We start from the raw sequence: 40,876 nt of genomic DNA on the forward strand, positions 1-40,876 counted from the left end.
GGGCGGCGTCTTGCGCGCTGAGCAGGTCGTACTGGCCAAGGAAGTGGAACAGGTCTTCCAGCGCGTCGGCGTCCAGCGGCACGCCTGGCTCGGCATTGGCGGCGGCCAGCACGCGCTGTGGCTCGCCCAGGGCCCAGTGGCGCAGCAGGCGCACGGCACTGGCGCCGAGCTTGAAATAGCGCCCGCGCAACGGGTCGGCCAACGTCCACTGCGGGGCGCCGTCCAGGCCCGGCGCGGCTGGCGACAGCTGCAAGTCGGCGCGCAGGGCGGGCAGCATCAGAAGCCCAACCCTTGGCGTAGCGCAGCCAGCGGTCGGCGCAGCAGGTAATAGGCCAGCGGCGCACGCTCGCCATACAGCTTGGCAGTGCCGCGCAGGCCGATACGCGGCGGCGCCTCGTCGAAGCGTGCATCGAGGCGGTAGGCCAGTTGCCCGGAGGCGGTGGCCTGGGCTTCGTAGGCGGCGCGCTCGAGGGCGGCGCTGTGGCGGTGCAGGGGGTCGCTGTCGAGGAACAGCGCCACTTCGGCACCGTGTTGCAGGCCAATGGCATCGCCGATCGGCAGCTCGATACGCAGCTCGGCCTGGGCCGGGTCGGCCAGTTGCATCAGGCGCTCGCCGGTTTGCACCGGCTTGCCGGTCCAGCGCTCGGCGTCGGCGAACACCGCAATGCCGGCGCGCTCGGCGCGAATTTCGCTGCGCGCCAGCAACTGGCGGGCGTAGTCGAGTTCGGCACGTTTCTGCTCCACCCGCGCGGCCAGCAGGTCCAGGCGCGCGCCCGACTCGGCATCGCTGAACGCCCGCTGGGTATTGGCCTTGAGCTCAGCCTCGGCCACCCCCAGCGAGCGCTCGGCGACATCGGCCTGGGCCTTGAGGGTGGTGGCGTCGAAGCGCACCAGCAATTCACCGGCAGCGACCTCCTGGTTGGGCTTGACCAGGAATTCGGCGACCACCCCCTCCAGGGGCGCGGTGACCACCCGGCCGCCCAGCGGCACCACTTCGGCCGGCGCCAGTACCGACTGGCGCACAGGTACCAGCAGTACCAGCAAGGCGGCGCCCAGCAGCATCAGCAAGCGGCGCTTGGGCCAGCGCAGGCGCCAGGGCTTGCCGGGGCGCAGGGCCTGCCAGGCGTGGGCATAGGTTTGTGCAAGCTGGGCCAGCAGGGTTTGCTCAGCCGGGCTGAAGGGTTGGTCGCGGGCCAGCCACAGGCCACCGAACGGCTGGCCCTGGCGGTCGAGCAAGGGCAGCCAGTAGGCGTGAGCGGCGGATAGTGACTGCCAGTCGAGCAGGGTCTGTTCGTCCTGCCCGGCCGGGTCCACGGCCTGGGCCTGGGCGGGCAAGGCGGCTGCGGCGCGCTCGACGAAGGCGACGAACGGCGCGTTGGCCTCCACCACGCTGATGCCGGTGAGTGCCTGTACCTTGCCCGCGATCAGCAAGGCGGCATGGCGAAAACCGAACAGCGCCTGGCCGTCGTTGACCATGGAAAACGCCAGCTGCTCGCTGCTGCTGGCCTGGCGCGCCTGTTGCTGAAGGCCGAGGAACAGCGCGAACACGCGCTCGGCCGTCACCTGGGCGGCGGCGGTCATTGCAGCTCCGCGAAGCGTGCCGTGCCGCTCATGCCGGCCAGCAGGCCCTTGGCGTCGCCGGGCAGCTCGCCGATCAGCAGCAGGGTCTGGCTGCCTTCATCGATACGCGCACCTACGCGCTTGACCTGAGCCCGCAGCGGCGTGCCGGTTTCGTCGGGAATGAAGTCGAAGGCCTGCCCCGGCTTGAGCCGCGCCAGCCAGCGCGACGGCACCAGCAGCTGGATCTCCAGCGAGCGGTTGTCCACCACCTCCAGCAACGCCGCACCGCTGGACACACTTTCATGGGGCTGGGCGCGACGCTGTACCACGCGGCCGTCGAACGGCGCGTTGACCACGCAGCGCTTGACCTGCACCTGGTACACCTGGGCTTCGGCCTGGGCCTGGGCCTGCTTGGCTTCGGCCAGGGACACGGCGAACTGCCCCACGGACTTGAGCGCAGCCAGTTGCCGGTTGTGGTTGAGTTCTTCGCGCGCCGCCCGCACCGAGGCCTGGGCGGCATTGAGCTGGGCCTGGTAGGCGCTGCAATCGAAGCGCGCCAGCACGGCGCCTTTCTTGAAGTCCTCGCCATCGGCGTAGGGCATCTCGACGATGCGCCCGGCCAGTTCGCTGGCCAGCACCGCCTGGTCGCGGGCGCGCAGTACGCCGCGGGCGTTCTGACCCGTGGCCTGGGCGGCGGCGGGCGGGTCGAGCAAGGGGTCGGCGGGCGGCTCGCTGGCCTGGGTCGGCTGCAGGTACAACACACTCAAGGCCAGGATCAGGCCGATACCACGATGCATGTTGCGCACTCCATTGCCAGCTGTAGTGGCCGGAGTGTACGAAAAAACTGATGGCACGAATACATCACCTCGGCGGATTCCGAGGTGGCGATTACAAGAAGCCTGTAGGAGCGGCCTTGTGTCGCGAAAGGGGCGCGAAGCGGCCCCAGATATCAGCTGCCATACGGTCACCTGGGGGCGCTCTGCGCCCCTTTCGCGACACAAGACCGCTCCCACAGAACTGCGCTATTGCCCCTTGTGGTCCCAATAGAAACTCACCGCCGCGAAAATCAGAATCATCGACACGATCATCAGGCCGATCTGCACATTGCTCATGGCGTCCTCCAATTGGCAATACCGGGAAACGAAGGGGCGGGGCGTTGCAACGGTCGCTCGGTGCGCGCCCTGCCCCGCGCCACGCGCTTGAGCACCAGCACCATCAGCACCCCCACGCTCATCATCGCCAGCACCAGCAGCGCATAGGCCAGCCACCACGGCAGCGCGGCGGTCATCATGCTGAACTCCGACATGCCGCCGATGCTGGCGATCAGGTTCAGCGGCAGGAACACCACGTTGATCAGCGTCAGCTTGCGCAGGGTCTCGTTCATCGCGTTGTTGGCCAGGTTGCCGCGTGCATCCATGAGCCCGGCGAACACCGTGGAGTAGATCTCGGCCTGCTTGTGGCACTGGGTGTTCTCCACGATCAGGTCGTCGATCAGGGCCAGCGCCTGGTCGCCGAAGTGGCGCTTCTCGCCATGCAGGCGCAGCCTGGCAAGCACCGCGCCGTTGCTGTGGATGGCATTGATGTAGTGGATCAGGCTCTCGCTGAGGTTGAACATCTGCATCAGGTGATGGTTTTCCAGCGACTGCTCGAAACGCTGCTGCAACTCGCGGGCAACCAGCTTGATGACCTTCAGGTGGCCCAGGTAGTGGTGCAGGTTGTCCAGCAAAATGGCCAGCAGCACATCCAGCGGCTGCTCCAGCGCATGGCGGCTGCCGAGACTATCCAGCAACGAGGCGTCCGGGGCGATCAGCACCAGGCGCTGCTCGCCCAGCAGCATGCCGAACGACGACACCTGGAAGGCGAAGCTGTCGCCGCCGGTGTAGCTTTCCGGGCGCTTCCAGATCAGGTACAGGCCATCGCGGTGCGACTCCAGGCGCGAGACTTCGTCCGGGTCCAGCGCCGACGCCAGGGCATGGGCGTCGAGGTGGAACCAGGCGTGCAGCATTTCCCGTTCGGCGCTGTCGGGGTTGACGAACAGCAGCACCTCGGCGTCCAGCCCGGTGCATTCATGCAACTGGCCGTGAGCCAGGCCGTAGCGCTTGATCATGGGGTGTCCTCGTTACCAGGCATGGCCGCGGCGCTTCTGCTCCAGGCGGCGGATGAATTCTTCGAGCACCAGGGTGTAGAGGTCGTCCTGTAGGTAGGCATCCTCGATACCGGCATCGAGGTTGGGGTTGTCGTTGACCTCGATCACCACCACGCGCTCGCCCACCTGCTTGAGATCGACGCCGTAAAGCCCGTCGCCGATCAAATTGGCGGCCTGCACGGCCAGTTCCACCACTGCCCGCGGCGCCTCGTGCACGGCCAGGGTGCGGCACTCGCCATTGACCTCGCCGCGCTGGGCCTGGTGGTTGAAGATCTGCCAGTGGCCCTTGGACATGAAGTACTGGCAGGCGAAGATCGGCTTGCGGTTGAGCACGCCAATGCGCCAGTCGTATTCGGTGTAGAGGTATTCCTGGGCCAGCAGCAGTACCGAGTGCTCGAACAGTTCTGCGGTGGCGACCAGCAGTTGCGCCTGGTCCTGCACCTTGATGACCCCGCGCGAGAAACAACCATCGGGAATCTTCAGCACCAAGGGAAAGCCCAGGCGCTCCCCTACCCGCTCCAACTCCTGCGGGTTATCGCGGTAGAGGATTTCGCTGGCCGGCATGGCCAGGCGGTTGCTGCGCAGCAGGTCGGTCAGGTAGACCTTGTTGGTGCACCGCAGGATCGAGGCCGGGTCGTCCATCACCACCAGCCCCTCGCTTTCGGCCTTCTTGGCGAAGCGGTAGGTGTGGTTGTCGACGCTGGTGGTCTCGCGGATCAACAGCGCGTCGTACTCGGCCAGGCGGGCGTAGTCCTTCTTGCCGATCAGTTCCACGTCGATACCCAGTTTGTGCCCGACCTGCACGAAGCGCTCCAGCGCCTGGGCATTGGACGGCGGCAAAGCCTCGTCGGGGTCGTGCAAAATCGCCAGGTCGTAGCGCGCCACCCGGCGTGAGCGGGGTTGGCGCCAGAGCCTTCGGCTGAAGCCGTCGAGGGCGTTGGCGAACTGGTCCTGCTGGCTTTCGCGCAGCTTGTGCAGGGCGCCGGCCTTGACCCCGGCGATATGCCAGGTGCTGGTCTTGCGAAACTCCACCAGCAGGATCGGGCAGGGAAACGCTTCGAACAGCTGGCGGGCGATATCCTGCAAGGGTTCCAGGTCGGTGCGGCCGAAATACAAGGTCAAGGTGAAGCCCTCGGTTTCCCCGTACGGGTGGTTGGCCAAGGCACTTTCCAAGCTGCCCGCCATGTCATCCAAGGCCAACCCATACAAAGATTTGCGCGTCAGTTCACTGATACTTTTTACCGACGGAATTACATGATGCCCGCGCGCTTCCGCCAACAACGAACAATAATAACCGTGGCCCAGGTATCGATAATTACGGCAGAGGTTTATTACCTGGACGCGCTGCCCGGACACACACTCCCGAGGCTGTTCCAAATACTCCTGCGCGGTGACTACATCCTCGCTGGGCAGGTAGGATGCCCAGTCTTCACGCCGCTCGACGATTATCATCAATTGGCTTGACTTGGTATCGCTGGCCAGTGGATATATATAACCACTGTTTGCAGAAGACGAACTTTCCTCGGTAAAGCCTGATAACGGTTCTTGAAACGAAGACATCGCTGAAGCCCTGTGTTGGAGACACACCCTTCTATTAAGCACGATGTTTTTCGAATGTCCCGTTTCATTACGCAACTTTTACGGCGGCCCTATGGAAATCGAATTTCGCCTCGCAAACATCGACGACTTGCCTGCCTTGCTGGCACTCGAGAACCAATGCTTCGCCTCGGACCGGCTCACCCCGCGCAGCTTTCGCTGGATGCTCGCCCACGCTCACGCCAGCTTGCTGGTGGCGCAGCGTGATGAGCAGGTGATGGGCTACGCACTGCTGCTGTTCCACCGCGGCACTTCGCTGGCGCGCCTGTACTCCATCGCCATCGCGCCCCAGGCCCGTGGCGAAGGGCTGGGCGCGCGCCTGCTCGAACGGGCCGAGCAGTGCGCCCTGGAGCATGAGCGCGCCTACCTGCGACTTGAAGTGCGGGCGGACAACCCGAAGGCCATCGCCCTGTATGAACGTCACGGCTACCGGCGCTTCGCCCAGGTCGAGGACTACTACGAAGACCACGCCAGTGCCCTGCGCTACGAGAAACGCATCGTCCAGCGCCCGGCCGGCAAGGCGCGCAGCGTGCCCTACTACGCCCAGACCACCGACTTCACCTGCGGCCCGGCCTGCCTGTTGATGGCCATGGCTGCGCTACGCCCTGGGTGCGAGCCTAGCCGACGGGAAGAAGTGCGGATCTGGCGCGAGGCGACAACCGTGTTCATGACTTCCGGCCACGGTGGTTGCAGCCCGCAGGGGCTGGCCCTGGCAGCCTGGCGCCGAGGCTTTGGTGTACGTCTGCACCTGAGCACCGACGGGCCGTTGTTCCTCGACGGCGTGCGCCAGGCCAACAAGAAGGAGGTGATGCAACTGGTGCACGAGGACTTCTGTGCCGAGTTGCAGGAAACCGACGTGCAGCGGGCACGTGGGCCTCTCGACCTGCCCAGCGTGCTGGGTGAAGGTGGTTTGGTGCTGGTGCTGATCAGCAATTACCAACTGACCCGCACCAAGGCCCCGCACTGGGTGCTGGTGACCGGGTGCGATGATGATTTCGTGTATTTGCATGACCCGGATACCGACCATGCCCGGCATCGCCAGGCGCTGGACTGCCAGCACCTGCCGGTCAGCCATGGGCAGTTCCAGCGCATGAGTTTGTTCGGCGGGAAGAAGGTGCGGGCGGCGGCGGTGGTGTTTGCGAACAGGTAATGCGGGCGTAAAGAGATTTGTCGCCTGCACGGGCCTATTCGCGGGCAAGCCCGCTCCTACAGGGTTTGCGCTGTACCTGTAGGAGCGGGCTCGCCCGCGAACATCGGCGAAGCCGGTGCCATTCACCCGACCTCAACGCACCAGGCAAGGCCGCTTGTTATCGAAGCTCCACCCCGGCACCAGGTACTGCATCGCCACGCTGTCATCGCGCGCACCCAGCCCCATGTTGCGGTAGCACTCATGGGCCTTCATCAGCTGGTCTTCATCCAGCTCTACGCCCAAGCCTGGTCGCGCCGGCACGCGCACATGGCCATCGACGATGCGCAGTGGCTCGCGGGTCAGGCGCTGGCCATCCTGCCAGATCCAGTGGGTGTCCAGCGCGGTGATGTCGCCCGGCGCCGCCGCACCGACCTGGGTGAACATGGCCAGGGAAATGTCGAAGTGGTTGTTCGAGTGCGAACCCCAGGTCAGGCCCCAGTCGTGGCACATCTGCGCCACCCGCACCGAACCTTGCAGGGTCCAGAAATGCGGGTCGGCCAGGGGGATGTCCACGGCCTGGGACTGGATCGCGTGGCCCATCTGCCGCCAGTCGGTGGCGATCATGTTGGTGGCGGTGCGCAGCCCGGTGGCGCGGCGGAACTCGGCCATCACTTCGCGGCCGGAATAGCCGTTCTCGGCGCCGCACGGGTCTTCGGCGTAGGCCAGCACCTGGTGCTGGTCGCGGCACAGGGCGATGGCCTCTTTGAGCGACCAGGCGCCGTTGGGGTCGAGGGTGATGCGCGCTTCGGGGAAGCGCTCGGCCAGCGCGGTGACCGCTTCGATCTCCTCCTCGCCGCGCAGCACGCCGCCCTTGAGCTTGAAGTCGTTGAAGCCATAGCGGGCCTTGGCTGCCCCGGCCAGGCGCACCACTGCCTCGGGGGTCAGGGCCTGTTCGTGGCGCAGGCGCAGCCAGGCGTCGTCGGCCTCGGCTTCGTTGCGGTAGGCCAGGTCGGTCTTGTGGCGATCGCCGATGTAGAACAGGTAGCCAAGCATCTTCACCGCCTCGCGCTGCTGGCCCTCGCCCAGCAGCGCGGCCATGGGCACGCCCAAGTGTTGGCCGAGCAGGTCGAGCAATGCCGACTCCATGGCGGTGACCGCATGCACGGTGATGCGCAAATCGAAGGTCTGCAAACCGCGGCCACCGGCATCACGGTTGGCGAAGGCCTGGCGCATGCCGTTGAGCACGCGCTGGTAGTGGCCGATGGGCTGGCCGACCACCAGGTCGCGGGCGTCTTCCAGGGTCTGGCGGATCTTCTCGCCGCCAGGCACTTCGCCCAGGCCGGTGTTGCCGGCGCTGTCACGCAGAATGACGATGTTGCGGGTGAAGAACGGGCCATGGGCGCCGCTGAGGTTGAGCAGCATGCTGTCGTGGCCGGCCACCGGGACCACGCGCAGGTCGGTGACCACCGGGGTGCCGGTGTGAATCTGGGTGTGCTGGTTCATGGTCGGGTGTTCCTTCATTCAATGGGACTGGCTCAAGGTCGAAGGCGCCTTGAGGTCATGGCTGTTGGCGCCCTTTGGGCGGGTGCGCACGAAGAAGATGGCGATGGCGGCAAGCACCGAAGTCACCGCCAGGCCGTACAGGCCGCCCTGGATGGAACCTGTGTGCTGCTCGAGTAGGCCGAAGGTGGTGGGCGCGACGAAGCCGCCCAGGTTGCCTACCGAGTTGATCAGCGCGATCACCGCCGCAGCGATGCGTGCATCCAGGTAGCCCTGGGGAATCGGCCAGAACAGCGAAGACGCCGACTTGAAGCCGATGGCCGCGAAACACACCGCGATGAAGGCGAACACCGGCCCACCGGTGGTGGACATGAACATCCCGGTGGCGGCCACCAGCAGCGCAGCGGCGACCCAAGCCTGCTGGAACTTCCAGCGCGTGGCGCCCGCAGCGAAGGCGTACATGGCCAGGATCGAGATCAGCCAGGGGATGGAGTTGAAGAAGCCCACCTGGATGTCGCTCAGGTCGCCCATGCGCTTGATGATGCTCGGCAGCCAGAAGGTGGCGGCGTAGATGGTCAGCTGGATGCAGAAGTAGATCAGGCAGAACAGCAGGATCTGCCGATCCTTGAGCAGGCTCCAGGACGAGGTTTTCACAGGACCCGCAGCTTCACGCTCGCGCTGTTCGCGGTCGATGGTGTCAACCAGCGCATCCTGCTCGGCACGGCTGAGCCACTTGGCGTCGTGGGGCTTGGAGTCGAGCCAGAAGAACACGAAGAAGCACAGCACCACCGAGGCCATGCCTTCGATGAACAGCATCCACTGCCAGCCGTGCATGCCCAGGCCCTGGATCTGCATCAACGCACCGGCCAAGGGCCCGGAGATCAGCGAGGCGATGGCTGAGCCGCTGAGGAAGATGGCGATCGCCTTGCCGCGTTCGGCAGCTGGCAACCAGCGGGTGAAGTAGTAGATCACGCCGGGGAAGAAGCCGGCTTCGGCGACCCCTAGCAAGAAGCGCAGTACGTAGAACTGGGTTTCGTTCTGCACGAAGGCCATGGCGGTGGCCACCAGGCCCCAGGTGAACATGATGCGGGTCAGCCAGAGCTTGGCACCCACCCGTTGCAGCAGCATGTTCGAGGGTACTTCGAAGAGGGCGTAGCCGATGAAGAACAACCCGGCACCGAAGCCGTAGGCGGCGGCGCTGATGCCCAGGTCGCTCTCCAGGTGTGGGCGGACGAAGCCGATGTTGACGCGGTCCAGGTAGTTGACGATGAACATGATGACGAACAGCGGCAGAACGTGGCGCTTGACCTTGGCCACGGCACTGGCGAGCGCGTCGCTATGCCCTACGGACGGAGCGAGGGTGTTGCTCATGGGGGAATCTCCCACTCATTGTTTTTATTGAGGGTGCTGGTGGCGGACGGGCAGTTGTCTGACATCCAGGTGAGAGGGAGCATATTCCGCGATGAGTTGTACGACAAGATGCCATTGAGCGGCTAAAAGCCAAAATACAAGCGGTTATCTAGGTAAAAATCATCGAAAACGTCATTAACGTTAAAACTATAAAGGCTATCTTGAGGGCAATTTCGAAGTAAAAATATTCTTTCACGCCAACTTGTCATACAAGTATATTGACCTCAGGGGCCCGATCTCGGGGCCAGAAAAACGCCACAACCCTCAGGGCCAAACCATGAGCACCAGCCACACCCGCGCCCACGATCTGGTTTCACGCCTGACCCAGCAGATTCTGCTGGGCACCTTCGCCCCCGGTGACAAGCTCCCGTCCGAGAACACCCTCGTGCGCGAACACAGCGTCAGCCGTACCGTGGTCCGCGAAGCGCTCTCCAAGCTTCAGGCCGCGGGCCTGGTGGAAACCCGCCACGGCATCGGCACCTTCGTCATCGAACGCCAGGCCCGCTCTGGCCTGCGCGTGGGCGCCGAGAACGCCGCCAGCGTGCGCGACATGCTGGAGCTGCGTATCGGCCTGGAAGGCCAGGCCGCCGCCCTCGCCGCCTTGCGCCGCGAGGAACGCCACCTGGTGCAGATGCGCCAGGCGCTGGACGACTACCAGGACCAGGCTGGCGCAGGCGACAGCTGCATCGAGGCCGACCGGCGCTTCCACCTGCTGATCGCCGAGGCCACCGGCAACCTGTATTTCAGCGAAATGATGGTGCAGCTCGGCACAGCATTGATCCCGCGCAACCGCATGGCCCTGGCGCAAAGGGCCGGGGCCAACCTGGCCGGGCATGCGTACCTGGCGAACCTGGAGCACGAGGCGATCCTCAACGCCATTCGCCGGCAAGACCCGGACGCGGCGCGGGCGGCGATCTGCCTGCACCTGTCCAATAGCCGGGATCGATTGTTGCCGGAGTGAGTGGGTGGGTGCTCAGCCGAGCATTCGCTGCAAGGTCCGGCAATCCGCCGCATGCCAATCCACCAACTCCGGCCAAGGGTTGTCCGGCAGGTTCACCAGCACCGTGCGCGCCCCCGCCGCACGGCCACAGTCCAGGTCGAAACGGTAATCCCCCACCATCACCATCTCACCAGGCGGCACGCCCCAAGCCTGGGCGATTTGCAGCAGGCCATCGGGGTTGGGCTTGGGTGCGGCTTCGTCGCGCCCAAGAATGTGTTCGACCGGGAAGCACTCGGCCAGGCCGATCGCCTCCAGCGTCACATGGGCCAGCTCTCGCGCATTGCGGGTGAGGATCGCCAGGCGGCAACCCCGCGCCGCCAGCTCTCGCACCAGCGCCACCGCGCCGGGCGCTGCGGTGGAGGCAATGGCCAGGTCGCGTTCGTGCTCGAGCAGCCAGGCGTGCTTGGCTTCAGCTTCTTGCCTGGGCAGCGCGGCCAGGTGGGTGAGGATGTCATCTGCAGCGGGAATGCCCAGTGCCTGGCGGATGGCGGCGAAGTCGTGCACCGCCACGGTGAGGGTGCCGTCCATGTCGAACACCCAATGGCGGATATCGCCCAGGCTCATGCCCAGTCCTTGCGGTGGCGAATCAGGCCTTCCTGGGTGGACGAGGCCACCAGCTGCCCGGCGCGGTTGAAGATGCTGCCACGGTTGAAACCTCGGGCATTGCCAGCCCATGGGCTATCGGTGGCGTATAGCAGCCAGTCGTCGGCACGCAGGTCGCGGTGGAACCACAGCGCGTGATCAAGGCTGGCGATCTGCATGTCACGCTGCCACACCGACTTGCCATGGGGCAGCAGCGAGGTGGTCAGCAGGCCGAAGTCCGAGGCGTAGGCCAGCAGGTACTTGTGCAGCGCGGGGATGTCCGGCAGGGTGCCGTCGGCGCGGAACCAGGCGTACTTCACCGGGTCGCCGGGCTTGGGGTCGAACGGGTCGCGTTCGGAAACCGGGCGGATCTCGATAGGCTTGGCGCACAGCACCTTGTCGCGGATGCGCTCGGGCAGCTTGTCGGCCATGGCGCGAGCCAGTTCGACTTCACTGGGCAGGTTCTCGGGGCCAACCACATCGGGCATCGGCACCTGGTGCTCGAAACCTTCTTCGTCGAACTGGAACGAAGCGCTACAGGTGAAGATTGGCTGGCCCTTCTGGATCGCCGTCACCCGCCGGGTGCTGAAGCTACCGCCATCACGCACGCGGTCGACCGAATAGACCACCGGCATGCTGGCATCCCCCGGGCGCAGGAAATAGCCGTGCAGCGAGTGCACGTGGCGGGCGTCCTCGACCGTCTGGCTGGCGGCCGACAGCGACTGGCCGAGCACCTGGCCGCCATACAGCTGGCGAAAGCCAAGGTCCTGGCTGCGGCCACGGAACAAGTTTTCCTCGATCGATTCGAGGCTCAACAGGTCGACCAGGTCGTCCAACACATGGCTCATCGGGGTTCTCCTAGGGCATCAGGGCCAGATGATACAGAATTTGTCGGCACTGCCGCGCATGGCGAGGTGGTCAACCCCGCAGGTTGTTCTGCCAGCGCGCGCGGTCGATGCGGTACAGCACATGGGGGCGCAGCGGGTGACCAGGCGCAACACGCGGGTGCTCGAAGGCGCCTTGTGGGTCGTGGGTCATGCCAATGGCCTGCATGACTTTCTGCGACGGCAGGTTCTGTGCACTGGTGAACGACACCACTTCACTCAGGTGCAGCTGAGCGAAGGCGCAGCGCAGGCAGGTCCAGGCCGCCTCGCTGGCAAAGCCCAGCCCCCAGTGGCGCCGCGCCAGGCGCCAGCCGATTTCCACCGCTGGGGCGAAGGGCGCGTCGAAATTGACGTTGAGCAGGCCGGTCATGCCGATGAAGGCACCGCTGTCCTTGCGCTCCAAGGCCCACAAGCCATAGCCGTACTCGTTGAAGTGGCCACGCACGCGGCCAATCAACGCCGCCGCCTCCACACGCGTCAATGGCGCAGGGAAATAGCGCATCACCTGGGGGTCGGCGCACAGGCTGGCGAACTCTCGCAGGTCATCGTCATGCCATTGGCGCAGCACCAGCCGGGCGCTTTCCAGTTCAAGGATCGGGGTCATCAAGGGCTCCGCAATCAAGCTGTCGCATGCCTACAGGTTAGCTGCTGCATGGCTTGCCCTGCGAGCGCGATGGCGGCCATCATCAGCCCTGGCCCGCCACGCGACTCGACCATGCACCTGCCACTGATCTACCACGAAGACTACAGCCCTGAGTTCCCGGCGGACCACCGCTTCCCCATGGACAAGTTCCGCCTGCTGCACGACCACCTGGTCGACAGCGGGCTGACTACCGACCAAGCCCTGCTGCGCCCGGAAATCTGCCCCAATGACATCCTCGCCCTGGCCCATGACCGCGCCTACATCGAGCGCTACATGAATGGCGAGCTGTCGCGCGAAGACCAGCGTCGCCTGGGCCTTCCGTGGAGCGAGGCGCTGGCGCGGCGTACCGTGCGCGCTGTCGGCGGCTCGCTGCTGAGCGCCGAGATGGCCTTGCAGCATGGCATCGCCTGCCACTTGGCCGGCGGCACCCACCACGCCCACTACGACCACCCGGCGGGCTTCTGCATCTTCAACGACCTGGCAGTGATCAGCCACTACCTGCTCGAAGCCGGGCGCGTGCAGCGGGTGCTGATCTTCGACTGCGACGTGCACCAGGGCGACGGCACCGCGCGCATTCTCCACGACACCCCGGAGGCGATCACCGTGTCGCTGCATTGCGAGCAGAACTTCCCGGCACGCAAGGCCCAGAGCGACTGGGACATCCCCCTGCCGCGCGGCATGGGCGACGAGGATTACCTGAAGGTGGTACACGACGCGCTCAACTACCTGTTGCCGCTGTACCAGCCGGACCTGGTGCTGTACGACGCCGGGGTCGACGTGCACAAGGACGACGCCCTGGGCTACCTGCAACTGACCGACCAGGGCCTGGCCGCACGCGATGAGGCTGTTTTGCGCCACTGCCTGGGCCGCGATATTCCTGTGGTAGGCGTGATCGGCGGTGGCTACAGCAAGGACCGCGAAGCCCTGGCGCGCCGCCACGGCATCCTGCACCACAGCGCGGCGCGGGTGCTGGGTTGTGCACAATGACTGTGGAACCGCCTGTGGATAACCTGCGGGAAAGCGGCTACAGCCCTTTAACTGCCTGATCTGCAAAGACCTGGTTATTTTTTGTGCAGTGCCCGTGTGGGTGCCGCTAGGGTAGAATGCCGGGTCTTTTCCACAGCCTGCCGCCGCCATGACCGATCTGCACTCCCCTACCCGCCCCCTGGTTGCCGTGATCGGCGGTGGCCCCGCCGGCCTGATGGCCGCCGAGACCCTGGCCCAGGCCGGGGTGGCGGTCGAAGTGTTCGACGCCATGCCCTCGGTGGGGCGCAAGTTCCTGCTGGCGGGCGTCGGTGGCATGAACATCACCCACTCCGAGCCCTACCCCGCGTTCGTGGCGCGCTACGCCGAGCGCAGCACCGAGGTGGATGCCCTGCTGCAAGGCTTCGACGCCGATGCCTTGCGCCGGTGGATTCACGGCCTGGGCATCGAGACCTTCGTCGGCACCTCTGGCCGGGTGTTCCCCCGCGACATGAAAGCCGCGCCGCTGCTGCGCGCCTGGCTCAAGCGTCTGCGCGATGCCGGGGTAGTTATCCACACCCGCCACCGCTGGCTGGGCTGGAACGTCGACGGGTCGCTGCGGGTGGCTTATCCACAGGGCGAATTGCAGGTACGCGCCGATGCCGTTGTGCTGGCCCTGGGCGGCGCCAGCTGGGCGCGCCTGGGCTCGGACGGCGCCTGGCCGGCGCTGCTGGCCGAACGGGGTGTGGATATCTCGCCGCTGCAGCCGAGCAACTGCGGCTTTGAGGTGGCGGGCTGGAGCGAGGTGCTGACCAGTAAGTTCGCCGGTGCACCGCTGAAGAACATCGCCTTGAGCGTGCCCGGCACCGCGCCGCGCAGGGGCGAGTTCATCCTGACCGCGCAGGGCGTAGAGGGCAGTTTGGTGTACGCCTGGTCGGCGCCGCTGCGCGAAGCGATCAATCGCGATGGGCAGGCGACCCTGCTGCTCGACCTGCTGCCGGACCGGCCTGTGGATAAAATCGCCCAGGCCCTGGCCAAGCCGCGCGGTTCGCGGTCGATGGCCAAGCATCTGCATGGCCAGCTGGGTATCGATGGGGTGAAGGCGGCGTTGCTGCGCGAGCTGACCGGACCAGAGACCTTCACTGATCCGCAGCGCCTGGCCCAGGCGATCAAGGCGCTGCCGATTGAACTGGTGCGCACACGACCAATAGATGAGGCGATCAGCACGGCGGGCGGGGTGCGGTTCGAGGCGATGGACGAGGGGTTGATGCTGCGCCAGTTGCCGGGGGTGTTCTGTGCCGGGGAGATGCTGGATTGGGAGGCGCCGACGGGGGGTTATCTGTTGACGGCGTGCTTTGCCAGTGGCTTGAAGGCCGGGCAGGCGGCAGGGGCTTGGCTTGAACTGCAGCGACCTCTTCGCAGGTAAACCCCACACAAAACCCTGTAGGAGCGGGCTTGCCCGCGAATCAGACGACGCGGTGGATGGCACCGGCGCTGCCGGTGTTCGCGGGCGAGCCCGCTCCTACAGGATTTGCGCCGTACCTGTAGAAGCGGGCAATTCCAGCCTCAAGGCTTACGCTTGTTGAAACTCGGCACCTTGCGCACGGCCTTCACCGGCGCCGCAGGCTCGGCACTGCTGTCCATCCACTTGCCCAGCCCGCGCTTGGCGCTGTTCTCTTTCGGCTTCTTGGGCTTCTTCGGTTTCTTCAGCACTTGGCCATTGGCATCGGTCTGCGGCACCCGGTGATCGGGGATGAAATCCGGCTCTTCATGGCGCGGCAGGGTCTGGCGAGTCAAGGTCTCGATCGCCGCCAGCAATTGCACCTCGTCGGCACACACCAGGGAAATCGCCTCGCCCTTGTTGCCCGCTCGACCCGTGCGGCCGATGCGGTGCACGTAGTCTTCGGCATTGATCGGCAGGTCGAGGTTGACCACCAGCGGCAGGTCGTCGATGTCCAGGCCTCGGGCCGCCACGTCGGTCGCCACCAGCACCTGGATTTCACGGGCCTTGAAGGTATCCAGCGCACGCTGGCGCGTGGCCTGGGGGCGGTCGCCGTGGATGCCATCGGCATTCACGCCCTCGCCCAGCAGGCGCTCGACCAGTTGGTCCACGCCGTTGCGGGTCTTGGCGAACACCAGCACCTGCTTCCAGCGCTGCTTGCGCATCAGGTGCACGAACAGGTCGGCCTTGCGCTTCTTGTCCACCGGTACCAGCCACTGTTTGACAGTGCTGGCGGCGGCGTTGCGCGGGCTTACCTCGATGCTCAGCGGGTCGTTCAGGGCAAGGCCGGCGAGCATACGAATCTGCTCGGAGAAGGTGGCCGAGAACAGCAGGGTCTGGCGTTTGCGCGGCAGCGCGGCGTACACCGCTTGCAGCTCTTCGGCGAAACCCAGGTCAAGCATGCGGTCGGCTTCGTCGAGCACCAGGGTCTGCACCTGGCCGAACTTCAGGGCGTTCTGGCGGAACAGGTCGAGCAGTCGACCCGGGGTGGCCACCAGCAGGTCAACACCGCGGCGCAGGCGCATCATCTGCGGGTTGAGGCTGACACCACCATACACCGCGTAGGTGCTCAGCGGCAGGTTCTCGGCATACTGGCGGATATTGGCGTGCACCTGCTCGGCCAGCTCGCGGGTCGGCACCAGCACCAGCGCGCGGATCGAATTGCTGGCCACCTTCTCGCCTTCCAGCGCCAGGCGTTGCAGCACCGGCAGGGCGAAGCCTGCAGTCTTGCCGGTGCCGGTCTGGGCGGCGGCCATCAGGTCGCGGCCAGCCAGCACGGCGGGGATGGCCTGGGCCTGGACCGGAGTCGGGGTGGTGTAGTCCAGCTGCTGCAAGGTGCGCAGCAGGGGTTCGATCAGGCCGAGCTTGGCGAAATTCATGGCAATACCGTGTAGGGGTTCAGCGACGGCGCGCAGTTTACCTGAGCCCCGCGCTTCGTGCCCCTAGGAGGCACGAACGGCAGGCGCCTTGCGCCACTGCGGCAGGCCGATCAGCACCACGGCGCCGACGATCACCGCCATGGCCATGCACTCCTCGGCGCCGATGTGCTCGCCGGCAAAGGCAATGCCCAGCAGCACCGCCACCACCGGGTTGACGTAGGCATAGCTGGTGGCCGCCGCCGGGCGGACGTTCTTGAGCAGGTACATGTACGAGCTGAACGCGATGATCGAGCCGAACAGCACCAGGTAGGCCAGCGCACCCCAGCCTGCGGCGGTGGGCATCTGGGTCAGGCGTTCGCCGCTCAGTGCACTGCCCAGCAGCAGCGCGGCGCCGCCCACCAGCATTTCTGCAGCGCTGGCCATAGCGCCCTGGGGCAGTGGCAGGCTTTTGCTCCATACCGAACCGAAGGCCCAGGCTGCTGCGGCGAACAGAATCAGCGCCGCCCCCATGGGGCTGGCCTGAAGGTTGGAGCCGAGGTTGAGCAGGCCGATACCCGCCAGCCCCAGGAAGATGCCGGCCCACTCCAGGCGCGAGTTGCGGTGCCCGAACAGCAGGCCGAACAACAAGGTGAACAGCGGCACGGTCGCCACCGCCAGGGCCGCAACGCCCGAAGCCACACCGGCATGCTCGGCCAGGGTCACGCCGCCGTTACCGCAGCTGAGCAGCAAGAAGCCGATCGCCCCTGCCGAGCGCCACTGCGGCCAGGTCGGGGCCGGGACACCGCGCCAGCGCAGGAAGGCGTACATCAGGCTGCCGGCAATGACGAAACGCACCCCGGCCATCAGCAGCGGAGGCCACGACTCGACACCGATGCGAATGGCCAGGTAGGTGGAACCCCAGACCAGGTACAAGGCCAGAAAGGCGCCAATCAGCAATAGCGGGAAACGACGGGGGGCAGTCATGGAGGGTCACTCGAAATCCGTTTACGGGTGACTCAGTTTAAGAAGGGTGTGACGCAAAATTAAGTTACAAAACCGGTTTAAAACACCCACACACTTTGCAATGAAAGTGCGTAGGCGCTCAGTGACGCAGCAGTAGCTTGCCTTCGATTGGCACATAGCGACTGGCGGCACGAACAAGAGAAAGCGCCGTCAGTCCCGGCACGCCGTACACCACGGCTTCAGTGCCATGACGCTGCACCACCCGTTCCATCAACAGGTCGAAATCGCCATCGCCGGAGGCCAGCACCACCTGGTCGACTCGCGCAGCGGCGTCGATCACATCGAGGGTGATACCCACATCCCAGTCGCCCTTGGCCGAGCCATCGCTGCGCTGGATGAAGGGTTTCAGGCGCACGTCGAAACCCAGGTTGCGCAGGATGCGCTGGAATTGCTGCTGCTTGCTGTCGCCGCGGTCGATGGCATAGGCCACTGCTTCGACGATCTCCCCTTCGCGGCTGACCTCGGCCCACAGGGCGGTGTAGTCGAAATGGCAACCGTGGGCCTGGCGCACGGTGTAGTAGAGGTTCTGCACGTCGGCGAACAGCGCGATCTTCTTCAACCCCAGGCACCTCGTTGCATAAAGAAAGGGGCGCAAAGCGCCCCTGGGTGCCAGGCAGTATGTCAGACGAAGCTGTCGTCGTCCGAGAAGAAGTCGCCGCCGCTGTCGTAGTCGGTGTCGGCCAGGCCGTCCTGGCCAGCGTTCCAACCCTGCTGGTCGGCGACGTGCTGCTCACCGCCCTGGTCGTTCCAGCCGCCGCTATCACTGGCGGGTGCAGCTTGCTCGGGAGTTACCTCGGCCACTTCTTCAGGCTGCGAATGCTGGTTGAACAGGCTGCTGATGCCTTGCGCCAGCAGTACACCACCGGCCACACCCGCTGCGGTCTGCATCGCGCCGCCAAGGAAGCTGCTGGCGCCGCCTCGGGCTGGAGCGGCGTTGAACGCCTGCTGCTGGGTCGGTTGCGCTTGCATGGGGCGCTGAGGCGTATCGCGCCAGCCACCCGCGCTGGGCGGCGCCACGGAACGCTGGGGCTCGGGTGCGCGGTTGCTGCTGCCGAAGATGCTCGAAAGGAAACCACCCCCGGAAGGGGCGGCCGGCTGTTGCGCGCGGGCCTGCTGGAGCTCGGCCTGGAGCTGCTTGTTCTGCTCGTCCAGCTGCTTGAGCGCCGCTTCCTGTACCAGGATCGCCTGGGCCATGTAGTACGGCGCCGCAGGCTGCTGGCGCAGATGCTCCTCGATACGTGCCTGGGCCTGCGCATCACGCGGCTGGCTGGGGTCTTCGGCCTGCTTGATGCGGGTGAACAGGCCGTCGATCAGGGTTTGTTCTTCAGTGTTCATGGGCTACCTCTCGTGCCGGGCAAAACAGCGGACAAGGTCAAAGATGGGGGGCGTGCTGCTGGGATTCAATCACGCCCCCGATGAAACTTTCTTCAGCAGGCCGTGCGACCGGGCCTGCTACTGGGCTAAAGTTAGGCCCTGCTTTTTTCCATACGATGTAGACCCATGAACCCGCTGAACATCCTGCGCGACTCCCTGTATTTCTTCCGCCGCCACCTCACCAGCATCGTCCAGCTGTGCCTGCCGCTGGTGGTGCTCGAGGCCCTGAGCACCCAGCTGCTGTACAGCCAGCTGGGCGAACAGGCCTCGCCCGCCTACGGCATGCTGCTGAGCGTGCTGTTCTACCCGCTGTACAGCGCGGCACTGATTCTCTACCTCGATACCCGCAGCAACGGCCAGGACACCCGCAAGCGCGACCTGTTCGCCCGCGCCGTACAGCTGTGGCCGACACTGGCCTTGCTGATTCTCATCAGCTCGCTGCTGATCGTGGCAGGCCTGGCGCTGTTCGTGCTGCCGGGTATCTGGGTGATGATCAACCTGGTGTTCGCCGAGTACCTGCTGGTGCTGCGTGGGTTGCCGGTGATCCAGTCGATGCGTGAAAGCGCGCGTATGACCAAGGGCAACTTCATGCGCATCCTAGTGCTGGTACTGGCCGTGCTGGCGCCGCTGTGGCTGCTCGACGGCCTGCTGCTGGCAGCCTTCAGCGAGCCGCAACCGGCGGTGCAGCTGGCCCTGAGCAGCCTCAGCGGCTTCCTGCAACTGTTCAGCAGCGTGGTGTTGTACCGCCTGTTCATGCTGCTCGAGGGCCAGGCCGGCGCCTGACCCATCCGGGCCTACAGCAGGCCCAGGGTCAACGCCTTGAGGGTTGCGGCGGCGCGCGTGGTGCACTCGAGCTTGCGGAAGGTGCTCTCCACATGGGTACGCACGGTGCTGGGGCTGATGCCCAGCAGGCGCGCGGTTTCCTTGTTGCTGTTGCCCAAGCTGATCAGGCGCAGCACCTCGCTTTCGCGCTCGCTCAACACGCCATTGCCCGCCTTGCCAATCTCCAGTTGACGCTCGCCGCGGGCGGCGGCGATCACTGCTTCGCAGCATTGGGCGTCGAAGCGGCCCTGCCCGGCTTCATCCCTCAACACCTGTGCAGCCTGCTGCTCGTCGAACGCCGGACGCCAGGGCCGCTCGCCGCGCAAGGCCTGCCAGGCCAGGGTCGCCGCCAGCAGGCGGTGCTCCGGTTGCAGGCTCTCGGCGCCCACCCCCCGGAAATAACCACTGCCATCGAGCCGCTCATAGGCATGCGCGGCCAACGGCCCGACATCCGCCAGGGCAGGCACCTGGGCGCAGACGCGTTGGGTCCAGTAGGGCACCAGGTGGGTCTGGTCGCGGTCGCTTTCCATCAGGCTGCCTGGCGTGTTCCACAAACGGTTGGGCACCGCGGCACGGCCCATGCCATGCACCAGCGCCGCCCGGCCCAGGCGCTCGCCACTGGCTTCGGGCAGGTGCAGCAAGCTGGCCGCCTGGCGCGCCAGCTCTGCGGCGGCACGCGAGTAGCCCGCCAGCCACGACAACTTGAGGTCGATAACGTCGCCCAGCAAGGTCAGGCGCACCGGCGCGGGCGTGCTGCTCGCTGCATGGGCCTGGCCAGGCGTCTGCAAGCTGTGCAGCCAGTCCTTGGCATGGCGCGTGAGCTCAGCCACCAGGGTGGCCGGGTAACGGCGGTCGGCCTGCTCGGCGATCCATGCCAGCGCCACTTCCAGGCCATGCACCCGCGAGAGGATTTCCAAGTCCCCCGCCAGCACCACTTGGTAAACCACCTCGGGAATGTGCGGATGGCTCAGCCCGTAGGGCCGACCGCTGCCATCGAAGTGTTCGAACACATTGCGCAGGCCCTGCTCCACCGGCTCGACCAGCGCCAGTGCCACGGCCACCTCGCCGGCCACTTCGCAGTGCACCCGCGCCAGCGGCGCGGTCTTGCGCATCGCCCGCTGCCCGGCAGGGCCGAGGGTCTGGCTGAGCATGGCCTGGCGCCCCAGCACATCGTCGCCGAGCAAGCGAGTGAAGCCTTCGGCATTGGCGGTGCAGCCCGACCAGCGCAGCAAGGCGACGTGGTCGGCCACCTGCAGATGCTCGCCCTCGCCCGCGCAACGCTGCGCCAGCAGGCGGGCCAGGCGGGCGGTGCGGCGCGACTGGTCGATGGGTTGCCCCATGCTCAGGTCGCCAACCATGGCCAGCGCCAGCAGGGCGTCTTCCAGGGGGATGCAGTCGGTGGCAGCAGTATCGAGCATGAGGTTTCCATAAGGTCATGTTCATTCGGTGGCCAGGCTCGGTCGTTCGACCGATACCCAGGCAAGCACGTGCCCCCGACAATTACCACATCAAACAGAGGAGGCACCGCCATGTTCCGATTCAAAACGCTTGTAACTGCAATGGCAATGACTGCGTCGATCTTCACCGTGGCGGCCAGCCACGCCGACACTGCCAAACCTTCGGTAGTGATCGTCCACGGCGCCTTCGCCGATGGCTCTGACTGGGGCAAGGTAGTACCTCTGCTGCAGGCCAAGGGCGTGAAAGTGACTGTCGTACAGAACCCGCTGACCTCGCTGGCCGAGGACGTCGCCGCCACCCAACGCGTGCTGAACAACCAGGACGGCGACGTGGTGCTGGTCGGCCACTCGTGGGGCGGCACCGTCATCAGCCAAGCTGGTACCGACAGCAAGGTTCGCAGCCTGGTGTACATCGCCGCCTTCGCCCCGGACAAGGGCCAAGCCACCGGCGCGCTGGGCAAGGGCTACCCGACTCCGTCCGGTATCGCGCAGATCACCCCTGACCGCAACGGCTACCTGTACCTGACCCCGCAAGGCATGGCGAACGACTTCGCCCAGGACCTGAGCGCCGCCCAGACCGCAGTGATGACCTCGACCCAAGGCCCGATCCGCGCCTCGGCATTCGAAGACAAGACCAGCGCCGCCGCCTGGACCACCAAGCCGTCCTGGTACCTGGTCGCCAGCGAAGACCGCATGATCGACCCAGGCCTGCAGCGCGCCTTCGCCAAGAAGATCAAGGCCACCACCACCGAGCTTGCCGCCAGCCACGTACCGCAGCAGTCCAAGCCAGCGGAAACGGCCCAAGTGATCCTCGATGCGGTGAACAAGGTTGGCCAAGGCAAGTAACACCCTGCCCTGGCGAACCGCTTGACACGCCCCGGGCCTGACCCGCGCGGTGGCCTCGGCTACCGGCGGATCATCCGGGCAGCCGTGTTGCGTATCACCCAGCGTGGTGTTTCAGCGGTACGTGCGAAACACCACGCGGGTACGTCGGCAGTTCGACAGGCTGTAGTCCCCTACTGGCTTGTCGACCGACACGCGCAACACTGACCCTTCCAAACGTATCCCCTCTCACTATATCCCCTGCCAACTTCATCTCCTTGCAGCCATGCCGCCGGTGATTGCCGTCATGGACTGCGCCCCACTTTTTAATAATTTTCGCTGAATAGCCAGGCACTAGCCTTTCGCCACAAATGCCGGAGGCAAGAAGTGCCGCCTGGGCCGCGCCCATTCGATTCGGCACTGCGCTCAAGTAGTAGCCAATGGCCCGATCAGTGCGAGGAATGCAACCTATCAGAACAAAGAATTGGCGCCAGCGAACCGATCGCCGTAAGAATAAAAAAAAAGCGGAAAGAAACTTATGAATTTCCTGATATTGATCGCGCTCAGTCTGTGTGCCGGTTTTGCAGTTCCCTTGCAAGCGGGCACCAATGCCAAACTGGGCAACTTGCTAGGCAACCCCCTGTGGGCGACCGCTGTTTCTTTATTGGTCAGCCTGATGGCGGTTGTTGTCGTCATCTTTTTCGCCAAGGTCCCCCGCCCTGATCTGGTGGCGGTTAAAGACGGCCCTTGGTGGATATGGATGGGGGGTGTGGCCGGTGTGTTCTATATCACCACGGCACTGTCGATGGCGCCGCGATTGGGTGCCGTCAACTTCATCATGGCGGTATTGATCGGCCAACTTATTGCGTCAGCGGTAATTGATTACTTCGGCCTCATGGGTTTCCAGAGGCAACCGCTGAATATCAACAAACTGGTCGGCATCATTGTCGTCACAGGAGGGTTCTTGATCATCATACGCACGTAAGTATCGCCACACGGGTCACCGAAACAGAAGATCTCTTCATGTTCCCAAGTCAGGGATTGACGACAGCAATTATGCTTAAACAGGTGAGGCAATGACCAATCAATATTCAACCGCTACTTATGACGCTATTGGTGAACGCTTCGAGGCCTTTACCGACACGGCCTCGCAACGCGCGGTAGAAACCAAGACATTTTTCCACATGGTGGGTGACGTCAAAGACAAGTCCGTACTGGACCTCGCCTGCGGCTTCGGCTACTTCGGCCGCGAGTTATATCACCAGGGTGCCAGCAAGGTCGTTGGCGTTGATATTTCTGCGTCGATGATCGACCTGGCCCGCCAGGAGTCGTTGCGTAACCAGGAGTCCATCGAATACCACGTCAGCGATATCTGCCACTTGGGCACCCTCGGTAAATTCGACCTGATCACCGCGGCCTGGCTGTTCAACTATGCCGAATCCCCGGCACAACTGGACCAGATGTTCCAGGTCGCGGCCAACAACCTCGCGCCTGGCGGTCGACTCGTCGCTTATACCGTAGAGCCGACGTTCCAGTTGCAGCGCGGCAACTTCACCAAGTACGGCGTGCATGTATTGACCGAAGACGCTCACGAAGGCGGCTTTCGCCACCACGCCGAATTCGTCACCGAGCCGCCCAGTGCCTTCACCTTCCACCGCTGGAGCCGTGAGCGCTATGAACTGGCGATCATGAAAGCCGGGTTTTCGCGCTTGCAATGGCAAAAGCCAATCATCTCGCCGGCTGAGCGGGCCAAACACCCCAATGGCTATTGGGATGATTTCGAGCGCAACTGCCTGCAGACCGGGCTGATCTGCACCCTCTGAAAGCCGGGCAGCGCTCACCCGAGTGCGCTCCCCTTCTCTTTTGCGCAACAGGAAACCAAGCGTTATGACTCCCAAGGGTTTCAACCATTGGCCGGTATTCGACGGCCCTCTGACCGCCGAAATGACCGACCGATTCTTGATGGGCCTGCCCGAGCACTTTCAGAACACGCTCAATTTAAAGCTGCCCTTGGCCGCTTGGCGCCAACTCCTGGAGGAGTCCAGCGAGCAGTTGGCTGAGCGCGTGGAAAACCCGACCTCGCCCCTGCCATGGCGCTACGCCGCCGCCCAACTCCTGGCATTGACGGTGGACCCGAGGCTCGACGTGCTCAACCCCACCATGATCGAGATCGGCGGCGGCCAGGTGGAAATCGGCCTGGCGGAGTCGGCGGTGGAGCACGTCATGGGCGAACTCAAGGGCTTGGGTGTGGAGCGTGCCTGGATCACCAAGGAGGTACCGCGCCATTCGGTGTACCTGCAACCCTACGCAATAGGCAAGTACCCGGTCACCAACCTCGAGTACCGGGCTTTCCTCGAGGCGACGGAGCAGGCGCGAATTCCGCAGGGCTGGGCATTCGGACAGTTCCCCAACGAACGCGCCAACCACCCGGTGTACGGCGTCACCGCCGAGGACGCCGATGCCTACGCCGCGTGGCTCAGTGCAGCCAGTGGCCAGGCCTACCGCCTGCCCAGCGAAGCGGAGTGGGAATACGCGGCAGCCGGCCCGGAAAACCTCGAATACCCCTGGGGCTCGACGTTTCTGCCACTGCACGCCAACACGGCTGAAATGGGGCTGTTCGATACCTCTCCCGTGGGCCTGTTGCCCCAGGGCGCCTCTCCCTTTGGCTGCCTGGATATGGCTGGCAACGTCGAAGAATACGTCGCTGACGACTATGCCCCCTATCCCGGCGGTACCGCCATCGTCGACGACCTGGTGAGCGTGGTCGGGGCCCATCGTGTCGCTCGCGGCGGCAGTTTCTCACGCTTTCGCGACCTGACTCGCAATTGCCGGCGCCACGGAAAATACCCGCGAAAGATTTATGTAATGGGTTTTCGGCTCGCCAAGACCCTGTAGCCCGCTGCGGCCTGGCAGCAAGACATCAAGCAGACAAACGCGTAGATCTCGAGCCTGGAAGGAACCGTCATGAACCGCCTAAGCATACGTAGCCATGTTGATATCCCGCTGGATGACACGACTCACCCCGGGACGTTCTATACCTTCAGTGGGTTGGACACCGAGCACGAACATATCGTCATCAGGCTCGGGCCGGTCAACCCGAGCAGCCCATTGGTGCGCATTCACTCCGAGTGCCTGACCGGTGACGTGTTCAGTTCACAACGCTGCGATTGCGGCCCGCAATTGAACGAGTCGATCCTGCGCATGCAGGAAGTCGGCGGTTACTTGATTTACCTGCGCCAAGAGGGCCGGGGGATCGGTTTGTACGCGAAGCTCGATGCCTACCGCCTGCAAGACGCCGGCATGGATACATTCGAGGCCAATACCCACCTGAACTTCCCCGAGGACGGCCGCGACTTCTCCATGGCCGCCGAGATGTTGAAGGCGCTGAATGTCAACCATTGCCAGCTGATCACCAACAACCCGGAAAAAGTCCAGGCCTTGGTCGATAACGGCATTGTCGTCGACAAGATCATCCCCACCGGCGTGTTCGTCACGCGGCACAACACCCATTACCTCCAAGCCAAAATCGACAAGAAGAACCACGTGATCAAGCTGGTGAAATAACGCCGCTTGCAGGCTTGGCCTTGCGCCGTCGCCGCCCTACGCCAACTTCGACATTAAGGATAATGACGCATGAGACACTTTGGCCCTATCAGCGGTATTGCAACGTTCAACGATACTTATGTCGCCACCGCCGGTTATGACAACCAGGTCATTCTCTGGGATGCCAGCACCAAGACCCCGATCCAGCGCGTACTTCACGATCACCTGGCTAACCAGTGCGCGTTCAACGCCACCGGCACCCTGCTGGTCAGTGCCAGTAGCGACTACTCCGCGCGCGTCTGGGAAGTCCCTTCGCTGCGTCTCAGGAGTGTGCTGGTCGGACACGATGACGACATCGAGATGGCGACTTTCTCGCCCGACGGGCAGACCATCGCCACCTGCTCGCGCGATCACACCATCCGCCTGTTCGACCTCAGCGGCCAAACCCGGAGGGTTCTGACCGGGCATGAAGCAGACGTGATTTCAGTGTGCTGGTCAGCCGACGGCCAAAGCCTGGTGTCGAGCAGCGACGACGGCTCGATCCGTCGCTGGGACGCCGCCACCGGCGAACAGCTGGACCTGATCGACCTCGGCGGAATCGAGACCGATACCGTGGCGCTGTCCCGCGAGGGCATCATTTTTGCCGGTGACGACGCCGGCAAGATCTCGGTGATCAGCAGCGTGGGCACCTACGTGCAACCGGCCCACGCCGCCGGGATCAAGCGCATCGTATGGAACGACGCACAGCGCCTGCTGGTCAGCCTGAGCTACGACCGTTGTGTGATGCTGTGGAAACTGACCGCCGACAACCAGCTTGAAAAAGCCGCCCAAACCTCGTTGCCGAGCATCATCTGGCCGCGCAGTTGCGCGCTGCTCGGTGAACAGCGTATCGCCTTCGTGACCTTCGGCTCCACCTACGCCACCTGGGACTTCACCACCCAACAGTGGGATACCAGCGGCATCGAGCCTGCCATCAGCCTGAACGCCGTGACGGTTGTCGGCGACGACATCTACAGCATTGGCGACGCGGGCATTTTGCAGATCAATGGCCAGCCCAGCACCAAAGCCGGCAGCCTGTGCAACTTCCTGCTGCCGTTCGGCGCCAGCGTGTTGACCGGCGGGCAAATGGGGACGGTGTTCAATGCGCGCACCGGCGAGGTGATCTATCAGCACCGCTCACCGCTCAACTGTGGCACGACGTTCGAAAAGGACGGCGAGCTGCATGCCGCGATTGGTACCTATACCGGCGAAGCCTTGATCTTCAAGCTGGTGGGCCAGCAGCCGGAGTTTCTCTGCGACGTGCGCATGCACGAAAACGCAATCAAAGGCATCGCGGCGGACGAGCAGTACTTGTTCAGTGTCTGTGCCACTGCGGCTGCGGCATTTTTCCGCATCGCCGACTTCGAGCTGCAAACCTACCTGGACAAAGCCCACGACCGTATTTCCAACGGTTGCACGCAGATCCAAGGTGGCTTTGCCAGCGTCGGGCGCGACCTCAAGCTGCGCCTGTGGCGGGCCGACAATAGCGAAGTGTTCGACAGCCCCCATAGCCACTCGATCAAGTGCATCGCCATCTCCAAGGACCGCAACACGATTGCCACCGGCTCCTACGGCGGCACGGTAGCCGTGTTCGACCTGGCCAAGCGCAGTTGGACCAAGGTGGAGAAGGTCACCGCCAGCGGCATCTCCTGCCTGACCCACGATGCCGAAGGCAGCGGCTTCCTGGCCAGCGCCTACGATGGCCGCATCTATTCGATATCCACCCAGGCCTCGGCAGGGCATTCGCGCCCATGACCCACTTCAGCGAAATCGACTTTCAACATATGCAGCATGCATTGTCGTTGGCCGAGCGCGGCAGCCATTCCACCTGGCCCAACCCTCGGGTCGGGTGTGTCATCGCCCACGGTCGGCATATCGTGGGTGAAGGCTGGCATCGTCGCGCGGGGGGCCCGCATGCCGAGGTGTTCGCGTTGCGCCAGGCCGGCGCCCTGGCCAAGGGGGCTACCGCCTACGTGACACTGGAGCCGTGTAGCCATGTGGGCCGCACGGGGGCCTGCCACCAGGCGCTGATCGAAGCCGGCGTGACACACGTGATCGTTGCCCATGAAGACCCGTTCGCGCAGGTCAACGGCCGCGGCATTGCCGAATTGCGCAAGGCCGGGGTCGACGTCAAAGTGGGTTTGCTCAACGTTGCGGCCAGGGAGCTGAACCGAGGGTTTCTTTCCACGGTCAAGCGCCAGCGGCCCTGGGTGCAATTGAAAATGGGCATGAGCCTCGATGGTCGCACCGCGTTGAACAACGGTAGCTCCAAGTGGATCACCGGCGCCCAGGCCCGTGCCGACGTGCAGTACTGGCGCGCGCGCAGCGCTGCGATCCTGACCGGCAGCGGTACCGTGCTGGCGGACAACCCGTCGCTGACCGTGCGTGAGTTGGCCTCTGCCGAGGCCATCGCACCCTTGCGGGTTGTCCTCGACAGCCAGGCGCGGGTGCCGCAGAGCGCACAGGTGTTCGACGAGTTGGCCCCCAGTCTGCAGGTGGTCCACGAACGGCACCTGCCGCCTGGTGCCCCGGGCGAGCGACTGCTGGGGCTGCCGGGCAATCAGCAGGGCCTGGATCTGCACGCCCTGATGACCCACCTGAGCGAACGCGGCTTGCACGAGGTGATGGTCGAAGCCGGCCCAACGCTGGCCGGCAGCCTGTTGCGTGCAGGCCTGGTCGACGAGTTGCTGTTGTACGTGGCCCCCCGTCTGCTCGGTGACCTGGCCCGCCCGCTGGTCAATCTGCCGGAGCTGGAAAACCTCACGCACGCCCTGGACTTCACCCTCTATGACGTTGCCCGGCTGGGGCAGGACCTGCGCTTGCGCCTGCGTCCCGATCAGTCGACCTGTGCGGTATGAGTCATCACCTGCCTGACCTGGTCACGCAGCCACGCATGTGCCGGATCGTCACAGAAGCGCTGGTGCCAGATCTGCACGAAAGGAAAGTGTGGAATACGCAGCGGCGGTGGCAGCTGCACCAGGTCCGGGTTGAGCAAGGTGTCTTCCAGGGTGCGGGTCGCCACCGTGAGGATCAGGTCGGTGTTGTGCACCAGGCTCGGCGCAGTGCGCCAGTGCGGCACGCTCACGGCGATGCGGCGGCGCAGGCCTTCGGCACGCAACAGGCTGTCGACCTCGCCGTTGGCGCCTGCGTCCATGGACACTTGGATATGCGGGCGCTCCAGGTAGTCGGCAAGGTCCAGCACGCCTTCCCTGGGCAACGTCCGCCGGTCGAGCAGGCAGGAAAAACTTTCCTCGAACAAGACTTCCATCGAGACATCGGGCGTCAGGCTGGGAAACACCCCCAAGGCCAGGTCGATCTTGCCCTGCGCCACCTGCTCGAGCATGCCGTGGCGGCTGCCTTGGGTCACCACCACCGTGGTGTTCGGTGCTTCGCGACGCAGCCGCATCAACAGCCTGGGCAAGATGATCGCCGCGCCGTAATCGGACATCGCCAATTGGAAGGAGCGTTGTGAACTGGCTGGATCGAAGTCGATGGACTTGCCAAAGAGGGTTTCGACCTGGCTGAGAATTTCCCGTAGCGGCCCTTGGATACTCTGCGCCAGTGCGCTGAGCGTCACTTCATTGCCCTCGCGGATCAGGATTGGATCGTCGAGCAATACCCGCAACTTGCTCAAGGAGTGGCTGATGGCCGGCTGGCTCAAATGCAAACGCGCGCCAGTGCGCGTGACGTGTTTTTCAGTGAGCAGTGCATCGAGCACCACGAGCAAGTTCAAATCGATGTTGCGCAGTAATACCGTGACCATGCAGTGAATTCCATTTCAAGGAGCAACTTTCAACAGGGAGCAAAAAACATGCCTCATATTAAACGGATTGTTGAAACCGCACTGTATGTGGATGACCTCGAACGCGCCAAAACCTTTTACAGGCAGCACTTGCAGCTCGATGTGCTGGTCGAGAACAGCGTGCTGGTCGCATTGAACGTTGGCCAGCAAAGTGTTCTCTTGCTATTCAAACGAGGGGCTTCGGTACATACCAAGTACTTGAGCGGTGGCGAGATCCCGCCACATGACGCCAGCGGGCGTATTCATATCTGCTTTGCCATCGACGCCGACGAGTTGCCGAGCTGGGAGCAACGTCTCGACTCGGCCGATATCCCCATCGAGGGACGTACACAATGGCCCAAGGGAGGGTCGAGCCTGTACTTCCGCGACCCGGACGCCAACCTTGTCGAACTGCTCACCCCGGGCTGCTGGGCCATCTACTGATCGATCTTCAAGGAATGAAGTCATGCCTCACGTCAACCAGGCGGGACGCGCCGTTTCCCGAACCCCCATGAAGCTGCCGATCATCGTGCTCCTGCTACTGGCCCTGGCCTGGGGCCTGTGGCGCTGGAGCCAGCCAGCCGCTGCGGCCTACAGCCCGGCGCCGATAAAAGTCGCGATCGCGCCGGTCAGCAGTGCGCCCTTCACCCATTTCCTGGAGGCGATTGGCGAGCTGGAGGCGGTGCAACAGGTGAGCGTACCGGCCGAAGTCGGCGGGCGCGTGGTGCAGTTGCCGGTAGAGTCCGGGCAACGCGTCGAGCGTGGCCAGGTGCTGGTCAAGCTCAACGACGCGCCGCAACGCGGCAGCTTGATGCGCCTGCAAGGCACGCTGGAAAACGCCAAGGTCAAGCTGGAGCGCTCGCGCAGCCTGGTCAAGTTCAACGCCATCTCCCGCGAAGCGTTCGACAATGCCCAGACCGAGTACACCACCGCGCAGGGGGCGCTGCAGGAGCTCAAGGCGCAGATCGACCAAATGACCATCCGTGCGCCCTTCGCCGGCACCCTGGGCATACGCAAGGTGCACCTCGGGCAGTACGTCAACCCTGGCGACAGTTTGATCAACCTGGTCGGCGACCAGGGGCTGTACGTCAACTTCAGCGTGCCGGAGCAAGCCTTGGCGCAACTCGAAGTCGGCGGCTCGTTGAATGTGCAGCTAGACGCCTTGCCGGAGCAACGCTACACGGCGCGGGTCAGCAGCATCGATCCGATTCTGGACCGCTCGCGTACCCTCAATGTGCAGGCCCTGCTGCAAGCGCCAACGCCCGGCGCCTTGCCGCGCATGTTCGCCAAGGTCAGCCTGCCGCAGCCGCTGCCTGACGCGACGCTCAGCGTGCCGGAAACCGCCATCACCTATAACGCTTATGGCGAAGATGTGTTCGTGGTGCAGCCTTCCCAGGACGCCAATAGCCCGCCGATCGTCCGCCGGGTGCTGGTCAAGACCGGCGAGCGCCGCGATGGCCGGGTAGTGATCGACTCCGGTTTGAACCCGGGTGAGCACGTGGTGATCTCCGGGCAGATCAAACTCACCGATGGCGCTGCCATCGAGCCCCTCGAACGCACGGTGCTGAACGAAGCCAACCCCGGCTCGCGGCTGAGCATGGCGGGAGAACAGCCGTGAAATTCACCGATACCTTCGTGCGCCGCCCGGTGCTGGCGCTGATGGTCAGCCTGATGATCGTCCTGGCCGGCCTCAAGGCCTACCTTGACCTGCCCGTGCGCCAGTACCCACTGCTGGAAAGCCCGCTGATCAGCGTGACCACCGACTACCCAGGCGCACCAGCCGAGCTGATGCAAGGCTTCGTGACCCAGCCAATCAGCCAGTCCCTGGCATCGGTGGAAGGCGTGGACTATGTCAGCTCGTCCTCCGTGCAGGGCCGCAGCCAGATCAACCTGCGCATGGCGCTCAACCAGGACTCGGCCAAGGCCCTGGGCGATGTCATCGCCAAGGTCAACCAGGTCAAGTACCGTCTGCCCGAGCAGGCCTACGACCCGGTGATCGAGCGCTCTGCCGGCGATGCCACGGCGGTGGCCTATGTGGGGTTTTCCAGTGACGCGATGTCTGCCTCGGCGTTGAGCGACTACCTGAGCCGCGTGGTGCAACCGCTGTTTTCCAGCATCGAGGGCGTGGCCAAGGTCGAGACCTTCGGCGGCCAGCGCCTGGCCATGCGCCTGTGGCTCGACCCACAGCGCATGGCTGGCCACGGTATCAGCGCGGCCGAGGTCGAACGGGCGATCCTGGCCAACAACTTCCAGGCCGCCCCCGGACAGATCAAGGGCCAGTACGTGATCTCGTCGATCCAGGTCAACACCGACCTGGTCAGCCTGGATGAGTTTCGCAACATGGTTGTCAGCAACGACGGTGACCACCTGCTGCGCCTGCGCGACATCGCGACAGTAGAGCTCGGTTCGGCCGCCTATGAAACCAGTGCCCTGATGGACGCCAAACCGGCGGTACACCTGGGCCTGTATGCCACGCCCAAAGGCAACCCGCTACTGATCGTCGCCGCGATCAAGCGCCTGCTGCCGACCATCGAGAAGACCCTGCCACCGGGGGTCAAGGTGGCGCTGGCGTTCGAGACCGCACACTTTATCGAGGCGTCGATCATCGAAGTGATCCAGACCTTGATCGAAGCCATCCTGATCGTGGTCGCGATCATCTACCTGTGCCTGGGCTCGGTGCGCAGCGTGATCATCCCCATCGTCAGCATCCCGTTGTCGATGCTCGGCGCCTTGGGGCTGATGACACTGTTTGGCTTCAGCATCAACCTGCTGACGCTACTGGCCATGGTGCTGGCCATCGGCCTGGTGGTCGATGATGCCATCGTGGTCATGGAGAATATCCACCGCCACCTCAAGGAGGGCCGTACCCCCCTGCAAGCCACGCTGCTTGGCGCCCGGGAAATTGCTTCGCCAGTCATCGCCATGACCATCACCCTGGCGGCGGTATACATGCCGATCGGGCTGATGACCGGCCTGACCGGTGCACTGTTCAAGGAATTCGCCCTGACCCTGGCCGGCGCGGTGCTGGTCTCCGGGGTCATCGCCCTGACCCTGACCCCGGTGATGTGCAGCAAGCTGCTGCCCAGCCAAGAGCACGAAGGCCGCATGAGCCGACTGGCCGAGGGTTTCTTCCGGCGCCTGGCACACCTGTACCAACGTGCGTTGCTCGGTTCGCTGCGCAGACGCGGGTGGGTGTTGCTACTGGGCGCGCTGGCGCTGCTCAGCCTGCCCTGGCTGTATGAGCACGCCAGCAAGGAGCTGGCACCGAACGAAGACCAGGGCAACCTGCTCCTGGCGATCAAGTCGCCGCAGCACGCCAACCTGGACTACGTGGAACGCTACGCCTACCAGTTGAGCGAAATCCTCGCACAACTGCCAGAGACCGTGAGTACCTGGATCATCAATGGCAATGACGGGGTGGCCGCCAGCTTTGCCGGGGTCAACTTCAGCGAATGGTCGCAGCGCCAACGCAGCGCCGCGAGCATCCAGGGCGAACTGCAGCAGCGCGTGGATGCGGTGGAAGGCAACTCGATCTTCGTGTTCCAGTTGCCACCGCTGCCCGCCTCGACCGGCGGCTTGCCGGTGCAATGGGTGTTGCGCAGCACCGAAGGCTATCGCTCGCTGTACGAAACCATGGAAACGCTGAAAACCCAGGCGCGGGCCAGCGGCCTGTTCGCGGTGGTCGACAGCGACCTGGCGTTCAACAACCCGGTGACCCAAGCGCACATCGACCGCAACAAGGCCAACAGCCTGGGTATCCGCATGCAGGACATCGGCAGCACCCTGGCAGTGTTGATCGGCGAGAACTACACCAACCGCTTCGCCCTGCAAGGCCGCTCCTACGACGTGATTCCCCAGAGCCTGGCGTCGCATCGCCTCACGTCCCAAGCCCTGAATACCTTCTACATCGACACCGACGCCGGCCAGCAGGTGCCGCTGTCGACGGTGGTCAGCCTGCACAGCGTGATCGAACCGAACAAGCTCAAACAGTTCAACCAGCAAAACAGCGCGACCTTCCAAGCCATCCCCGCCCCGGGGGTCAGCCTGGGTGAGGCGGTGGGATTCTTGCAGGCGCACAGCCGCCAATTGCCGGCCAGCTTCAGCCATGACTGGGAGGCCGACTCGCGGCAGTTCATCCACGAGGGCAATGCGTTGATGCTGACGTTTTTATTTGCCCTGATCGTGATCTACATGGTGCTGGCTGCGCAGTACGAAAGCCTGACCGACCCGCTGATCATTCTTGTCACCGTACCGTTGTCGATCTGCGGCGCGTTGATTCCGCTGGCCCTGGGCCTGGCGACCGTCAATATCTACACGCAGATCGGCCTGGTGACGCTGATCGGCTTGATCAGCAAGCACGGGATCCTGATGGTCGAGTTCGCCAACGAGCTGCAGGGGCTGCATCGGTGCACACCGGCCCAGGCGATCGTTCGCGCGGCGCGCATTCGTCTGCGGCCGATCCTGATGACCACGGCGGCGATGGTCGTTGGCCTGGTGCCGATGCTGTTCTCGTCTGGCGCGGGGGCGAACAGCCGCTTTGGCCTGGGGCTGGTCATCGTGATCGGGATGCTGGTGGGCACGTTGTTTACGCTGTTCGTGCTGCCCTCGGTCTACACCCTGCTGTCGCGCGCGCACACGCCCGTGCAGAGCGCTGACTACACGCCGTCGCCTAGTACGACGTAAACCACGGCGCGCCCCGCCTCGCCCTGGCCAAGGTGGGCGGGACCAACGGGGCTCGGCGTCAGGGCCGTTGCTTGGCGCTCATTCGCCACGCGGCTTGGCGCGAGCGGTGGCCTGCGCGGTCAGCGGGTCGTCCGGCCAGAAGTGCTTGGGGTAGCGCCACTTCAAATCCTTCTTGACCTCGCTGTAGGTCGACCGCCAGAAGTTCGCCAAGTCCTGTGTCACCTGAACTGGCCGTCGTGCCGGCGACAGAAGGTGCAACTTGAGCACCTGGCGGCCCTTGGCAATGCGTGGTGTATCGGCCTGCCCGAATAGCTCCTGCAGCCTCACGGCCAGTACCGGTGGCCGCTCGCTGTAGTCGACCCGAATATGGGACCCCGAGGGTACCGGCACCGTTTGCGGCGCCTGGGCATCGAGTTGCTGGGGCAATGGCCAAGGCAACAGGTTACGCAGGATGGCGCCAAGGTCGAGCTGTCCGAAGTGGCTGAGCCGCGTCACACGCCCCACGTACGGGGCCAACCAGTGACCGAGGGTGCTCAATAACATCTCATCACGCAGGTCAGGCCACTCGCTCTGGACACCCGCCTCTTCATCAAGCACGCGCATCAACGCCACGCGCGCCTGCCATTGGCGAAGCTCAGGGGTCCAGGGCAGCAGCTCCAGGCCTTTGCGCCGAACGTAGTTGATCAAGGCCTGTACCCGCGCTTGCTCGTCCAGGCTCGCCAACGGCGCACTCGAGAGCACCAGCTCCCCGAGCTTCATCTGCCGTTCTGCGCGCAGCACGCCTTCTCGCTCGTCCCAGTCGAGTTCATCGACCGAGTTGACCTGCTCTTTGAGCACCGTGTCGAACAAGGTCTCGTCGAGGTCGGCAGCCAGGTAGATACGCTCACTTCGCTGTTCCTGCCGGCCGCCAAGGTCCGCGATGACCAACCAGGCGTGCTTCATGAGCGCGTCGGGTTCGCTGAACAGTGCCGCCCGGCCATTGGCCAGGCGATACTCGGCACCGCCCGCACGGCGCTGTTGCGCGACGCGGTCGGGGTAAGCCAATGCCAGCAGGCACCCGACCCACCTTGGATGCTCAGGGTCGGCGACAGCACTGGACACCGGACCGCGCAAGAACGAGCGGTACTGCCTGGCCAGTTGCTTCGCACGCTGCACGCCCCCCTGCTCGCCGCGCTGGGCACGCTGCTCTGCGGACAGGATGGCCAAGCGGCTGTGCAAGTCGGCCCCGCCGCCCCGTTGAATATCCCGCTCGCCCAGCAATGCCGCGATATTGCAGGAGGTCTCGGTCAACCCAAGCTCATGGCCTCGCAACAGCAGGTGGGCGATTCGAGGGTGGCTGGGCAGCTCCGCCATCGCCTGCCCATGCGGGGTCAGTTGCCCATCCTGCCGGAGCGCACCCAGGCGCCGCAGCAGATCGCATGCCTGGGAGTACGCGGCGGGAGGCGGTGCATCCAGCCATGTCAGCTCATTCGGCCGAACGCCCCACCTGGCCAGTTGCAGCGCCAGGCCGGTCAGGTCGGCCTGTTGGATTTCAGGCGCGCTGAAGCCCGCCATCTGCTCATGCTGGGTTTCAGACCACAAGCGATAGCACACACCCGGCTCGAGTCGCCCCGCCCGGCCGGCCCGCTGGGTTGCGCTGGCCTTGGATATGCGCTGGGTATCCAGCCGGGTCATCCCGCTGCGGGGGTCGAAGCGCGGAACACGCTCAAGGCCCGCGTCGATCACGACTCGCACCCCGTCGATGGTGACACTGGTCTCGGCGATGTTGGTGGCCAGCACCACTTTGCGCTTTCCTGGCGGTGCGGGGTCGATCGCTGCCCGCTGCTGGTTCAGGTCCAGCTCACCGTGCAGCGGGCAGAGCAGCGTGTCGCGCTGCAACGATGGGGAGGCAGCGAGGCCCTCTTCAAGCCCTGCCAGGACGCGGCGGATTTCTGCCTGGCCTGGCAGGAAAACCAGCAGGCTGCCGGTCTGCTCGGCAAGTGCCTCGAGGCACGCGCCGATGACACGCGGCTCGATGTAGTCACCTGGCTGATGTGGCTTGCCCCACACGGTCGTGACAGGAAACATCCGCCCTTCGCTGGTGACGATCGGGGCATCGTCCAACAGACGCGATAGCCTTTCGCCTTCCAGCGTCGCGGACATCAGCAACACCTTCAACGGCGCGTCGTCTCGAAACAGCGCCCGGCCATTGAGCGTGAGTGCCAACGCAAGGTCGGCGTCGAGGTTGCGCAAGTGGAACTCGTCGAAGATCACCAGCCCCACCCCTTCGAGCGCGGGGTCGCTCTGCAGGCGGCGCGTGAGGATCCCTTCGGTCACCACCTCGATTCGCGTCTTCGGGCCGACCTTGCTGTCCAGGCGAATACGGTAGCCAACGGTCTCGCCGAGCTTTTCGCCCAGCTCGCTCGCCATGCGCTGCGCGGCAGCCCGGGCAGCCAGGCGACGAGGCTCGAGCATGAGGATGGTCTGGCCCTGGAGCCAGGGCTCATCGAGCAACGCGAGGGGTACCCGGGTGGTCTTGCCGGCGCCCGGTGGCGCCTCGAGCACAGTTTCGTGGCGCTCGCCCAGGGCTTGGCGCAGCGCTGGCAACACGGCATCGATTGGTAATTGAATCATGGTGGTCCTCGAACAATCGACCGAGTATAACGGCGAACCGAGCCTGCCTTATCATGGTCTGAAATTCAGGTGCAGGCGTTTTGCCTTCCCTCTGTCGCAACCTTCCGGAGATTCACATGCGCATCCCTTCCCGCGTCATCGGTGGCGCCCTCGTTGCCACCCTGCTGACCCAACTGACGGCCTGCGGCTCTATCTTCTACCCCGACCGGCGCGGCCAGATCGAAGGCAAGCTGGACCCAGTGATCGTCGCACTCGACGCCGTCGGCCTGCTGTTCTATGTCATCCCCGGCCTGATCGCCTTCGGCGTCGACTTCGCCACGGGCGCCATCTACTACCCTGGCGGCCTCACCTCGCACGTCGACCCGGCGCTGCTCAAGCCCGCCATCAAGGCCGACGGCACGGTCGACAACCTGCGCTTGCAGGCTATTCTCGAAAGCGAACTGGGCCAGCGCCTGCCGCTGAACGACCCTCGACTCATCCAGCACCGCGGCAGCGTCGAGCAACTGGCCGCCTACGGCCTGGTACCGGCTGCCTGATCGCCACAAGGACACTGCCCCGCGCATGACGCCCCCGGCCGAACATCAACGCCTGCTGCGCCTGGCCACCCGCGCCTCGCTGGCGGTCGCCAGCCTGCTGGTGCTGAGCAAGGCACTGGCCTGGTGGCTGAGCGGCTCGGTCAGCCTGCTGGCCGGGCTCACCGACTCGGCACTGGATGCCGTGGCCTCGCTGCTCAACCTGCTCGCCGTGCACTATGCCTTGCGCCCGGCCGATGACGACCACCGTTTCGGCCACGGCAAGGCCGAAGCCCTGGCCGGCATGGCCCAGGCGCTGTTCATCGGGGTGAGCGCGGTGCTGATCGGCGTGCAGGCTTTCGAGCGCCTGCAAAACCCGCAACCCTTGGGCGACACCGCCATCGGTATCGTCGTGATGCTGCTGTCACTGGCGCTGACCCTGGCCTTGCTGGCGTTCCAGCGCAAGGTGATCCGCATCACCGGCTCCACGGCGGTACGCGCCGACTCGCTGCACTACCGCTCCGACCTGCTGCTCAATGGCAGCATCCTGCTGGCCCTGGTGCTGGCGCGCTTCGGCTGGCCGCAACTCGATGCGCTGTTCGGCCTGGGAATTGCCCTGTACATCCTCTGGAGCGCGTTGCAGATCGCCCGGGAGAGTACAGCCATCCTGATGGACCAGGAGCTGCCTGCCGACATCGGCGAGCGCATGCTCGAACTGGTGTTGGCGATTCCTGGGGTGCAGGGCGCCCATGACTTGCGCACGCGGGTGTCGGGCGGCCAGTGGTTCGTCCAGGTGCACCTGGAGCTGCCGGGGGAGTTGCCGCTGCACAAGGCCCATGGGCTGTGCGTGGCGGCGTCGGAGGCGATCCGCGCGCGGTATCCGCGGGCGGATGTGCTGGTGCATGCCGACCCGGTGTAGTCAGTTGACGCTGTAGCCCCGCCCCGTCAGGCAAGCCCCCAGCGCCCTGCGGTAATTGCTGGCCACATTGGCCGGCGGCGCATAGGTCGCCGTGGCCGGGTCGAAGCCCGACTCGCTCACCGCCCAGCGGTGGCACTGGTAGCGGTCCTCGTCCTGCTGGTCCGGGCCTTGCCCGCTTACCGGGTAGGCGATGACGTCATAGCCGTTGCCGGGTGGCTGGGCGATCGGCTCGGGGGCGGCAGTGGGCGGGTTGACCACCACGTAGTCGCCGCTGCCGGCCTGGTACTGGTAGTAGGTATCCGTCACCTGGAAGTACATGGCGTTGTTTATCCAGATTTCCCGCGCATACGGCGGCAGGTAGGTCACGCGCACGCCGTAGGGTGGGCGCACCACCACGTAGCCTGGGCCTTGCGGGCGGTACCAGTAGCCATTGGAGAAGAAGTAGTCGCGCCCACGGTAAGGCACCTTCCAGTAGCGGTCGGGGAAGCGATCGATGGCATGCCCTGGGCGGTATTGCGGGCCCGGCCCCCAACCATTGCCATGCCCATCGGGACGGCCTTGCCAGTCACCGCCGGGCCGCTGGCCGGGGCCACCCGCCTGCCAGTGGCGGTTGTCGCCGTTGCGCCGGGGAATGTCCTGGTAGTAGCCCTGGCGCGGCGGCTCGGTCTGGTATACCTCGGGGCGGCTGTTCAGGGGCGAGTTGCCCGCTGCATTGGCATTGGGGTCTTGCGGGTCGCCATGACCACCGTGCCCATCGCCAGGCCCTTGGGCCAACGCGCCAAGGCTTGCGCCCAGCCCAAACAACCCAACACCTGCCAACTGCCAGATGCGCGCCCTCATGGTGACCCTCTCGATGAAGAAAACAGCGTAGGAATACTGCGCAGTCTAACGTGGCCGACAGGCATCCGTATGAAAAAGCGGACATAAAAAAGGGAGGCCTCTGGCCTCCCTTTGGGAATTGTCGTCCGTGCTCGACGCTTGTGGCATCGGCTCACCTCACAGCGTCTTCTGGTCGCTGTGTCGCCCGGGGGCCAGGCGGATCCGGTAGGATGGCTGGCCGTGAGTGCCCGTCTGGGGCGCCTCAAGGTGGACTGATGTCCGGGCAGTAATTCTGGTGATAACGATACCGCACAGGTCGCGGCAGGCGATTGCGAAGATTGCTCTGATAAATAGCACTTGCGCAATTTTTCACCCAGGATCGATAATTCGCCGCAATCAGAACAGAACAGGCTTTACCGATGAGCAAGCTCGACCGCTACGACCTGAGCATCCTCGCCGAATTGCAGCGCGATGCACGCATTTCCAACCAGGAGCTCGCCGAGCGTATCGGCCTCTCGCCCTCCCCGTGCTCGCGGCGGGTCAAGCAGCTGGAAGACGACGGCTACATTTCACGCCAGGTGGCGCTGCTCGACCGCAAGAAGCTGGGCCTGAGCCTGACCGCCTACGTGCTGATCGGCATGGACCGCCACACCCCGGAGCGCTTCGAAACCTTCGAGGCCGCCATTCGCAACCTGCCACAAGTGCTGGAATGCAGCCTGGTCACCGGCATGGATGCGGACTACCAGTTGAAAGTGGTGGTACCCGACATGGACCACTACCAGAAACTGCTGCTGGGCAGCCTGACCCGCATCGAAGGCGTCACCAGCGTGCGCTCGAGCTTCGTGCTCAACCAGGTGCTGGCCAGCACCGAAATGCCCCTGACCCACCTGCGCTGACCCGCCTGGAGCACACCGATGGATCCTGCAAAGTTCGAAGAATGGATGATGATCATCCTGGTCACGGTGCTGATCGGCTTCATGGGCTTCATCGTCTGGGACCTGGCGAAGAAATCCAAGGCCGGGCGGTTCGGCACGCTGATCCTGTTCTTCGTGCTGGGGCTCGGGGTGCTGGCCTTCATCATCAAGACCATCGTGGTGGGCATGCTGGAAGGGGTCTGAGGCCAAAAACCTAGAGCCTTGCCGGCACCTCGCGCCAACGCCCCTGCTCCAGCCCGTCCAGCGCCCAGTCGCCAATCCTCACCCGCACCAGGCGCAAGGTCGGCAACCCCACCGCCGCCGTCATGCGCCGCACCTGGCGGTTGCGCCCTTCGCGAATCACCAGCTCCAGCCAGGCCGTGGGCACGCTCTTGCGAAAACGCACCGGCGGGTTGCGTGGCCATAGCTGGGGTTCGTCCAGCAAACGCGCTTCGCCAGGCAAGGTCGGCCCGTCGTTGAGCTCGACCCCTTCACGCAGACGCCGCAACTGCTCCTCGCTCGGCTCACCTTCCACCTGCACCCAATAGGTCTTGGGCAACTTGTGCTTGGGGTCGGCGATGCGCGCTTGCAGGCGGCCATCGTTGGTCAGCAACAGCAGGCCCTCGCTGTCACGGTCCAGGCGCCCGGCCGGGTAGATGCCCGGGATGTCGATGAAGTCCTTGAGGGTCGCGCGGCCTTCGCCATCGCTGAACTGGGTCAGTACGTCGAAAGGCTTGTTGAACAGGATCAGGCGCGGCTCGGCCGGCGGCGCCTTGGGCGGGCGACGCGGGCCGGTGGGCCGCGCCGAGGGGCGGCGCGGCTTGGAGCGGGGTGGCAGGGGCATGGATCCTCAGCGGAACGGCGGCTCATCGAAGCTGCGCAGTTTACGCGAGTGCAACGAGTTGAGCTCGGTGCGCAACAGGTCGAGGGCGGCGATGCCGATCTTCAGGTGCTGGCTGACGGCGCGGTTGTAGAAGGCGTTGGCCGAACCCGGCAGCTTGATCTCGCTGTGCAGCGGCTTGTCCGAAACACACAGCAAGGTGCCGTACGGCACCCGCAGCCGATAACCCTGCGCGGCGATGGTGCCGCTTTCCATGTCGACCGCAACCGCGCGCGACAGGTTGATCAGCGGGCGCTCCTGGGCCCAGCGCAGCTCCCAGTTGCGGTCGTCGTAGGTGAGCACGGTGCCGGTGCGAGTGAGCCTTGATCCACTGGATCGGCCTCGACACGATCGCGCGCTACCGCGACGATCTTGGGTTCTACCTGCAAGCGCACCTGGTACT

Annotated in this window: 37 protein-coding genes and 2 pseudogenes; 19 read left to right on the top strand and 20 right to left on the bottom strand. The window is 64.7% G+C overall.

Annotated elements, in window-relative coordinates; genetic code table 11:
* The 5 genes and pseudogenes from ACQKPE_RS14180 to ACQKPE_RS14200 form a co-directional block, all read right to left on the bottom strand.
* Positions 1–277, bottom strand: a pseudogene (locus ACQKPE_RS14180) (peptidase M50); the annotation flags it as partial.
* A complete protein-coding gene (locus tag ACQKPE_RS14185) occupies positions 277–1,581 on the bottom strand; it encodes an efflux RND transporter periplasmic adaptor subunit (protein ID WP_427666757.1) in 1,305 nt (434 codons plus the stop codon). The gene ACQKPE_RS14185 and the pseudogene ACQKPE_RS14180, both read right to left, overlap by 1 nt.
* A complete protein-coding gene (locus tag ACQKPE_RS14190) occupies positions 1,578–2,357 on the bottom strand; it encodes an efflux RND transporter periplasmic adaptor subunit (protein ID WP_427666759.1) in 780 nt (259 codons plus the stop codon). Before ACQKPE_RS14190 ends, ACQKPE_RS14185 begins: the two co-directional genes overlap by 4 nt.
* Positions 2,358–2,668: 311 nt before the next feature.
* Complete coding sequence (locus ACQKPE_RS14195; protein ID WP_427666760.1) at positions 2,669–3,667, bottom strand: magnesium transporter CorA family protein; 999 nt, start codon at positions 3,665–3,667, stop codon at positions 2,669–2,671.
* Between the two features lie 12 nt (positions 3,668–3,679).
* The gene (locus ACQKPE_RS14200; RefSeq protein ID WP_427666762.1) at positions 3,680–5,158 is read right to left on the bottom strand and encodes a RimK family protein; all 1,479 of its coding nucleotides are present in this window, start codon (positions 5,156–5,158) and stop codon (positions 3,680–3,682) included.
* 199 nt (positions 5,159–5,357) lie between these two features.
* Here ACQKPE_RS14200 and rimI point away from each other — a divergent pair, with 199 nt between their 5' ends.
* On the top strand, positions 5,358–6,452 hold the full coding sequence (gene rimI / locus ACQKPE_RS14205; protein WP_427666764.1) for a ribosomal protein S18-alanine N-acetyltransferase: 1,095 nt from the start codon (positions 5,358–5,360) through the stop codon (positions 6,450–6,452).
* Between the two features lie 132 nt (positions 6,453–6,584).
* On the opposite strand, the gene gudD is transcribed toward rimI, so the two are convergent.
* Together gudD and ACQKPE_RS14215 are read right to left on the bottom strand one after the other, a co-directional pair.
* Complete coding sequence (gene gudD / locus ACQKPE_RS14210; RefSeq protein ID WP_427666766.1) at positions 6,585–7,934, bottom strand: glucarate dehydratase; 1,350 nt, start codon at positions 7,932–7,934, stop codon at positions 6,585–6,587.
* 18 nt (positions 7,935–7,952) lie between these two features.
* Positions 7,953–9,302, bottom strand: a complete 1,350-nt coding sequence (locus ACQKPE_RS14215) for an MFS transporter (RefSeq protein WP_427666767.1) — start codon at positions 9,300–9,302, stop codon at positions 7,953–7,955.
* A 316-nt stretch (positions 9,303–9,618) separates the two neighbouring features.
* Between ACQKPE_RS14215 and ACQKPE_RS14220 the strand changes: the two genes are divergently transcribed.
* Positions 9,619–10,302 carry a FadR/GntR family transcriptional regulator gene (locus ACQKPE_RS14220; RefSeq protein WP_427666769.1) on the top strand — a complete coding sequence of 228 codons (684 nt, stop codon included), beginning with the start codon at positions 9,619–9,621 and terminating at the stop codon, positions 10,300–10,302.
* Positions 10,303–10,314: 12 nt separating this feature from the next.
* Here the strand turns inward: ACQKPE_RS14220 and ACQKPE_RS14225 are convergent, their stop codons facing one another.
* From ACQKPE_RS14225 to ACQKPE_RS14235, 3 genes are all read right to left on the bottom strand, one after another.
* Positions 10,315–10,905: an HAD family hydrolase gene (locus ACQKPE_RS14225; RefSeq protein WP_427666771.1), complete on the bottom strand. Its 591-nt coding sequence runs from the start codon at positions 10,903–10,905 to the stop codon at positions 10,315–10,317.
* Complete coding sequence (gene tesB / locus ACQKPE_RS14230; protein ID WP_427666773.1) at positions 10,902–11,771, bottom strand: acyl-CoA thioesterase II; 870 nt, start codon at positions 11,769–11,771, stop codon at positions 10,902–10,904. Before tesB ends, ACQKPE_RS14225 begins: the two co-directional genes overlap by 4 nt.
* 70 nt (positions 11,772–11,841) lie before the next feature.
* Entirely contained in the window at positions 11,842–12,411 is a 570-nt protein-coding gene (locus tag ACQKPE_RS14235) for a GNAT family N-acetyltransferase (RefSeq protein ID WP_427666775.1), read from the bottom strand.
* Positions 12,412–12,522: 111 nt separating this feature from the next.
* Between ACQKPE_RS14235 and ACQKPE_RS14240 the strand changes: the two genes are divergently transcribed.
* Together ACQKPE_RS14240 and ACQKPE_RS14245 are read left to right on the top strand one after the other, a co-directional pair.
* Positions 12,523–13,437, top strand: coding sequence for a histone deacetylase family protein (locus ACQKPE_RS14240; protein WP_427666818.1), 915 nt, complete (start codon positions 12,523–12,525; stop codon positions 13,435–13,437).
* Between the two features lie 148 nt (positions 13,438–13,585).
* On the top strand, positions 13,586–14,839 hold the full coding sequence (locus ACQKPE_RS14245) for a TIGR03862 family flavoprotein (protein ID WP_427666777.1): 1,254 nt from the start codon (positions 13,586–13,588) through the stop codon (positions 14,837–14,839).
* A 140-nt stretch (positions 14,840–14,979) separates the two neighbouring features.
* Here ACQKPE_RS14245 and ACQKPE_RS14250 read toward each other — a convergent pair whose 3' ends face one another.
* The 4 genes from ACQKPE_RS14250 to ACQKPE_RS14265 form a co-directional block, all read right to left on the bottom strand.
* On the bottom strand, positions 14,980–16,293 hold the full coding sequence (locus ACQKPE_RS14250; RefSeq protein WP_427666779.1) for a DEAD/DEAH box helicase: 1,314 nt from the start codon (positions 16,291–16,293) through the stop codon (positions 14,980–14,982).
* 63 nt (positions 16,294–16,356) lie between these two features.
* Entirely contained in the window at positions 16,357–17,256 is a 900-nt protein-coding gene (gene yedA, locus ACQKPE_RS14255; RefSeq protein ID WP_427666781.1) for a drug/metabolite exporter YedA, read from the bottom strand.
* A gap of 118 nt (positions 17,257–17,374) precedes the next feature.
* Positions 17,375–17,854, bottom strand: coding sequence for an NYN domain-containing protein (locus ACQKPE_RS14260; RefSeq protein ID WP_427666783.1), 480 nt, complete (start codon positions 17,852–17,854; stop codon positions 17,375–17,377).
* Between the two features lie 62 nt (positions 17,855–17,916).
* Positions 17,917–18,630 carry a DUF2076 domain-containing protein gene (locus tag ACQKPE_RS14265; protein ID WP_427666785.1) on the bottom strand — a complete coding sequence of 238 codons (714 nt, stop codon included), beginning with the start codon at positions 18,628–18,630 and terminating at the stop codon, positions 17,917–17,919.
* A gap of 165 nt (positions 18,631–18,795) precedes the next feature.
* Between ACQKPE_RS14265 and ACQKPE_RS14270 the strand changes: the two genes are divergently transcribed.
* A complete protein-coding gene (locus ACQKPE_RS14270) occupies positions 18,796–19,452 on the top strand; it encodes a YciC family protein (RefSeq protein ID WP_427666786.1) in 657 nt (218 codons plus the stop codon).
* Between the two features lie 11 nt (positions 19,453–19,463).
* Here the strand turns inward: ACQKPE_RS14270 and ACQKPE_RS14275 are convergent, their stop codons facing one another.
* Complete coding sequence (locus ACQKPE_RS14275; protein WP_427666788.1) at positions 19,464–20,909, bottom strand: HD domain-containing phosphohydrolase; 1,446 nt, start codon at positions 20,907–20,909, stop codon at positions 19,464–19,466.
* A gap of 111 nt (positions 20,910–21,020) precedes the next feature.
* On the opposite strand from ACQKPE_RS14275, the gene ACQKPE_RS14280 reads away from it, so the two are divergent.
* From ACQKPE_RS14280 to ribD, 7 genes are all read left to right on the top strand, one after another.
* Positions 21,021–21,794: an alpha/beta hydrolase gene (locus ACQKPE_RS14280; RefSeq protein WP_427666789.1), complete on the top strand. Its 774-nt coding sequence runs from the start codon at positions 21,021–21,023 to the stop codon at positions 21,792–21,794.
* A 514-nt stretch (positions 21,795–22,308) separates the two neighbouring features.
* A complete protein-coding gene (locus ACQKPE_RS14285; protein ID WP_427666791.1) occupies positions 22,309–22,755 on the top strand; it encodes a DMT family transporter in 447 nt (148 codons plus the stop codon).
* 91 nt (positions 22,756–22,846) lie between these two features.
* The gene (locus ACQKPE_RS14290) at positions 22,847–23,593 is read left to right on the top strand and encodes a class I SAM-dependent methyltransferase (protein ID WP_427666793.1); all 747 of its coding nucleotides are present in this window, start codon (positions 22,847–22,849) and stop codon (positions 23,591–23,593) included.
* 64 nt (positions 23,594–23,657) lie between these two features.
* Entirely contained in the window at positions 23,658–24,665 is a 1,008-nt protein-coding gene (locus ACQKPE_RS14295; RefSeq protein WP_427666794.1) for a formylglycine-generating enzyme family protein, read from the top strand.
* A gap of 69 nt (positions 24,666–24,734) precedes the next feature.
* Positions 24,735–25,334, top strand: coding sequence for a GTP cyclohydrolase II (locus ACQKPE_RS14300; RefSeq protein ID WP_427666795.1), 600 nt, complete (start codon positions 24,735–24,737; stop codon positions 25,332–25,334).
* 69 nt (positions 25,335–25,403) lie between these two features.
* Positions 25,404–27,107 carry a WD40 repeat domain-containing protein gene (locus ACQKPE_RS14305; protein WP_427666797.1) on the top strand — a complete coding sequence of 568 codons (1,704 nt, stop codon included), beginning with the start codon at positions 25,404–25,406 and terminating at the stop codon, positions 27,105–27,107.
* Positions 27,104–28,210, top strand: coding sequence for a bifunctional diaminohydroxyphosphoribosylaminopyrimidine deaminase/5-amino-6-(5-phosphoribosylamino)uracil reductase RibD (gene ribD, locus ACQKPE_RS14310; protein ID WP_427666798.1), 1,107 nt, complete (start codon positions 27,104–27,106; stop codon positions 28,208–28,210). Before ACQKPE_RS14305 ends, ribD begins: the two co-directional genes overlap by 4 nt.
* Here the strand turns inward: ribD and ACQKPE_RS14315 are convergent.
* Positions 28,189–29,115: a LysR family transcriptional regulator gene (locus tag ACQKPE_RS14315; protein ID WP_427666800.1), complete on the bottom strand. Its 927-nt coding sequence runs from the start codon at positions 29,113–29,115 to the stop codon at positions 28,189–28,191. The genes ribD and ACQKPE_RS14315 overlap by 22 nt on opposite strands.
* Before the next feature lie 48 nt (positions 29,116–29,163).
* Here ACQKPE_RS14315 and ACQKPE_RS14320 point away from each other — a divergent pair, with 48 nt between their 5' ends.
* Genes ACQKPE_RS14320 through ACQKPE_RS14330 form a run of 3 tightly spaced genes read left to right on the top strand, consistent with a single transcriptional unit; the run spans position 29,164 to position 33,816 of the window.
* On the top strand, positions 29,164–29,577 hold the full coding sequence (locus ACQKPE_RS14320; RefSeq protein WP_427666802.1) for a VOC family protein: 414 nt from the start codon (positions 29,164–29,166) through the stop codon (positions 29,575–29,577).
* Positions 29,578–29,599: 22 nt separating this feature from the next.
* Positions 29,600–30,751: an efflux RND transporter periplasmic adaptor subunit gene (locus ACQKPE_RS14325; RefSeq protein WP_427666804.1), complete on the top strand. Its 1,152-nt coding sequence runs from the start codon at positions 29,600–29,602 to the stop codon at positions 30,749–30,751.
* Positions 30,748–33,816 carry a MexW/MexI family multidrug efflux RND transporter permease subunit gene (locus tag ACQKPE_RS14330; protein ID WP_427666806.1) on the top strand — a complete coding sequence of 1,023 codons (3,069 nt, stop codon included), beginning with the start codon at positions 30,748–30,750 and terminating at the stop codon, positions 33,814–33,816. The genes ACQKPE_RS14325 and ACQKPE_RS14330 overlap by 4 nt, the downstream gene beginning before the upstream one ends.
* A 78-nt stretch (positions 33,817–33,894) precedes the next feature.
* Here the strand turns inward: ACQKPE_RS14330 and hrpB are convergent, their stop codons facing one another.
* The gene (gene hrpB / locus ACQKPE_RS14335) at positions 33,895–36,429 is read right to left on the bottom strand and encodes an ATP-dependent helicase HrpB (RefSeq protein ID WP_427666808.1); all 2,535 of its coding nucleotides are present in this window, start codon (positions 36,427–36,429) and stop codon (positions 33,895–33,897) included.
* A gap of 116 nt (positions 36,430–36,545) precedes the next feature.
* Between hrpB and ACQKPE_RS14340 the strand changes: the two genes are divergently transcribed.
* Positions 36,546–36,965, top strand: a complete 420-nt coding sequence (locus ACQKPE_RS14340) for a polyribonucleotide nucleotidyltransferase (protein ID WP_375099249.1) — start codon at positions 36,546–36,548, stop codon at positions 36,963–36,965.
* A gap of 25 nt (positions 36,966–36,990) precedes the next feature.
* Positions 36,991–37,860, top strand: a complete 870-nt coding sequence (locus ACQKPE_RS14345; protein ID WP_427666810.1) for a cation diffusion facilitator family transporter — start codon at positions 36,991–36,993, stop codon at positions 37,858–37,860.
* On the opposite strand, the gene ACQKPE_RS14350 is transcribed toward ACQKPE_RS14345, so the two are convergent.
* Positions 37,861–38,700 carry a DUF6515 family protein gene (locus tag ACQKPE_RS14350; protein WP_427666812.1) on the bottom strand — a complete coding sequence of 280 codons (840 nt, stop codon included), beginning with the start codon at positions 38,698–38,700 and terminating at the stop codon, positions 37,861–37,863.
* A 398-nt stretch (positions 38,701–39,098) separates the two neighbouring features.
* Here ACQKPE_RS14350 and ACQKPE_RS14355 point away from each other — a divergent pair, with 398 nt between their 5' ends.
* Positions 39,099–39,575, top strand: coding sequence for an Lrp/AsnC family transcriptional regulator (locus tag ACQKPE_RS14355; protein WP_016712159.1), 477 nt, complete (start codon positions 39,099–39,101; stop codon positions 39,573–39,575).
* Between the two features lie 18 nt (positions 39,576–39,593).
* A complete protein-coding gene (locus ACQKPE_RS14360) occupies positions 39,594–39,797 on the top strand; it encodes a DUF2788 domain-containing protein (RefSeq protein ID WP_427666814.1) in 204 nt (67 codons plus the stop codon).
* 10 nt (positions 39,798–39,807) lie between these two features.
* Here ACQKPE_RS14360 and ACQKPE_RS14365 read toward each other — a convergent pair whose 3' ends face one another.
* Positions 39,808–40,437, bottom strand: a complete 630-nt coding sequence (locus ACQKPE_RS14365; RefSeq protein ID WP_427666816.1) for a pseudouridine synthase — start codon at positions 40,435–40,437, stop codon at positions 39,808–39,810.
* Positions 40,438–40,443: 6 nt separating this feature from the next.
* Positions 40,444–40,876 (bottom strand): annotated as a pseudogene (locus ACQKPE_RS14370) (AMP nucleosidase); the annotation flags it as partial.

It is taken from the genome of Pseudomonas sp. NPDC089554 (assembly GCF_050280645.1).
Lineage (GTDB): Bacteria > Pseudomonadota > Gammaproteobacteria > Pseudomonadales > Pseudomonadaceae > Aquipseudomonas.

What these genes read in the sequence shown, in the direction of transcription:
- ACQKPE_RS14185 (WP_427666757.1), bottom strand. Translation starts at nt 1,581, where the DNA reads ATGACCGCCGCCGCCCAGGTGACGGCCGAGCGCGTGTTCGCGCTGTTC.
- ACQKPE_RS14190 (WP_427666759.1), bottom strand. Translation starts at nt 2,357, where the DNA reads ATGCATCGTGGTATCGGCCTGATCCTGGCCTTGAGTGTGTTGTACCTG.
- ACQKPE_RS14195 (WP_427666760.1), bottom strand. Translation starts at nt 3,667, where the DNA reads ATGATCAAGCGCTACGGCCTGGCTCACGGCCAGTTGCATGAATGCACC.
- ACQKPE_RS14200 (WP_427666762.1), bottom strand. Translation starts at nt 5,158, where the DNA reads ATGATAATCGTCGAGCGGCGTGAAGACTGGGCATCCTACCTGCCCAGC.
- rimI (WP_427666764.1), top strand. Translation starts at nt 5,358, where the DNA reads ATGGAAATCGAATTTCGCCTCGCAAACATCGACGACTTGCCTGCCTTG.
- gudD (WP_427666766.1), bottom strand. Translation starts at nt 7,934, where the DNA reads ATGAACCAGCACACCCAGATTCACACCGGCACCCCGGTGGTCACCGAC.
- ACQKPE_RS14215 (WP_427666767.1), bottom strand. Translation starts at nt 9,302, where the DNA reads ATGAGCAACACCCTCGCTCCGTCCGTAGGGCATAGCGACGCGCTCGCC.
- ACQKPE_RS14220 (WP_427666769.1), top strand. Translation starts at nt 9,619, where the DNA reads ATGAGCACCAGCCACACCCGCGCCCACGATCTGGTTTCACGCCTGACC.
- ACQKPE_RS14225 (WP_427666771.1), bottom strand. Translation starts at nt 10,905, where the DNA reads ATGAGCCTGGGCGATATCCGCCATTGGGTGTTCGACATGGACGGCACC.
- tesB (WP_427666773.1), bottom strand. Translation starts at nt 11,771, where the DNA reads ATGAGCCATGTGTTGGACGACCTGGTCGACCTGTTGAGCCTCGAATCG.
- ACQKPE_RS14235 (WP_427666775.1), bottom strand. Translation starts at nt 12,411, where the DNA reads ATGACCCCGATCCTTGAACTGGAAAGCGCCCGGCTGGTGCTGCGCCAA.
- ACQKPE_RS14240 (WP_427666818.1), top strand. Translation starts at nt 12,523, where the DNA reads ATGCACCTGCCACTGATCTACCACGAAGACTACAGCCCTGAGTTCCCG.
- ACQKPE_RS14245 (WP_427666777.1), top strand. Translation starts at nt 13,586, where the DNA reads ATGACCGATCTGCACTCCCCTACCCGCCCCCTGGTTGCCGTGATCGGC.
- ACQKPE_RS14250 (WP_427666779.1), bottom strand. Translation starts at nt 16,293, where the DNA reads ATGAATTTCGCCAAGCTCGGCCTGATCGAACCCCTGCTGCGCACCTTG.
- yedA (WP_427666781.1), bottom strand. Translation starts at nt 17,256, where the DNA reads ATGACTGCCCCCCGTCGTTTCCCGCTATTGCTGATTGGCGCCTTTCTG.
- ACQKPE_RS14265 (WP_427666785.1), bottom strand. Translation starts at nt 18,630, where the DNA reads ATGAACACTGAAGAACAAACCCTGATCGACGGCCTGTTCACCCGCATC.
- ACQKPE_RS14270 (WP_427666786.1), top strand. Translation starts at nt 18,796, where the DNA reads ATGAACCCGCTGAACATCCTGCGCGACTCCCTGTATTTCTTCCGCCGC.
- ACQKPE_RS14275 (WP_427666788.1), bottom strand. Translation starts at nt 20,909, where the DNA reads ATGCTCGATACTGCTGCCACCGACTGCATCCCCCTGGAAGACGCCCTG.
- ACQKPE_RS14280 (WP_427666789.1), top strand. Translation starts at nt 21,021, where the DNA reads ATGTTCCGATTCAAAACGCTTGTAACTGCAATGGCAATGACTGCGTCG.
- ACQKPE_RS14285 (WP_427666791.1), top strand. Translation starts at nt 22,309, where the DNA reads ATGAATTTCCTGATATTGATCGCGCTCAGTCTGTGTGCCGGTTTTGCA.
- ACQKPE_RS14290 (WP_427666793.1), top strand. Translation starts at nt 22,847, where the DNA reads ATGACCAATCAATATTCAACCGCTACTTATGACGCTATTGGTGAACGC.
- ACQKPE_RS14295 (WP_427666794.1), top strand. Translation starts at nt 23,658, where the DNA reads ATGACTCCCAAGGGTTTCAACCATTGGCCGGTATTCGACGGCCCTCTG.
- ACQKPE_RS14300 (WP_427666795.1), top strand. Translation starts at nt 24,735, where the DNA reads ATGAACCGCCTAAGCATACGTAGCCATGTTGATATCCCGCTGGATGAC.
- ACQKPE_RS14305 (WP_427666797.1), top strand. Translation starts at nt 25,404, where the DNA reads ATGAGACACTTTGGCCCTATCAGCGGTATTGCAACGTTCAACGATACT.
- ribD (WP_427666798.1), top strand. Translation starts at nt 27,104, where the DNA reads ATGACCCACTTCAGCGAAATCGACTTTCAACATATGCAGCATGCATTG.
- ACQKPE_RS14315 (WP_427666800.1), bottom strand. Translation starts at nt 29,115, where the DNA reads ATGGTCACGGTATTACTGCGCAACATCGATTTGAACTTGCTCGTGGTG.
- ACQKPE_RS14320 (WP_427666802.1), top strand. Translation starts at nt 29,164, where the DNA reads ATGCCTCATATTAAACGGATTGTTGAAACCGCACTGTATGTGGATGAC.
- ACQKPE_RS14325 (WP_427666804.1), top strand. Translation starts at nt 29,600, where the DNA reads ATGCCTCACGTCAACCAGGCGGGACGCGCCGTTTCCCGAACCCCCATG.
- hrpB (WP_427666808.1), bottom strand. Translation starts at nt 36,429, where the DNA reads ATGATTCAATTACCAATCGATGCCGTGTTGCCAGCGCTGCGCCAAGCC.
- ACQKPE_RS14340 (WP_375099249.1), top strand. Translation starts at nt 36,546, where the DNA reads ATGCGCATCCCTTCCCGCGTCATCGGTGGCGCCCTCGTTGCCACCCTG.
- ACQKPE_RS14345 (WP_427666810.1), top strand. Translation starts at nt 36,991, where the DNA reads ATGACGCCCCCGGCCGAACATCAACGCCTGCTGCGCCTGGCCACCCGC.
- ACQKPE_RS14350 (WP_427666812.1), bottom strand. Translation starts at nt 38,700, where the DNA reads ATGAGGGCGCGCATCTGGCAGTTGGCAGGTGTTGGGTTGTTTGGGCTG.
- ACQKPE_RS14355 (WP_016712159.1), top strand. Translation starts at nt 39,099, where the DNA reads ATGAGCAAGCTCGACCGCTACGACCTGAGCATCCTCGCCGAATTGCAG.
- ACQKPE_RS14360 (WP_427666814.1), top strand. Translation starts at nt 39,594, where the DNA reads ATGGATCCTGCAAAGTTCGAAGAATGGATGATGATCATCCTGGTCACG.
- ACQKPE_RS14365 (WP_427666816.1), bottom strand. Translation starts at nt 40,437, where the DNA reads ATGCCCCTGCCACCCCGCTCCAAGCCGCGCCGCCCCTCGGCGCGGCCC.